The sequence below is a fragment of the Sphingobacterium sp. NGMCC 1.201703 genome (assembly GCF_047784615.1).
Taxonomy (GTDB): domain Bacteria; phylum Bacteroidota; class Bacteroidia; order Sphingobacteriales; family Sphingobacteriaceae; genus Sphingobacterium.
The window spans coordinates 1-57671 of record NZ_JBLOHD010000002.1 but is presented as its reverse complement, the minus strand read 5'-3'; the positions used below and the strand labels follow the sequence as shown (position 1 = coordinate 57671).

Sequence of the window (57671 nt, the reverse complement as noted above, 5' to 3'; positions counted from 1 at the left end):
CAACCTCGTCTACAGATCAAGTAACAAATTTTAATGTAAAGGTGCGTATCAGTGCAGAATCTTATCAGGATTTGATCAAAGAAAATGTCGCTTCACCGTTCAAACCCGGACTATCCGCTACAGTACAGATTTTTACAAAACATGACAAAGGCTTAGTGGTGCCTATCCAATCGGTTACTGTGCGATCGGATGATAAGGATTCTACAAATACAAATAAGAAAATACAGGAATATGTCTTTGTTTTAAAAGATCAGACTGTAAAACAGGTTCCTATTAAAACGGGAATCCAAGACGACAAAAATATTATTATCCTATCTGGATTGAAAAAGGGAGATCAGGTCGTTTCGCGACCATTCGATGCAATTTCCAAAACCCTGAAGGATGGTAGTAAAGTGGAAAAAGTAGATAAATCCCTGTTATAAAATGATATCCGTATAATATAATTATAAAAGGGAGGTGTTTTTTTTAAACACCTCCCTTTTTATTTTCCTTTTAATTTATTAAATTTACATAACCCAACCACTGACAGCTTATGAAAAGGCTATTGACTTATTTTAAATTTAACAAAACAGAGCAAAATGGGTTCTTTGTTATATTGGTAGTAATCATTCTCTTTAGTATTATATATTCCCTTGTCAGTAGAAACGATAAAAATGATCCCATAGTTCATCAGGCTCGGGTTTTTGAGCAGTCATTTCGCGATTCAGCTGATGCCGTAGATTATCCCAATAGGAAATTTAAAGTAGCTGATGTCCATCTGGAAAAGAAAACAGCTCCCATAGATCGGGATATAGGTGCTGACGATGACAACAGGGATACCAAGCTGTTTTATTTTGATCCCAATAATTTATCCATCGATAGCTGGCGTAGGCTTGGTCTTTCGGATAAGCAAATTGCGGTGATCAAGAATTACGAGAAAAAAGGGGGGCGGTTTAAAAATAAAAATGATGTTCGGAAAATTTATTCCATCAATGCAAAATTATATAAAAAGCTCGAACCCTATATCCGTATTCAAGCGGAGACAATAGTTGCGGGCGCAACAGCTAAAGCTCCTCTACTTTACGATAAATTTGAAACCAACCATGCCGAACTTATCGATATTAATACCTGTGATACAACAGCCTTGATGAGCCTCAAAGGGATCGGAACAATTCTTTCTAAACGTATTTTGAAATATAAAGAGGTACTTGGCGGCTTCTATAGGATTGAGCAATTAAAGGAGGTTTATGGTGTTACTTCGGAGACATACGACCTCATTAAGGACTATATTACAGTGTCTAATTTAGAAGGAATCAAAAAAATCAATATTAACCAGATTGATGCCAATTCATTGGGCAAACATCCGTATCTTAGCCCGAAGGATGCGAAGTTAATAGTTAATTATCGAGATCAACATGGGAATTATACCAATATAGAAGACTTTACCAAGATAGGTACACTTTCGGATCTTGCTATTGCTAAAATCGCGCCGTATTTAATATTTGAGAATGATTCAAGATAAATTGAAATTGGAAATCCGGGATATTGTGGATTTTCCAAAACCGGGTATTGTATTCAAAGATATCACCCCTTTGTTGAAAGATGCTACACTATGTAATGAAATGATCGACGCGATTATTGACCAACTTCAAGGAATAGAAATCGATGCTATTGCAGGTATTGAAAGTCGTGGGTTTCTTTTCGGCTTTTTACTTGCCAACAGACTCGGCTTGCCCTTTATTCCTATTCGTAAACAAGGGAAATTACCATTTAAAACTATTTCCGAGTCTTATGCATTAGAATATGGTCAGGCAACAATAGAAATCCATGAAGATGCCTTCGAAAAAGGTAGCCGTATTCTGATCCATGATGATCTGCTGGCAACGGGTGGAACTGTCGTCGCGGCAAGCAAACTTATTGAAAAATTGGGCGGAGTGATTGCAGCCTATAGTTTTATCATTTCATTGGACTTTCTCAAAGCAAAAGGCAGATTGTCCCGGTTTAGTGACAGGATCTCCTCATTGGTGAGCTATTAATATAAAATCTAAGTGTTGATTTAGACGATCTTATGATACTCTTTGCAAATGCTAAAATAAATATTGGGCTGCAGGTTACCGCTAAACGAGCGGATGGCTATCATGAACTGAATAGTATTTTCTATCCCTTACCAATTTATGATATTATCGAGCTATTAGAGACGGATGCAGAGCATTGCGTATTGAGTGTACAAGGTAATCGCATACCAGGTAATACCGCGGATAATCTCTGTATAAAGGCTTATGGACTGTTAAAAAATGAGTTTGATATCCCGGCCGTCTCTATTGATCTGATCAAGCAGATTCCGATCGGAGCTGGGCTGGGCGGCGGATCAGCGGATGCATCTTTTGTATTGAAAGGACTCAATGATCTGTTTCAATTAAACTTAACAAATGCTCAGTTAATGAAATACGCAGCCCAATTGGGGGCAGATTGCCCATTCTTTATTGCAAATACTCCTGTGTTTGCAACTGGAATAGGGACAGATTTTAAGGAGATATCACTCGATCTGAGTGAATACCATATGGCGGTTATTATGCCCGATATCCATGTTTCCACTGCCGAAGCTTACAGCGGTGTGAAACCAATGCCTTCAGCTGTCAATTTGGAAGAAGCAATTCGATTGCCTATTCAGGAGTGGAAATTTCATATTCGAAATGATTTTGAAGAGTCTATTTTTGAACGTTATCCACTGCTCAAAGAAATTAAAGAGGCTTTGTATCGCAAAGGCGCTATCTATACCTCAATGTCTGGCTCCGGTGCTGCAATCTATGCTATCTTCTGGGAAAAGATGGATTTAAACGAATTTTCCAAATACGGTAAGGTCTATTACCCCACTGTATTAAACAAATGATATTAACCTGATAAAAAGCAATAGGCCGAGATATTGGCCTATTGCTTTTTTGACTGCTGATATCAATATTCTTCTTCCACTTTATAATCTAGTAATTCACGCGCTTCTTTGAGGACCTTCTCTTTTCTTTCTGTGTTAAGTCCAAGGATATCCAGCTTATCCGGATTATTTACAAGATCTTTTACCAGGATCAGCTGGTTTTTCAACAGTTGCTGTTCTTCCAGGTCCGAAAGCGTGGTTAAGCAGGTGACGGGATAAAATACTGCTTTATCTACTCTTCTTTTGATACTGGTTTCTTTGGGATAATCCCATGAGAGCAAATTGATGCCATAATAGTTTGCGAAATCGATCGAATCTGAGGTAAAATAAGCGTTGGTAATAAGCCAGCCTTCCTGAAACTGCAATTTTTTGCCAAAAAAATTATAGTCAATTCCACTGATATCCTTGAACCTTGAGAGGTAATACATTGGCGTTGTAACAGAAATCTTGGCATCAATATCATTCCTGAACTTACATTCCGCCGTCATCAATTTACCGTCCTTATAAGCCACAACATCCAGTTCATGGGAAACAGCATGGCCATGTACCATCTGCCCAGTGGTACTTTCATAACCGATCGAACGCAGCAAATGGGAAATATATTTTTCAAAATAAAAGCCTTCAGGTCCAAGATCACGTAATGCTTTTTTTAGGCTATATCGCGCAGCAAAAGAATTTCGGACAGTTTTCAGTTTATCGAAAGCCAGCTGATATAACTCTCTGGTCGAAATGCCGTCATATAATTCACTTACAACACTACTATATACTTCGTTCACCTGATCGGTATTTGCTCCAGAACGGGAAAGAGAGTGTTTTAAAGCCTCTCCATTAAAGGGGACTAATTCACCGGAATATTTTTTGACTTGCATGAATATTTAATTTGATAAATACGAATATAAGAGATGTAATCCGAGAAATCGTATAAAAACTAATATTCTATTTCTAAACTTTTTTGGACCACCATTTGTTTACATAAAGAAACAATACTTAAATAGAGATAATTATGAGTAACCTATTGACATTTGCATTTGACAAGATTAAGGCTAAGATAAAGGATGATTGCATTGAGGAGAATATTGGCGCTTCTGAACGCGTGTTATCTGTAATTGCCGGCGGTTTTATTTTAGGTTTGGGCGTAAAAAAAATATTTAAATCACCGCTGACAGGGCTTTCAGGATTGACGCTTGGTGGGACTTTAATTTATCGAGGCGTAACCGGGCATTGTGATGTCAAAAAAATGCTGGAAGATAAGGATGTTAAAAAAGTCGAAGTAATTGAGCATCGTTATTTTGTTAAATAACCCTGGCGAGCTATACTTCATCCACAATTATCTTGTTATATCATTTGTACAAGCTGCAAATTTTACTTTTTTGCAAGCTTTAACCTTCATGGTAACAATCGAGAGCGCATCTCTACTTGGGCTTACCGCGGTTCCCTGTTGTTGCAGTACAACTATGAAACAAGTATAGTTGAAATTTAGATCCTAAAAATATTGGATAAAATTAAGCTGCCGAAAATCATCTTTTCGGCAGCTTAATTTTTAAAATATACTTTTATCAGCTATTTACACATTGAAACGGAAGTGCATAATGTCTCCGTCCTGAACAATATAAGTTTTTCCCTCTACAGCTAATTTGCCGGCCTCTTTTACCGCGCTTTCTGAGCCAAGATTGACAAAATCATCGTATTTAATTACCTCTGCGCGGATAAAACCTTTTTCAAAATCTGTATGGATAACACCCGCTGCCTGAGGGGCAGTAAAACCTTTTTCAATTGTCCAGGCACGTACCTCCTGAACACCAGCGGTAAAATAAGTAGCTAAATTCAGGAGTGAATACGCCGCTCTAATTAATTTATGGACACCGGATTCCTCTAAACCAAGATCGTCCAAAAACATTTTGCGTTCTTCATAGCTCTCCAGTTGGGCAATTTCAGATTCAATTTGTGCTGAGATGATTAAAACTTCGGCTTTCTCATCCTTAACCGCTTCTTTTACACTTTCAACATACGCATTACCGGTATTAACAGAACCTTCATCAACATTGCATACATAAAGGACCGGTTTCGCTGTTAATAAAGCCAAGTCTTGAATAAATTCAAAATCTTCAGCTTCAATAGCGGCTGTACGAGCTGATTTTCCAGATTCTAAATGTTCTTTAACAATGGAAAGTATATCAAAAGTCTTTTTTGCATCTTTATCACCGCCTGTTTTTGCCATTTTCTCCACTTTCTGGATACGTTTTACGACCGTATCCAAATCCTTTAATTGCAGTTCGGTATCGATGATTTCTTTATCTCTGATTGGATCTACTGAACCGTCCACATGAATGACATTGCCATCATCAAAACATCTCAAAACGTGAATGATCGCATTTGTCGTACGAATATTTCCCAAGAACTGATTCCCTAATCCTTCTCCTTTTGATGCGCCTTTTACCAATCCGGCGATATCAACGATTTCAATGGTATTCGGAACGATACGTTGTGGATTGACTAATTCAGCTAATTTATTTAGACGGGCATCCGGTACGGTAATTACCCCAACATTTGGTTCAATAGTACAAAATGGAAAGTTTGCTGCCTGTGCTTTCGCATTCGACAGACAGTTAAATAATGTTGATTTACCAACGTTTGGTAAACCTACGATACCGCATTGTAAAGCCATATATAGTGCAAATTTTTGAAATTGCACAAAGATAGAAAATTCACTGTAATTTTTAACTATCTTGTACTATGCTTCAGTGGTACAAAATTGACGATGCCCAATTTTTAAAAGATAGAGGGATAATCGAGCGTAAGGTTGGTGGAAAGACCATTTGTCTAACTTGGTTTGAAGATCAATTGTACGCGTTTTCCAGAAAATGTCCGCATGCAGGAGCTCCCTTAAAAAATGGTTGGTGTGAACGAGGGAAAGTGATCTGTCCTTTTCATCGGCATGAGTTTGATCTTGTGACAGGGAAAGGCAATCCTGCTCAACATGATTTTATTCATATATACCCGGTCAAAGAAGAAGACAGCGCCTATTTTGTAGGTATTGAGACAGGTTTTTGGCAAAATTTTCTAGGTTCTAAAAGTAACTAAAGTATCATATCTCTCCATGCAATCGCATATCTAAGCAGTAAATAAGTATATTTGCTTTCGAAAACAAATTAAAAACATGCAGGGGAAAAAGATTGGTATAATAGGTAGCGGGAGCTGGGCGACGGCGATGATTAAGATGCTATGCGAAAATGACCAAGATAAACATATTTTTTGGTGGATTAGAAAAGAGGAAGATGCTGAATACATCCAAAAATTTAAACATAACCCTACCTATTTGAGTGGGGTCGCTGTTGATTTGAGTATTACCAGCATTGATACGAATGCCAAAAATGTAGTTGCTAATTCAGATATTGTTATTTTAAATACGCCAGCAGCTTATTTGAAAGATGCACTGAGGGGTGTCACCCAGGAAGACTTCAAGGATAAAATAGTTGTATCCGCTATCAAAGGGATTATTCCTAAGGACAACTTAATTATCGGGGAGTTTTTGGAGCAGTACTATGCTATCGATATGAAACAGATCTGTGTGATTGGTGGTCCCTGTCACGCCGAAGAAGTAGCCTTGGGGAAGCTGTCGTACCTGACATTTGGTTGTAAAAATTTGGATAATGCGGCCTTGGTGGCTTCATTTTTATCTTCCCGGGTTATTAAAACGATCCTTTCAGAAGATATCTTAGGAATTGAATTTGGAGCCGTATTAAAGAATATTTATGCATTGGCAGGGGGGATATGCCATGGATTAGGCTATGGCGACAACTTTCAGGCTGTATTGGTTTCCAACGCTATTCGGGAGATGCGTCGTTTTGTAGCTAAAGTAGATGGCGACACATCCCGTGATGTCAATACTTCTGCTTACCTAGGCGATTTATTGGTTACGGCATACTCACAATTCAGTCGCAACAGAACATTTGGGAATATGATCGGAAAAGGGTATAGTGTGCAATCTGCTCAGCTCGAAATGAATATGGTCGCTGAAGGCTATTATGCGTCCGCTTGTATTCAGGAATATGCAGAAAAGTATGCTGTTGAACTGCCTATTTGTGATGCCGTATATCAGATTTTATATGCTCATCAACCTGCATCCAAAATTATTCAGGCTTTGAGCGAAAAATTAACTTAAATCTAGCAACGAAGTAGATGATAACAAAAGAAGCGATTGCTTTAGCTTATAAAGAAATTCAAGATGAAATATGCCAGGCGCTGGAGCGTTTGGATGGTTCGGCCCGTTTTGAAGAAGAACTATGGGAAAGAGAAGGCGGAGGCGGAGGTCGTACACGGATTATTCAGAACGGTAATATATTGGAAAAAGGTGGAGTCAACTTTTCTGCTGTACATGGTAAATTACCGGAAACCATAAAGAAAGCCTTTGGTGTTGATGAAGATGATTTCTTTGCCACCGGAGTTTCCATTGTTATCCATCCCAATAATCCATGGGTGCCCATTATCCATATGAACATCCGATATTTCGAATTGAATGAACAAATGCGATGGTTTGGAGGGGGAATCGACCTGACACCGCATTATGTAAATGAAACGGATGCCCGTTTTTTTCATCAGCAGTTAAAATCGGTCTGTGATAAACATAATCCGAGCTTTTACGATGAATTTAAAAAATGGGCCGATGACTATTTTTTCATTCGCCACAGGGAGGAAACTCGGGGAATAGGCGGCGTTTTCTACGATAAGCTAAATACCGCGAAGACCGGAATGTCTATGGAAGATATTTTTGCATTTTCCTGTGACTTGGGCCGTAGCTTTGCGCCGACCTATACTGCGCTGGTCGAAAAAAATAGAAGTAAAACATATAATGAGGCGCAGAAAAATTGGCAATTGATCCGTCGGGGACGTTACGTTGAGTTTAACTTAGTCTGGGATTCCGGTACTAAATTTGGACTTGAAACAAATGGTCGCATAGAGTCCATATTGATGAGTCTACCTGCCCAGGCCAATTGGGTATATGACCATCGACCTGAAGAAGGCTCCGAAGAAGCCAAGACCTTATCCTTATTGCGAAAAGGTATTAACTGGATTTCATAAAATCGAAAAAAACAGCATGGTTTCATACCAGAAATTTACATTAGAAAATGGACTTCGTGTATTAGTGCACGAAGATCACAACACGGCTATGGCCTGTGTGAATATATTATATGACGTCGGCGCTCGCGACGAATCTCCTGAGCAGACTGGTTTTGCCCATTTGTTTGAGCATCTCATGTTTGGTGGGAGCGTTAATATCCCTAATTTTGATACAGAGCTGCAAAAAGTTGGTGGTGAGAACAATGCTTTTACAAGCAATGATATTACCAATTACTATATTACATTACCTTCTTCCAATCTGGAGACCGCACTCTGGTTAGAATCCGACCGCATGTTAAGTCTGGCATTCTCTCCGCAGAGCCTTGAAGTACAGCGAAATGTCGTGAGCGAAGAGTTTAAACAACGCTATCTTAATCAACCCTATGGCGATGCTTGGCTCAAGCTGCGCCCATTGGCTTATAAGGTACACCCATATCGTTGGGCTACTATTGGGAAAGAGCTGAAACACATCGAAGATGCAACGATGGCAGATGTCAAAGCCTTCTTTAAATTGCATTACAACCCACAGAGTGCAATTATGGTTATTTCGGGGGATGTACATTATGAGGAAGTGAAATCCTTGGTGGAAAAATGGTTTGGCGATATTGCGCCTGGCCAAAAATACAATCGGCAGTTACCGCAAGAGCCGAAACAGCAGGAATTGAGAAGAGAAACTGCTTATGCAGCGGTACCTTTGGATGCCCTGTATATGGCATTTCATGGCCCAGCACGGTTAGAAGAGGGATATTTCGCAATGGATTTGCTATCGGATATCCTTTCCAGAGGCTCTTCGTCAAGGCTTTATCGTAGATTGGTAAAAGAGGAGCAACTCTTTAGTGAATTAAATGCCTATGTCATGGGCAGCATCGATAATAACTTATTTGTTATTGAAGGCAAACCTTCCGAAGGAATATCATTGGAAGAAGCCGAACGTGCTGTATGGGCGGAGCTTGATCTATTAAAAAAAGAATTGGTGTCTGACTCCGAACTTGAAAAGGTGAAAAATAAGATCGAGTCAACAAATGTCTTTGCCGAATTATCTATCCTGGATAAGGCGATGAATTTGGCTTTTCATGAACTGCTTGGAGACGCCAATGGCATTAATACAGAAGTGTCAAAATATCTGGCTGTAACCGCCGAAGAAGTACAACAGCAAGCAAAAGCTATTTTTAATCCCGAAAACGCATCAATATTAATGTATAAAGCACAAGAGGAGGAGGTACGGCATGTTGGATAGAACAAAAGCACCTGAATTCCGTGAAATCGGTCATATAAGTTTGAAAGAACCTGTCAAAAAGCAGTTTGCTAATGGACTACCTGTGTATATATTTCATTCTCCGGAACAGGAACTTGTCCGTATTGAGTGGATTTTTGAGAATAAGTATCTCGATGGGCAAATCGAAAACCCGCTGCTTAACAGTGCATTAAGTGCCTTGCTTAAAGAGGGGACAATGAGTATGTCAAGCGCTGAAATTGCCGACAAAGTAGATTTTTATGGCGCATTTCTTGTCCCTGAATATTCTTTCGATGTAACTTCCCTGTCTTTGTATACCTTAAATCGACATAGTAAGGTTTTACTACCACTTGTAAAAGATATTTTAACGGAAGCATCGATTCCGCAAGATGAACTTGATACCTATCTGCGTAATAACAAACAAAAGTTTCAGGTATCGATTCAAAAAAATGATTACCTAGCGAGACGCAAGTTCTATAATCTGATCTTCGGTGAAAGTAACCGTTATGGGCGTACACCAAAATTCGAAGATTATGATGCCATTAGCCGTGAGCAATTGATAGAACTGTATCGAAAAGAAATTGTTCCTGATAATTGTACCTTGATTGTTTCGGGCAATGTCTCCGAAGATCTCATCAATGAACTGGAACAGATCTTTGGATTTGAGTGGCTTAAACTTGGGACCGCCTCCACTGCGGATGGCCCATTATTAACGCAAAAGTCGGGCGATTTAGCATATGAAGAGAAAGAAAATGCGCTGCAATCAGCCATTCGTTTAGGAAGTCAGACTATATCGAGAACCCATCCGGATTACCCCGCATTACAGTTTGTAAATACGCTGCTCGGGGGCTTTTTTGGCTCCAGACTGATGCGTAATATCCGAGAGGAAAAAGGATATACCTACAGTATTGGGTCGGCAGTAGCAACATTAAAACATACTGGATTTTTGACCATTGCGACAGAAGTAGGCGTAGATGTAACGAATGCGACTTTAGTCGAGATAGAAAAGGAAATCGATCTGCTAAAGACCACATTGGCTTCGGTAGAAGAAGTTAATTTGGTAAAAACCTATATGGAAGGATCAATGCTGGGATCGTTAGAGAGCATATTTTCTCATGCGGATAAATTCAAGAGCGTTCTTTTGAACGATATGAATTTAAAGTATTATTCTTATTACATGGAGGAAATTAAAAATATTACACCTGAAAAAGTTCGTGATATCGCCAATAAATACCTTGATTTTAAGCAAATGGTAAAGGTTATTGTGGGTAAGTTCAATCAAATGGAGCCGATTCATCAAGCGGTTGTAAATTAAATTTCTCAGACTACAAAAATCAAATTCAACTTTGTATTTTTGGTCTTTGTTAAAAAAGCATACGATCCAGCATGGAATTAAAATTAAACAGACCATTGGTATTTTTCGATTTAGAGACGACAGGTGTTAATGTTGCAACCGATCGAATTGTCGAAGTATCATTTTTGAAAGTGATGCCCAATGGTGAAGAAACTGTATATACGAAGAAGATTAACCCGGAAAGACCTATTCCTGCGGAATCCACGTTTTTTCATGGCATTCGTGATGAGGATATTAAAGACGCACCTACATTTAAAACCATTGCTGTAGAATTGGCCGCGTTCATCGGTGATGCGGATTTGGCAGGATATAATTCGAATAAGTTTGATGTGCCAATGCTTATGGAAGAATTTTTACGTGCAGGCGTAGATTTTTCGTTGGAAGGCCGGGCCTTTGTTGATGTACAGAATATATTCCACCAAATGGAACAGCGTACATTAAAGGCAGCCTATAAGTTCTATTGTGATGAGAACCTTGAGAATGCCCATACCGCCGAAGCAGATGTACGTGCTACTTACGAAGTGTTAAAAGCACAATTGACCAAATATGAGGGAGCAGCATTTGAGGATCGTCATGGGGTCGTTTCATATCCAGTCATCAATGATGTCGCTGCTTTACACGAATTTACCAACTTAAGTAAGCCTGTAGATTTTGCAGGACGCATTGTATATAATGAAGATGGATTAGAAACCATCAATTTTGGTAAGCACAAAGGAAAACCTATTGTGGAAGTATTTGAGCAGGAACCAAGTTATTACGCCTGGATGCAGAACGGTGATTTCCCTTTATACACCAAAAAGGTATTGGAAAATATCTGGATAAAATATAAGAAAGAAAAAAGTGAGCAAAAAGCGAAAGCAGCATCTAATCATTCGGTAGAGGATAAAAAGACTGCTAAAAAGGAATTCAATCAACAGAAAGAAGAGACAGCTCAAAGTATCTCGCTGGATATGCTGAAAGAATTGCAGGATAAATTTAAAAAATAACTTTATTAATAGCTTAGAAAAAGGATTATGGAATTCAAACAAGAAGTGGAGCATGTACAATGTTTGATTATTGGTTCAGGTCCAGCGGGGTATACTGCAGCGATTTATGCAGCCCGTGCGGATATGAAACCGGTGGTTTATACAGGTATTGTACCGGGGGGGCAATTGACACAAACAACAGAAGTAGACAATTTTCCGGGATATCCAAAAGGGATTACCGGTCCTGTTATGATGGAAGATCTGCGGGAACAAGCTGAACGCTTTGGGACATCTGTGCGCTTTGGTTATGTGACCAAAGTAGATTTTACTGGCGATGTACATCGTGTAGAAATTGATGGCACAGTACAAGTTACAGCAGATACAGTGATTATTGCTACAGGAGCAACAGCAAAATGGCTGGGCTTGGAATCTGAACAAAAATATAACGGTTTTGGGGTATCAGCTTGTGCTGTATGCGACGGTTTCTTCTTTAAAAATCAGGAAGTGGCCATCGTAGGTGCTGGAGATACTGCCGCTGAGGAAGCAACTTATCTTGCAAAATTATGTTCGAAAGTACATATGTTAGTGCGCCGTGATGAGTTCCGCGCATCCAAAGCCATGGTACACCGCGTTATGAACACACCTAATATCGAAGTACATTACAACTCCGAAGCAAAAGAGGTTTTAGGTGATGGCCAGGTAGTCACTGGAATTCGCGTCATCAACAACAAAGACCAATCCGAGAAAGATCTGGAAGTGACAGGTTTCTTCGTTGCAATTGGTCATAAACCGAATACGGAGTTATTTACGGGGATATTGGATATGGACGAAACTGGCTACCTGATTACTAAGCCAGATAGTACTGCAACCAATATACCTGGAGTCTTTGCCTGTGGAGATGTACAGGATAATATATTCCGTCAAGCAATTACTGCGGCCGGTACCGGCTGTATGGCTGCGCTTGAAGCAGAAAGATACCTTGCTGCCAAAGAAAGCGGAGAATAACACAATCTGCAAATAGGGAATTCCAACAGCGGATTATTCCCAATAGAATATATGGATTAAAGTAGCTGTCCAAAAAGCCCGATTTAATATCGGGCTTTTTTTTTTGATAACTGCTATTTACATGGATCTATCTTGTAAAAATAAATAAGTCCAGGGAGAATATAAAAATAGTTTTCAAAAAGACTACTTAATTAGTAGTCTTTTTGAAAACTATTTTTATATTTGTTCTGTCGTTAACAATTGGCGTTGGCAACGAACATAAAATCTAGACTACAAATTTGAACAAGTATGAAAAACGACTATCTAATCGCTTTTAGAAGCAACGGAGAAACTACTCCAATTTTTAATTCCTTCCTTTTCATTTGTCGAATGCGAATGTGCTGATAAGCCCCCCTTTTTCCTTATTTATACTTCGTTAAGTAAGTAATTCGAATTTTAATAACAAGGGTACCAATAGCGTTGGCACTTGTTTGTGTATTCACTTTAAAATAGAACTGACAATGAAAAATTTCAGCGTACTTTCGTATGCTATATTAATCCTGCTTGTACTGTATACCTTTGTACCGGTCCTGGCACAGCAACCTCAACCGATCATCAATGCCTCCTTAATAGGAACAGTAATTGATGGCACGACCAAAGAACCCATTGAAGGGGTGACCATACAACTAGAGGCCGTAACACATAGTGTAAAAACAGACCGTAATGGTAAGTTTCAATTTGTCACGGGACAGAAACTTCCTTTTACCCTCATCCTAACCTTTGTTGGTTATCAGAAGAAAAGGGTCGTCGTAAATACCTCTCCGGCTGTTATTGAGCTTTCTCCAACCTCCGAGGATCTAGAGGAAGTAGTGGTGGTTGGATACGGAACCCAAAAACGACGTGATTTGACGGGGGCAGTGGCCTCCTTACCGGAAAATTTGCTTAAACAACCAGTGTCTTCGCTCGATCAGACTTTAAAAGGTGGAATCGCCGGTGTTCAGGTTACACAAACCTCGGGACAGCCTGGAGGAGGGGTAAGCATTCGTATTCGGGGCGGTGCTTCCATACAAGGTGGCAATGAGCCGCTGTATGTCATCGATGGCTTTCCAGTATATAATCAGACAGAAAGTACAGGTGTCGGAAGCGGTACTCCCGTGAATCCTTTAGCCAGTATCAATCCTGCAGATATCGAAAGTATTGAAGTACTTAAAGACGCTGCGGCGACTGCAATATATGGATCGCGTGGTGCAAATGGCGTTATTCTGGTCACCACGAAAAAAGGAAAAGCCGGCCACGTGCAGTTAAACTATGATGGTAGTATTGGGGCACAAACTGTGCTCAAGAAGATTGACGTGCTGAAAGCGCGTGATTTTGCCATTCTCCGCAACGATGCGCTGTATGATGCTAATCCGAGTTTGGGACCAAATCAATATCGGAAAGAGTCAGAACTGGATCAATTGGGCGAAGGAACAGATTGGCAAAAAGCGGCCTTCCGGACCGGAAAAATACAAAACCACCAACTATCGTTGTCTGGAGGGGCTGAGAAGGTTCAGTATTTTCTGGGCGCAAATTATTTTGATCAGGAGGGTGTCATCCTAAATACAGATTTCAGACGCTTGGGATTTCGTTCAAATATCAATGCAAATCCCTTCGATCGCTTGCAGGTAGGTGCCAACTTATCCATTAATAAAACAAACGCACAAATCGCTCCAGCAGGTATTGTGAATGCATTGCTTATCATGCCACCGACAGCAACGATATACGAACCTAATGGTACTTACACACTGCGTAATACCTTTGAGAACATTTTCGCTAACCCGATAGCAACATTGAAAGAAACGACAAATACATCAAATGGTTTACGGGTTCTGGGTACTTCCTTCGCGCAATATCGTATTTTACAAGAACTGCAGGCCAAAGTGCTTTTTGGGGTCGATCTGAATAATCGGGATGACAAATTCTATCTTCCGTCCTTTATCTATGAAGGAGCGGGATCGAAGGGTGAGGCGAGCTTAGGAAATTTAAATGGTAGCTCTTGGTTGAATGAAAATACCCTAACCTATACCCAGGTTATCGGACAGCATAATTTTAACGCGCTACTGGGTTTCACACAACAGGAAAATAAAAATGAAGTGTTTAGTGCCGGCGCGCAGAATTTTGTTACAGATGATTTACTTTTCAATAGTTTACAGAGCGGGTCTATCCTGACGAGACCTTCTTCGGATACTTACAATTGGGTCTTGCATTCCTATTTAGCACGGGTAAACTATAATTATTCAAATAAATATTATGTTTCCGCCAGCATACGCCGTGATGGAAGCTCTAGATTTGGCGCTAACAATAAATGGGGTAATTTCCCCTCATTGGCATTCTCCTGGCGTATAATAAATGAACCTTTTTTTAAACAGGCTTTCCCTGCTATTGATGACTTTAAAATACGTACGAGCTTTGGTACAACCGGGAATCAGGAGATAGGACAATACCAGTCACTCTCCACACTGTATAGCCTAAATTACCTCTTTGGAAATAACGTGATCACAGGCTTTGCGTCGCAACGGGTTCCAAACAAGAATCTTGGCTGGGAAACCACATTCCAATATGATGCTGGTTTTGACCTTTCACTCTTGAAAAACCGATTACAGTTTACCGTCGACTATTATTATAAAAAGACGAAAGACCTGCTGTTGAATGTGGAGATACCCTGGACCTCGGGTTATGCCACTTCCTTACAAAACTTTGGATCTGTTTCAAATAAAGGTTTGGAGTTTGGTCTGAAATCAAAAAATCTACAGGGAAACTTTAGTTGGAATACAGATCTAAATATCTCTTTTAACCGAAATAAAGTGTTAACTATTGGTGAAGGAGCTACATCTTACATTGCTGGAAACTATATTATTAAGGTAGGGGAACCCTTGGGTACTTTTTATGGTACCGTAACCGATGGTATTTTACAACTGGGTGAGGAGAGTAGTAAAGGAGTATTAACTGGAAACGCAAATCCGAAAGCTGGGGACCGCGTGTATAAGGATATTAATGGTGATGGCCAGTTTACCACTGCCAACGACCGGACAATCATCGGCAACGCACAACCTGATTTCATATTTGGTATCAGTAATACGCTTTCTTACAAAGGATTTGATTTGTCTTTCCTGATTCAGGGAACTGTTGGCAATGACCTACTGAACATCAATCGCCAAAACCTTGAGATGTTTACCGGTCAGCAGAACGCATCAATAGATGCGCTTAAACGCTGGACAACAAGTAATCCAAGTCAGCTATACCCGAGAGCTAAGCTTGATCCTGCTCCGGTATTCTCGAATCAATTTGTTGAAAGTGGATCCTTTGCCCGGTTGAAATCCCTGCAGTTTGGCTATAACTTTCCAAAAGAATGGTTGAAAAATGCACATATTACAAATTTGAACCTATATCTAGCTGCACAAAATCTATTGACATGGACCAATTATAGGGGTTTTGATCCTGAGGTAACCTCAGGTAGCAATGTCCAGATTGGTACGGATGCTGGAATTTATCCTGCTGCTAAGTCTATATCTATAGGTTTATCCCTAACCTTCTAACTTATACAGATCTCAATGAAGAAAAAATATTATCCCATCACCTTATTCGTCGTTTTGTTAACAGGAATATCTTGTTCAAAATTGACTGAGAAGCCCGAGAGCGCATTGGTTTCAGAGCAGTTTTACCTGAATCAAGGACAGGCTGTCGCTGCAGTGACAGGTACTTATCGTAAACTGTATGAAACAGGGCAATCTTTGTATAACAGTTTATTTCAGATTGCTGTGGAAATGGCGACAGATGATTATGAGGCCGGACCACGCGCGCGGAATGCCCATGTGCGCGCTATAAGTAACTTAACCCACGATGCCTCAAATGACCGAATGGAACAACTCTGGAAACAGAGTTATGACGCCATTAATGCATCAAATCTGAATATCGTTAATATTGAAGCGATGACGCAAAATCAGATTGATGTCACGATACAGCAACGATTGATCAATGAAGCCAAATTCCTACGGGCATTACATTATTTCAATCTGGTACGCTGGTTTGGCCCAGTTCCACTCGTTTTACATCCGATAGAAGGTTTATCGGCAGAAGAACTGTATGTGTCAAAAGCGTCAGAAAATGAGGTCTATGCACAGATTATAAACGATTTAAAAGCGGCTTCCAGCTTGCCGAATTATAAAAATTATAGTGATGCAGACAAAGGGCGGGCTACGTCTGGAGCGGCTAAAAGCCTTCTGGCAAAGGTATACCTGACCCGGTCAGATTGGACTAATGCGAAGCTGCTGGCCAAGGATGTGATTGACAAAGAAGGATATGCGCTTTTTCCAGATTTTTCAGATGTCTTCAATACAGAGAAAAAAAATGGTATTGAACATATTTTTTCGGCGCAATTTAAAGGAAATAGTGGTTACCAAGGGAATTCATTGGCAAGTCGTTCTGCGCCGGCGGATATACCCGGGATCAATGGGGACTATGCCGATGCTTTACATAGCGAGGGTGGTCTCTATAAGAGCTTCGCAGTAGATGATAAACGACTTTCTGTGACCTTTACAACAGGTATGATATCACCCAAGGATGGTAAATACTATGCGCTGACCAAACCACAATTCAATAAGTATTATGACCAGACCGTGGTCGGTAATCAATCTCAGTCTTCAAAAAATACCCCCATCATACGATATGCTGAAGTTTTGCTTATGCTGGCTGAAGCAGAGAATGAATTAAATGGTCCAACACAGGAGGCTCGGGATGCAATTAATGCGGTGCGCGCACGGGCCGGCGTCGAAAAGCTGTCTGGGACTGAAAACAAAGATAGCTTTCGGGAACTGGTATTTGAGGAACGGCGGAAAGAATTGGTGTATGAGTACCAGCGCTGGTTTGATTTGGTACGTCGAGGAGCGAGTTACTATATCAGCAAATTAAAAGCTGCAGGAAAAACAAATGCCGCACCGCGACATCTTCATTTTCCAACGCCGCAACGAGAGCTGAATTTGAATCCGAAATTGGTTCAACATCCGGACTGGTTGACCAAATAGTGAATTACAGCACTGTGAGAGAACAATTTGATTTTATTCGCATCGCAAAATATGATAAATTATGAAAACAATATACATTCTTATCGCACTTTATCTAAGCGGGATATTCAATAAGAGTATAGCGCAGGACAAAAGACCAAATATTGTGTTGATCCTAGTTGATGACTTGGGTTTTTCAGATATCGAACCTTATGGTGGAATAGATTTCCGTACACCAAATTTGACAGAGCTGGCAAAACAGGGGACTCGCTTCCAGGAGTTTTATAATAATTCGATCTGCGCGCCCACTCGCGCAACATTGTTGACAGGTCAATATGCACATCGGGCTGGTATGGGATATTTCAATGTTAATCTGGGCTTACCAGCATACCAAGGCTTTTTAAACCACGAGTCGCAGACACTGGCTGAAGTGCTAAAAGGAGCGGGGTATTCCACCATTATTTCCGGAAAATGGCATGTTGGCGATGACTATGATCAATGGCCTGCGCAGCGAGGTTTTGAACGCTCGTTTAATTTTGTGGGCGGTGCATCCAATTTTTATGAAATTAATGGACCCGAAAATCCTACTGTACCCTTGTACCGAAATAACAAACCTTTCTATCTGCCCAAGGGACGTTATCTAACCGACGAAATTACAGAACAGGCAATTGATTTTCTGCGTGAGCAGGCGCAGGATAAAAAGCCATTTTTTCTCTACCTCGCCTTTAATGCGCCTCATTGGCCTTTACAGGCTCCAGAATACGAAACTCAAAAATATCAGGGAGTTTATCAGCAGGGCTGGGACAGTTTGCGTATGAAACGCTATGAAAATGCGGTTAAAAAGGGAGTATTTCCTAAAGACCAAGCTATTGCAGCAAAGGACTCAAGTGTGCAGCAATGGAACAAGCTTACTTATGATGAACAGCAATACTGGCAACGTCGGCAGCAGGTGTTTGCTGCCATGGTCGATCGGGTAGACCGAAGTATCGGAAAAGTTCGGCAGACATTAAAAGAACTCAAGAAAGACAAAAATACCATTATTATCTTTTTGTCCGATAATGGTGCCCAGGGTGGAGAGCGCAACCGAATCTACACCTCCCGAAATACAGAGACTGTAGGTTTGCCAGGTTCTTATGATATGCAAAATAGCAACTGGTCACAAACAGGTAATTCCCCCTTGCGAAGTTATAAGGATAATCCTTACGAAGGGGGAATCGGTGCACCTTTCATTGTCTGGTTCCCAAAAGAAGTGAAAGCCAATGTCGTTAAGAAGGGGACGGGGCACCTGATTGATATAGCACCTACGCTATATGATTTTGCACAGGCAAAATATCCATCAACACGAGGGGATTCAATAATCAATCCCTTGCCAGGCCTTAGTCTGCGTGAATTATTACGTACTGATAAAAGTCAGATTGAGCGTCAAAGCCCACTGTTTTGGGAACGGGCAGGTAATAAAGCGGTGCGATATGGTAAATGGAAGCTTGTGTCTTTATTCAAAGAAGGGAATAAGCCACAGCTTTATAATATTGATGAAGACAGAGGTGAAAATAAGAATGTTGCAGAACAATATCCAGCAATTGTCCAAGACCTCGAAGCACGCTATAAAATATGGGCACAGGAGAATGGTGTAGTGGACTATAATCTGCTGAAAACAAACAACCAATTTCGTTAGGCATAAAAGTAGGTCGACGAAAACTTCATGAAATATCTAAAATGGGTGAAACAATTTTATTTATACGCATGAAACTTAACATGTATACCGCCAAGGGGAGCGTGCATACCTCAATCAAAAAATAATTGATGAACAAATAATTTAAATAGATGAAAAAAGTAACACTATGTATCGCCCTTATTTTGGGATGGGCAGGTGCTCTTTTGGCACAAGAAAAAAAGCCTAATATTATTCTGGTTCTCGCTGACGATCTAGGGTACTCTGATTTAGGTGCCTATGGATCGGAAATCGCAACTCCTAACCTGGACCGTTTAGCTAACGAAGGAATACGCCTAAAACAATTTTATAACAACTCCATCTGTGCGCCGACACGTGCATCACTGATTACAGGTCAATACCAGCATAAGGCCGGAGTAGGCTATTTTTCCAATGATTTGGGCTTACCAGCCTATCAAGGTTATATCAACGCCGAATCATTGACCATTGCCGAAGTGCTTCGCTCAAATGGATACATTACAGCGACCTCCGGCAAATGGCATGTATCAGGAAAAGGGAAGAGCCTACCCTGGGACCGCGGTTTCGACTTGGTTTTTCCGAAAGAAGAGAAGAATTCAGATTCGGGCGCTCCAACCTTTAAAGGAGCGACAGATGCCGGAGGCTATCCCTTGGAGAGTTCCTTTTCTACAGAGATCATCAATCGAGAGGCCGAAGGTTTTCTGGATCAGATCAAAGGTCAGGACAAGCCCTTCTTTCTATATTTGGCGCATACTGCACCGCATTGGCCTTTAGTGGCTTTGCCGCGGGATATTGCGAAGTACAAAGGACGTTACGATAAAGGTTGGGAGAATATTCGTCGGGCACGTTTTGAGCGCCAAAAAGAGCTGGGGATCGTCGATCAAACAGCAACACTTTCTGTTGCTGACGAAGATATTTACGATTGGGAACGTTTATCCTTTGACCAAAGGCAGTTGTGGGCCAGGAAAATGGAAGTGTTCGCTGCAATGGTCGATCGCTTGGATCAGACCATCGGTAAATTGCTGCAAAAACTCAAAGAAAATGGACAATTAGACAATACGCTAATTGTGTTCCTGTCCGATAATGGTGCACCTGCGGAGGACTTGGTTCGCTGGTTCCATGGTGCCCGGTTAAACAGCGGACCAGTGGGCACCGTAGGTTCGTTTGAATCACAAAGCAAAAATTGGTCCTATGCATCAAATACACCATTCAAGGCATTTAAAGATTATACCTATGAAGGTGGAATCAATGCCCCATTTATCGCCTGGTTTCCCGGCAAGATTGCAAAAGGCGTGAAAAAGGGAACTGGCCATATCATTGATTTGGCGCCAACTTTTTATGAACTCGCCGGAGCTATTTATCCCAAGGAATTTCAAGGGCATCAGGCAAATAAACTGCCCGGGAAAAGCTTACTTCCAGTCCTTTTTAATCAAGAGGATACTGTAAAGCGCGAAGAAGGTCTTTTTTGGGAACGGGCCGGGAATCGTGCAGCACGGATAGGAAAGTGGAAACTGGTGTCCACATGGCCTTCCTACAAATGGGAATTATATGACCTGGAACAGGATCCGACAGAACGAAAGGATATTGCCGCCAAGCATCACGACGTTGTGTCCCGACTATCCACGGCTTACTTTCGCTGGGCCAAGGAAAACGGGGTAGTGGATTTTGCCGAATTAGAAAGTAAAGAGCCGGTCAGTATGAAGGAGTTTAGGGAAAGTAAGGTGCAGGAAATTGCAGCACCAGCATTTCGTTTCTAAAAAATAAATTTTCAAATAAAACAGCATTTCTGTAATCCGATTGAATGCGATTTAAACGATACAGTTTATATTCCATTAAAAAGGCACCATGTTCCATTGGATCTGGTGCCTTTTCTATATCCGAATTATATTCGGCTATTATTAAGTCATTGCTCAACTTGGCTGTTGGAACCGTACCGTTCTATTTATTTTCTTCGACTTCAAATACCGTGTCAATCTTCCAATTGGCTTTATCTTTGGACGCAGCCACTGCCAAACGGTCACAACGCTCGTTCAAGGGATGTCCGGCATGGCCTTTTACCCACACTAATTTGACCTTGTGCAGTTTATAAACATTCATTAAACGCATCCAAAGGTCTTTATTCTTTTTACCTGCAAAGCCTTTTTGGATCCATCCATATACCCAATTTTTGTCAATAGCATCGATCACATATTTGGAATCAGAATAAACCGTAACGTTCTGATTTAAGTTTTTTAACGCTTCGAGGCCTACTATGACGGCCATCAATTCCATACGGTTATTGGTCGTTTTTCTATATCCTCCAGAGAATTCTTTTTCAATTAATTTGCCTTTGAATGCCTCGTTGTCGCCTGTATAGATAGTCCTTAAGATGGTTCCATACCCCCCTGGGCCCGGATTTCCACTGGATGCCCCGTCTGTATATAATTCGATCATACCTTCCAAACTTAGATAAATTTGTGTTTAAATACAATTATAATTGTGTGCACTCCCTGCGACATCCTGACAATCTGTATATAATATGATTTATTCGGTTTAGCATAAGCGTTTTCGCTGTAATTTATCGCTTACACGATAAAATTATGACGATTTATATGTATTTTGCTGGCTTAAACTCGTTATGTACTCGATAATTTAACTTTATGAAGTTTCAAAAGGTTTCTCTTTTTGTTCTTTTAGCGTCGGCATGTTTCAACGTCAGCGCACAGAACACAACGTCAGCTCAAAAAATGCAGTGGTTTGAGGATGCCAAGCTGGGTGTTTTTATTCATTGGGGGATATATTCCGTTGATGGTATCTCAGAATCATGGTCTTTCTTCAATAATTATATTAACCACGATAATTATATCAAACAGCTTGATGGTTTTACCGCCAAAAACTATAAGCCAACCGAATGGGCTAAATTGATCAAACAAGCTGGCGCGAAATACAGTGTCATTACAACAAAACATCATGACGGAATCTCTTTATGGAATACCAAAGCGGACAAAGCCATCACCACGGTGAAAGACGCCGCAGCCAAACACGATGTTATTACACCATTTGTAGAGGCTATCCAACAGGAAGGTCTGCATACCGGTCTCTACTATTCCTTACCAGACTGGAGTCATCCTTATTACGATGTCTTTACACGTGCAAGAAAGCGCTACGAACTAGCTAAGGAGCCCAATCGTTGGAACCATTATGTTGAATATTATCAAAAACAATTAAGCGAATTATCACAGCAATATAAACCCGAATTGATTTGGTTTGATGGGGACTGGGAACATAGTGCTGAGGAGTGGAAATCTAAGGAAACCTTATCACTTTTGCGCAAGTATAACCCCAATATCATTATTAATTCGCGTTTGAATAACCATGGCGATTACGAGACTCCCGAGCAAGGCATTCCGGTAACCCGGCCGGACGCTAAATTCTGGGAACTTTGCTATACCATGAATGACTCTTGGGGATATCAGCCTTTTGATAAGAAATACAAATCACCCAATATGATTATCCGTACTTTGGTCGATTGTATCTCCATGGGGGGTAATCTCCTTTTGGATATTGGTCCAAAAGCGGATGGGAGTATTCCGGAAGAGCAGATAAATATTTTGAAGCAGTTGGGTAGATGGACGAATAAACACGCAGCCGCTATTTATGGAACAAGAGCAGGTATTCCATTCGAAAATTATAGCGGTAAGTCTGCTTTATCAAAAGATGGAAAAATTCTTTATCTCTATGTATATGAGCAGAAAACGCAATTGCAACTAAAGGGATTGCTGAATAAAACCGTTCAACGGATTTCCGTTGTGGGGGATGCTGCTTCGAAGGTGACGGCAACAGCGGCCGATGCCACTATCCAGTTGGATCTGTCGAAAGTTAACTTCGATCAGGATGTCACAGTATTGGCAGTGGAATTTAAGGATAAGGTTCAGTGGCAAACCCCGCAGGAAAAAGCGGTAAGTTTGGTATCTGTGTTAAATAATAAGCATACTGTTACCGCTTTAAATCAGATTGCATCAACCCTGCACGATGGAAAAAATATTTTTGATCATTCCGGTTTGACTTTAGACGGTTTGGAAACCAAGCTGCCGACAGGAAATCTGACAAACCCAACTGTATTAGATTGGATAAAAAATCATGCCGAAGCACTTTATGAAACTGGAAAAGGACTGCCGGAAGGACATTATGAAGGATTAAGCGCAGTTTCCAAAGATCGTCAGACCCTCTATCTTTTTGTCGAAGGGACACCGACAGGACCTATCGCGCTTAAAGGAATAAAGAATGGGATCGCACGGATTAGGTTGGTAGGAGAAGGTTCTATGATCAATCATGAAATTTTCAATAAACTATACTGGAGTAGTATTCCGGGGATCGTCTATATTCAGGCACCAAAGGAACGCTTGGATAAAAATATGACAGTTATTGCCGTACTATTGGACTCACCCTTGGCATTGCACCGAGAGAAAGTTGGCGCAATTGAAAATAACCTTTAATCGCTGCTAAACAAAATATTAGCGCCCAAGATGCTAGCATCTTGGGCTTTTTTATCCGGTCAAAATAATTTTTGTCGACAGTGTTATGGTGGGAAATATTATTATACTAACTTAGGGCAATGAGTCTATTATATACCTCTCTTATAGCGCTGTCTACGGCAGTGCTATGTATTTCCTGTGCTGCGGGAGATGGCAATAAAATGGAGCGACGACGTGCAGATTCGCTGACAAACGAAGTGATTAAAGGAAAAATAAGTCTGGAGCGACTTGCCAAATCAGACGAATTTATGTATTTTAATGAAAAATACTTTTATGAACCGGCTGATTTGAAGGCGATACCTAAATTCGACAAGGTGCAAATCCAAATTGTAACCTATCGCATTTATAAACATGTTAAGCTGTCAGACAATCGTTATCATTTTACCGTCAAACAAGCAAAAGATCTGCATATTCCCAACAAGGCATTTGTCTACTATCAACGTTCTTTTGATGAGATGAATCGAAAAGCCGCCACTAGTAAAGATTCGATTCGACTGGAACTTCCCGATGACTATGCTACTAAATTGTTAAGTGAGTAGTGAACTTGTTTATTATCTAAAAAGTATCCTTTCGAACCCAATAGAATTTATTTATTTTTAGGGACTAAGCAAGCAAATGGAAAAGAAAAATATTGTTGTTTTAACCGGAGCAGGTATTTCAGCTGAAAGCGGGATACCAACTTTTAGGGATGCAAATGGATTATGGGAAGGACATGATGTGATGGCTGTCGCTTCTATTGAAGGCTGGAAGAGAAATCCGGCACTTGTTCAGCAATTTTACAACCTTAGGCGGAAGGCAGCGTTAGCCGCAAAACCAAATGTAGCGCATCTTGCCTTGCAGCAGTTAGAGTCTGCCTATCTGGTCACCATCATTACGCAGAATGTAGATCTATTGCATGAGCAGGCCGGATCTACAAATATTATACATTTACATGGTCGATTGGATCAATCCAAGTCGTCCATTGACGATCGTTTGATTTATCCCATCGAGGGTGATGAGATAAAGATGGGAGATCTCTGCGAAAAGGGCAGCCAATTGCGGCCGAATATCGTGTGGTTTGGTGAGGCTGTTCCGGAGATTGAACGGGCAATGGCCTATGTCTCTAAAGCAGATATCTTAATCATCATCGGAACTTCCCTACAGGTTTATCCAGCGGCCGGACTGCGGCAATTTGCGCCGAGCTATTGCCGCTCATTTTTGATAGACAAGCAGATTCCGGATAGCACAACATTAGGACGTATAAAATGCTTTGAGGAGGCCGCGACTGTTGCAGTGCCTATTTTGGTAAGTCAGTTGCTTCAGGAAGCGTCGCTTGAAGAATGATATAACAGTGAATTATACATACCGGTCGCTTGCGGTTTGAACGAGGAAAAAATGGTGTAAACCTCTTAAATATGATAACTTCATCTTGAAAGATAGATTAAAAAATTAACAAAATGAAAAGAATAATAGGATTGATTTGTAGTTCTGTATTGGCCGTTTCCTGCCACAATAACTCAACGATCAAAGTAAATAATAGTACAAATAATACGCCGATACAATTAGATAGTGCTCAAGCAAGGCATTTGCTGACATTGCCCTTGCATTGTATTGAAGTCGAATATCCAAACAAATTGGGACAGGTGCTCGGAAGCGACAAAGATCTAAAAGGGCCGCGCGCGCTACATCCAATTTTTTACGGCTGTTTTGACTGGCACTCTTCTGTTCATGGCTATTGGTCAATTGTCCGAATTTTGAAACAATTTCCTGATCTCGACAAGTCTGGTCTGATCCGGAAGCAGCTCAATCAGATTATTACAGCAGAAAATGCGGCAATAGAATTAGCATTCTTTCAAGATAAAAATAATAAAAACTTTGAACGCACCTACGGTTGGGCCTGGTTATTACAACTGCAAAAAGAGTTATTGACTTGGAAAGATCCCGATGCGGAACGCTGGGCAAAAATTCTGGATCCAATGGCAAAACATATTATGAGAGCCTATCAGGAATATTTGCCGAAATTGGTGTATCCAATTCGTACTGGCTATCATGATAATTCAGCTTTTGGTCTCTCGCTGGCTTTAGATTATGCAAGGGGAACCAATAATGTTGCCTTTGAAAAATCATTAATGACAAATGCGGTAAGGTTATATGACCATGACAAAAATTGTAATATCTCCTTTGAGCCTAGCGGTAGTGATTTTCTTTCCCCTTGTCTTGAAGAGGCGCTATGCATGAGTGCGGTTTTGGGGCAAGATGAATATCGCAAATGGCTAAAGGACTTTCTTCCGGAGCTTTTTAATCCAGACTTTAATTTGGAACCCGGCATTGTAAAAGATCGTACAGATGGGCATCTAGTTCACTTGGATGGATTGAATTTTAGCCGGGCCACCTGTTTAAATGGTATTGCTAAGGCACTGCCTGAGCTGAATCATCTACATGGTCTCGCCAATAAGCACTTAAAATATTCATTACCAAATATCACCTCCAAGGATGACTATATGGGCTCCCATTGGTTGGGGACTTTTGCACTTTATGCACTTTCTAAAAATTAGGCCCACGGTCTGCTAAAAGCTGGGATTGGATAGACGCTTACAGCGCTAAGCTACAGTTTCTGTAGATTCAGAAACTGTAGCTTACATATTTGTCTCGCCCCATTCATCCATAAGTACTAAAATTTTTTCCAACGAACGCCCCAATGCTGTTAGTTCATATTCTACTTTGGGTGGTACTTGTTGATAAACGATCCGATTGATCAGTTTATCCTGCTCAAGTTCTTTCAATTTGGCAATCAGCATGCGCTCTGAAATACCGACAAGTCTTTTTCGCAATTCACCATAACGCAACCTTTCTTCATGTAGGAGATAGGAGAGGATATTTATTTTCCATCGTCCCCCAATTGCGGATAACGTGAAAGCGATGCCACAATGACCTTTCCAGTAAGTTTCGTTGATATTATTGGTGGAGCTTTCTTTTCTGTTATTCATACTTACTTTTCTGTTGGTATCATACAATTTCGTGTGTACTGTTATTGATGCAATTTAATAAAGAAATTTGTAGCTCATCTTATAAAGTATAAAAATGGAAACAATAAAATCTATCGTTCATTGGTTGAGCTACGCCTATTACCTCTATGTATTTGGTTATGCTTCCTTATTTAAAGTTTTTCAGAAACAGTCCATGATGCAGAGTATGGATTCTTTGGGATTTAACAAACCCTGGACATTAGGCATTGGAATAGGCGAGTTGCTGGGTGTTATATTTCTTCTTATAGGTTTGTACAAACCAGAATTCAAAACAGTAGGAATTTTACTTTTATTTCCATTTGCGATTGGTGCTTTTACGGCACATATGGCTCATCAGGAATATAATCATTATTATAATTCATTACTAATGTGTATGCTTAGTATTATCCTTCTTGCGACCGACAAAAATTTTAAAATTAGTATTTAGTGTTCTGCTAGCCCAGCAGTGTTATGAGAATACAAAGCCAGTGACACACAACTTACTTTAGAATTAAACAAAACGATTTCTTTTCAGGATGAGTTCATTAGAGAGACCATAGGTCATTTTAACAATTCTATCCATCGAGTAATAAAAACTAAATCTATTATGACGAAGAAAAGAGAACGCAATGAAAAAGCAGACAATCAGGCTGAAAATGATAAAATAAAATCATTAAACCAGCATATCGCTGATGCAAGTGGTGAACAGATGAGAACAGACCAAGGAGTTAGGATCAATGATGATCAAAACTCGCTTAAAGCTGGCGAGCGGGGTGCCACGCTATTGGAAGATTTTATTCTGCGGGAAAAAATTACACATTTTGATCATGAGCGTATTCCAGAACGTGTCGTACATGCCCGCGGGGCGGGAGCACATGGTATTTTCAGATTATATAAATCACTAGGAGATTTAACAAAGGCTGGCTTCTTGAATAACACCGAACTCGAGACTCCCGTCTTTGTACGTTTCTCCACTGTCGCGGGCTCCAGGGGCTCAACAGACCTTGCTCGCGATGTACGTGGTTTTGCGGTTAAATTTTACACGCAAGAGGGTAATTTTGATTTGGTGGGCAATAATATGCCTGTGTTTTTTATTCAGGACGCCATGAAATTTCCAGATCTGGTACATGCGGTAAAACCTGAACCCGACAATGAGATTCCCCAAGCGGCATCGGCTCACGACACATTTTGGGATTTTATTTCCTTAATGCCCGAATCTACCCATATGGTTATGTGGCTCATGAGTGACCGTGCTATCCCGCGGAGTTATCGCATGATGGAAGGCTTTGGTGTACATACTTTCCGGCTTATTAATGAAAAGGGGGAGTCAAATTTTGTGAAATTCCACTGGAAACCTTTGCTCGGTGTGCATTCTGTAGCCTGGGATGAAGCGCAAAATATCTCGGGGAAGGATCCCGATTTTCATCGACGGGATCTATGGGAGGCAATTGAAAGCGGGGTTTTTCCAGAGTGGGAGCTAGGTATACAGATTATTCCTGAAGCCGATGAATTTAAATTTGATTTTGACTTATTGGATCCGACGAAAATCGTGCCGGAAGAATTGGTGCCTGTCCAGCGGATTGGAAAGATGACCCTCAATAAAAATCCCGATAACTTTTTTGCCGAAACAGAGCAGAGTGCTTTTCATGTCGGGAATATCGTGCCTGGAATAGATTTCACGAATGACCCCTTGCTCCAGGGGCGGCTATTTTCGTATACAGATACTCAGCTGATACGCCTGGGCGGTCCTAATTTTCATGAGATCCCGATTAATCGGCCCATAAGCCCATCGCATAACAATCAGCGTGATGGATTTATGCGTCAGCGCATTGACAGAGGTAAGACGAGTTATGGGCCCAATTCTTTGGGTAACAATGATCCGGCTCAGGTTAAAGAAGCCGAGGGAGGTTTTACGAGCTATCAAGAACGCATTGATGCTAAAAAAATAAGGGGCAGAAGCGCGAGCTTCCGCGATCATTTTAGCCAGGCACGGTTATTTTTTCATAGCCAATCCGAACCCGAAAAAAATCATCTGATCGATGCCTTTCGTTTTGAATTAGGAAAGGTTAAGGCTGTCTCTGTACGCCAGCGTATGATTGGTATCCTGTCACTGGTAGACGTAGAATTGGCAACTAAAGTGGCAGCTGGACTGGGACTCAAGCTGCCCCAAAAACCAGAACAACCTATTAATCACAGTATCCCCGCTGATGGTAATCCAGCCGATTATGAGCCTATTCAGGTGAAATCAACCCTGGAGAAATCTAATGCTTTGAGTATGGAAAACACAGTTAAAAATACCATTCGGAGTCGAAAAGTTGCTGTACTTGCTGCGGATGGTGTGAATGGGGAATCCTTAATGAAGGTTACAGAACTGCTAATGGGAGAGGGTGCCGTTGTACATGTTATTGCTCCTAAACACGGTGAAATAATTACATCTAACAAGTCAAAGATATTGGTGGAAGAGAGCTTATTGACCGGAGCATCCGTCTTATACGATGCGGTATATGTGCCTGGAGGAAAACGTAGTGTAGCAACACTGGCAGGAGAACCCGATGCGATCCATTTCTTGAATGAAGCTTTCAAGCACTGTAAGGCAATCGCGGTTGATGCCGAAGCAAAGGAGATCTTGCGGCAAACTTATTTTTTCGAAAAATTGCCGGCTGAAAGTTCTGAAGTTCCGACATTGGCTGATGGAGTTTTTATTGGAGAGGACCCCGCTATCTTGGCGGATCAGTTTATAAAAGCAATTGCAAAACACCGATTTTGGGAACGTGAAAAACTGCGGCAAGTGCCAGCTTAATGCAAATTTGCCATACAAAAGTAAAGCCCGCTTTAAGCGGGCTTTACTTTGAAATACTTATTTAGTTTTGCAATATTGTAATGGCGGCTTCATTACCTTGTTGTACCGCTAGATCCATAACCGAAAGTCCACGCACGTCCAATAAGGTTTTGTTCGCCCCTTTTTCCAACAGAAGCTGTAATACCTCATTTCTGCCAAACATGGCAGCAAACATAAGCGCTGTTCCGCCATTTCCATGCTGTAGGTCTAAATTAGCGCCATAATGGATTAAAAGTTCCGCAATGTCTTTATATCCTTTAAAAGCAACACCCATAAGCGCAGTATTCCCTCCCAGATCTTGAGCGTTAACGTCCGCACCTGCTTCCAGCAAAACTCGTGCAGCATGAATTTGATTATTATAGCAGGCAATAATTAATGGCGTATAGCCTTTATCGTCACGACAATTCAAATCAATATCCTGTTGGATAAGTTCTTGTAGTACCGCAACGTTTCCTAATCGTGCTGCGTGAATAATCACTTGTGTCATTTGTATCATAGTGCTATCTTTTAATATTGCAAAGACATTTTTTAAGAAGCTCTTTTGTTGGAGCCTTAATTTTAAACATAAAGTTATCTAAAAGCCAGTTTCAAAGTTTCCCAGCTTTTAGATAATTATTCAATTAAGCCGCACCCCGGATTACCCGTAATAACACAACTATAATTGCGATGACCAACAAGATGTGGATTATATTTCCTGTCGCATAACCTCCAAAAAAACTGATTGCCCAAATGATTACCAAAATGACGGCAATGATGTATAATAAATTTCCCATAATATTGATATATTTTTCACTAAGAACAACAGCCGTTTGATGATTGTTTTATAATAAAAAAAACAAACGATCTGCTGCTGACTACGGTTATCTGTTAAAGTTTCTATTTTACTAAAGTTGAATAATCTACGATATATTGTTTCCCTTTTATTCAAGAAGGATAAACTCAAAAAAAGAACACAATGGCAAAAGCGTATTTACAAATAACCTTAAAAATCAATCCTAGTGAAAAAGGTGCAGTAACAGGTATATATGACAAATTTCAGGACGCGTTTCTTGATCAGATAAAAGGCGCGATCGCAATGGAACTACTCGTTGGAGATGAGCATGTTCAGCTATTGCATGTTTTTGATACAGCAGAAGACGCTCACGTTTTCCTATCGACCGAGTTGTTCAATAACGATATCCTTGTCGCATTAAAATCCCTTGCTGTAGATACACCTGAGATCAGAATTTATACAGTTTTATAGTGCCGTTATTTGTGGAACAGTTATTCCAGTAAGAAAGAGATAAATTTCTGAAGTTCAATTCAAACAAGTATGGACAAAATACAGTTTTCCGAGGTATTGCTCAAGCGAATTAAGGATTCGCTATTTGCTCGTCAGGAGCGTTTAGCCGTGGCTGAGAGTGTCACAGCGGGAATGTTGCAATTTGCCTGCGCGCAGATGGAAAATGCGACAGATGTATTTGCTGGAGGCATTACAGCATATACTATCGAAGAAAAGACTAGTTTATTACAAGTCGATGTCAAGGAAGCCGAGCAATGTGATTGTGTCTCTCCGGGGATTACAGAACAAATGGCAGCTAGGATAACTACGTTATTTCAGACGGGATGGGGCATTGCGACCACGGGTTATGCAACGATTGTACCCGAATCAGAAGGAAAACTATATGCCTTTTTTTCAATCGCTTACCAAGGACAGGTTTTAATTACCGAAAAAGTTGAGCTGGATCCGCAAACCGTAGCTGAAGAGGCTCAGTTTACGTATACTACAAAAGCCCTACAGGCATTTTGTTTGACCTTAGAAAATCATTTTAAAAGATTAGACAAAATATAAGGAGCAGTCCTTTTTGTGGACTGCTCCTATTCCTTATGCTTCTTGCTTTAAATCAAACGAGTGATAATCCTTGTAATGGACTAAGGACCTTATTGGTGTGGTCAATGTCGATAAAAGTGCTATATATGATTTAGCGACCATCTTCCAGGTTGTCTGTTCCCCGTAACTACGGGCTTTGAAGCGATGCCAGGCAAGCAATCGCTGAGACTTATAGAGTAATTTGATATGCTGACCCATTTTTTGGACATCATTAAATGGGGTGAGAATTCCCCGATCATCTTTCAGAAGATCTGCCGCATGCCAATAAGGTGTTGATATAACAGCGGCTCCCGCGCCAACAGCAAAAGATAGTGTACCACTACTAATCTGTTGTTCATGTTGATAAGGAGACAAGTAAATATCACAAGCAGTTAAATATTCTTTTAACTGCTCATCTGTTAAGAATTCGTCCACAAAAACCACTTTATCTTGCAATTGCAACTGTTCTACCAGACTTTTTAATTCAAACCGATAGGATTCACCTTCGTGGGCCAATACATTCGGATGTGTTTTGCCGACAATGAGATATTTGAAATTTGGTAAATCTAGGCCTTCCAATGAGCGGATGGCGTACTCAAGTCCTTTACTTCGGCCGATTAATCCAAAAGTCATCATCACAAAATAATCCTGAAGACCCAATCGATACTTTGATAAACCCTGTTTGTAGTCAAATTGTGGTACACCATGTGGTATAACGTTGATTTTTTTAGGGTCAACCATCGGAAATAGCTCGTTTAACAATTCACTTCCTTTTGGCGATAAGGCTACCACGGCTTGCGATTTTATAAGAAGCGCTTCCATAATTTCCTTTTGACGCAATGAGGGCGATTGTAATATGGTATGAAATATAGTTAACAAAGGTATAGTTAAATGATTGATCAGCTGATTGATAAATACCCCATCGGCGCCACCGAATATTCCATATTCATGCTGTACAATGCAATAGTCGTACTCGGCATTGATAATATGGCTGGCCTGGATATAACTGTCTAGCCTTTCCTTATCTATAACAAAGCGTACTGATGGATCGAACTGTTCAATGCCAGTTTTTGAAACCGCGATTACATCGACGATAATATCTTTGTCCGCGCACATGCCTTGTTTAAGATCTTTTGAGAACGTTGCCAATCCACATTCCTGGGGTGGATAAGTGCTTATAATAACGATTCTTTGCATAACACCTAGGCCTTTTTGGTTTCTTCTTTCTCGTTATTTACCGGGATATCCAAAATAGCCATCAATAATAGATAATATCCCTTTTCTAGTCCCATTTTTTTTGCTTGTTGTTCTATATTATTTTCCATATTAAGTATTATGATTAAGGTGGTGAATTTTTTCCTTTTGTAAATCAAAAGCTGTACCCAAAAGACCGTATTTATATCATACCCGTAGTTTTCAAATGTCGAATCCGTAAAGTATACGGTATTAACCGCAAAAAAACACTGCAACTAAGTATTTTTCTCTTAGTGAGGAAATTTATTCCTTGATTGAAAAAGGTATTGTCATAGCTATTTATTTTCTATCCTCATTCTAAACAATAAGCGCCAGATAATGGTTTATGTACGAAATCACAATAGCGAGAATATGTGAAGTCTTAAACAGTACTTATTAGGATATGATAGAAAAGAATAATTCAAAAAAAATCAATGATCATTTGGCCAATGAGCGCACTTTTTTAGCCTGGATAACCACCAGCTTGGGTATCATGGGATTTGGTTTTGTCGTCGTTAAGTTTTCGTTGTTTATACAGCAGGTAACCTTAATGCTCAACTCAAAAAAGACCATGGATATTGAACCCGAATATTCTGGGATTGTTGGTGTTTCCATCGTTCTTATAGGTTCTGTTACTGTTGTATTGGCGTATATCAAATATAGGAAAGTGGCCAAACAGATTGAAGCGGAGAACTTTACTTACGGTTCGTACGGAATTGCTTTGATGTCGGCTTGCTTTCTCATTATTGGCCTGTTATTAGGTTGGCACTTAGTCGAGAGCCTATAGCATGACTTTCTAAAAGGACTGTGTAATCGACATTCCCTTCTTTTTTATTTGATCAAAAGTGTCCGCTACAAAATAGGTCATCTATGCATACCCAAATTAATTAGAGGGGAGCATTGGAAGCTTCAGGAAAATACTTTGTGGCGTTTTTGCAGATAGTAAATAGACCGTGACGAATATTAAAAGGTTCTCTATAAAATGATAAATAGCGTGTTAATTTGTACCCTCGTAATACGATAGATATGAATAAAATAACAACGGCTTTACTGTTGACAATATTGTATGTCAGTGGATGTGCGCAGGAGGTAAAAGATAAGGTAATGTCAAGCGGCGATCGGATAAGCTATCTTTCTGAAAAGGTTCGTCGGTTCAAGCAAGAGCCACTGTACCAGCTGGAGGTCGAAAGTGTTTTGAGTTTCAGTATTCTGATCAATGGCTGTCCTGTTTATTCGAATTTTGATCAAAGGCCTGGAATGGCGAGAGTGGATATCAATCCATATATCCTTAAAAGTGGTCAACAACAGGTTACTATAGCGCTTTATCCTGGTTACGATGGCCAAGGCACGATCAAACAGTATCTCGAAAACGGCAGCAAATTTTCCCTTAAAATTGAGAAAACAGGTTGGGATAAAGGTGGTAACTTGAAGACTCCGGAAGAAATTGTTTTGTATAAAACTGCTAATGAAACAACAGATTTAGCGAAATTGAAAACGTACAAAAAAGATATTCATTTTAAAGCCGATGTTCCTTATCAGCTCGAGGGATGGACAAATGGGCAGGATTTGACCCAATTGGATCGCGTACAGTTAGAACAGCAGGTTCTCAGCTTCTATAGACAGATGTTATCTGCTTTTGAAAACAAGGAAGACGATGATCTAAATACAAAATTCCTAAAGGCGGATGCGGAATGGTATCAAGCCTTGTACTTCCCCAAAGATATTATTACAAAGTTCCAAACAACAAAGGGTAGGAAGGGGAAGTCCGTTGCAATAACTTTATCAACTTCAACGCGAAATTCACGTACATTTTATTCGCTCCAGAATTACGATCTGAAATTTTACGGAGATGGCCGATTGGTTCGGCTAGAGTCGCGGGAGGGCGCTAATAGGGGTGAATCTTTGTTAGGCTATGAAGACATCGATAAAAACGGCCTAAATAGAAAAACTTTTGTCGATATGCTGTTGTATATGCCCAAAGGATCGACCTCCCTGGAGATTATTAGATAAAAGGCCGCTCAAAAGAACTTGTTGGATTATTTTTGATAAATAAAAACCCTTGCCGGAAAGAATAAGTGGTACCCTCATATAGACTAAGAAAATAATTACTAAAAATTTTTTGTGTTTTCAATGAACGCTATCGCCGCATCTATGTAATTCTTTTTTGCATTTTTTATGACCTCCTGGGTTTCTCTATAGGTTAGTTTTGTCTTACCCATTTTTGGTGTCATATCGATGGGAAGGTTGATATCAGGTTCAATGCCCTCAGCGATCTTGTACACTTTGCCGTTGCGGTCTTTTAGGACTGTAGTTGTTAGCATCACCATGCAATTGTTATTGATATTGAATGGCGCATTCCCAGAGGTGAGACCTCCGGTTTTTTGCCCGATTACTTTTACATTTTTCTGTCCCTTGAAGTGCGCTGTAAAGAATTCTCCGGAACTTGCAGTAACGTTACTCGTCAATAGGATGATAGGTACATTAACATGTTTCAATTGTACAGGTTTTACTTTATCAGGTTCAAGCTGAAATAGCTGAAAATACTTGAGATCTTCGGGGCTTTCGACAATATAGCGCGTAGTAGCCTTTGTTTCTTTCCCTTGAGCATCTACATAGGAGTAGGTTTTATCTGTATCCAATAGGGAGGGAAACTGCCAGATCATTGGCATGATATTTCCGCCGTTATTTTCTGTAAGATCGATGATCCATGCTTTTGGCTGCTGAGCGTCTAAATAGTTTAGCTGTATACCTATGCTATCGACATATTTTCTACTTTCGAGCATCACCGCAGGTATATTGATATAAGCGTATTTGTTGGCTATCATGTAATGCTGGAAATTTTTTGGAGGTAGACCGGCTTCACTATCTGTCATGACTGCCATTTTTTCAAACTGGTCTTGTTCGGATGCACTATTCTGTTCCTTCGGCTCAAAGAATAGGCTTGAATGTCCATCTTTTAAGGATCTTAATAATTTTTCGAAATATGGTTTTAATTGGTTGATATCTTTAATGTCACGGGTTTCCGCTATGAATGCTGGTCGGATCGAATCCCACCGCATGGATTTCCCCATATAGGCATTTTTCTGTAATGTATCCAAAAATTGGATCACCATCTGCTGCGTATTGTTCATTTGTGCATGCAGCCTAGACGTGAAAAATAATGCAAGAAATAATAAAAATGCTCTTCTCATGTTATCTGTTAGTAAATATCCGTCCGCATATTTAATCGCTTTACGGAAATAGGTTGGACCCCTTCTACGCTTAAAAATATTGATCCGATCGTATGTTGAATAATCAAATTAGTAGCACTGAGATTCAAATTACGATTAACTTTTCATATTCATTCTTTCCTCCTGAAGATCAAGTAAACGAAGATGTTTTCTAATGATTTCTTCGTCCAACAGAAGCTCTTCTCGATTTTTATTGATTAACCAGATCCGCTGAGCTTCCAGGATGTCGATATAGATTTTTCGGTACTCGGCATAGTTAATGATGATTTCCGAACTGGTCAATTGATTTTCATATTTCTGCAGCTGGTCTTTCAAAGTCGGAAAGCTATCTATTTTGTCAGCATAATCTTTACGGATTTTCTCTACCGCTACTTGAGCAAGTTTGTTTTGAATTTCGTAATCAATCTCCTTTTCTGTTCGTACGAAATCCCGATCTATCGGCGGAAATTTCTTTAATAAAAAAGGGAGGGTGAGTCCCTGTACCAACAATGTTAACAGGATAGCAACGAATGTGATGAAAAGGATCAGATTTCTTTGGGGAAAAGGTGTACCGTTCTCTAAGGTAAGGGGAATTGAAAGTGCTGCGGCTAGGGAAACGACACCGCGCATTCCTGTCCAGCCAATGATCAGGGGTGTTTTCCAGCCCGGAGACTGTGCATCGGCCACGGTGATGAAATTTCTCATCACTAGTGTGGTAATTACTGCACCATAGCCGGCGAAGATTCTTACAATAATCAGAACAGCAGTAACCGCGACTCCATAACCGATTGCGGTAGATATATCAGTATCGCCCAATCCGTTTACGATTTCAGGCAGGTCCAAACCAATGAGCATAAAAACAATTCCGTTCAGCAAAAAGCAAAAACTTTCCCAAACCGTTACAGTACGTATTCTAGATGCGCTACTCAAAAAATCGTGGCTGCGGTAGGAGAGAAATAGACCACCACTTACCACGGCCAAAACTCCGGAAGCATGCAGCTCCTCGGCGACCAGATACATTGAAAATGGCGCAATAAAAGTGAGCAATATGTCTGTATTTGAATCAGTTGGTAGAATCTTGTGCATTTTCAAGAAAATATAGGCAAGTCCAAGTCCTATACCTACGCCGCCGACACACATCCAGACAAAGCTTCCTGCGGCCTCGTACCATACAAATTGACCTGTAGCAGCAGCTATCATCGCAAAGCGGAAAATAATCAGCGAGGAAGCATCATTCAGCAAGCTTTCGCCTTCAAGAATTGAAGCTAGTCTCTTCGGTACTTTCACAAATTTTAATATTGCACCAGCGCTCACAGCGTCAGGCGGAGAAACTATTCCACCCAATAAAAATCCAAGGGCTAAAGAAAATCCGGGAATAAAATAGTTCGCAAAAACCGCTACTGATAATGCGGTGAAAAATACCACCACAAAAGCAAAGCTAAAAATAATCCGGCGCCATCGCCAAAGTTCCTTCCAAGAGGTTGACCAAGCCGCTTCATACAATAATGGTGGTAAGAAAATAATAAATATTAATTCAGGTTCTACTTTTATGGCTGGTACTCCCGGAATAAAACTTATTAAAAGTCCCGCCAATACAAGCAAAACAGGATAAGCTACCTGAATTTTTTTTGCCAGCATAATGAGCATGGTAATCAGCAGAACCAAAAATAGATAGAATGCGAAATTTTCTAACATGTATTCGTTTTAGATGCATAAATATATATTAAATTTTTAAAAAGATTTAAGACCCATTTAAAATTTATACCAAAGAAAGCGCATTTAAATGTTCCTCTGGAAAGCTGGTTCCTTTAACACGCATTGATGACTATAATAAACATGAAGTGTTATCCGTAATCTTTACAGTAAAAGTCACAAAAAAGTACAAGTCGATGATGAGAAAAGAGTCAACCCGTTGGGGTCGACTCTTTACTTTGCAGGTATAAACGCAATACGGATCTGTCAAAAAGCACTAAAATGCCGGTGCTGCGGTGTTCAGATCAGAATTCAGAAAGTCGTCAATCATCGGAACTAACCAATCCATGCGGTACATCATACCGATATGTGTTGTTCCAGGGAGGATAGCCAGACGAGATTTGGGTAATCCGTGTATATCGCCCATTTTCCCACCTCCTAAGGCACGAAATAATGCCAATGCATGTTCATACTGTATTCCATCGGCATCGCCGATGGCCATAAATAAGGGGGCTTTTATTTGTTTTGCGTCTTTGGACCAGTCATAGGGTTCTAGATCGATGCTGATCACTTTCTTTACAAATTCGGGAAAATGTTTTGGATCATTACCGAGGCTGTCGTATTGCTTCTCGATTGGCGAACCTTTAAATATATCCGCCGTTATCGACGAATAGGATGCTTCTACATCAGGCCACCATCCGTCGTGTGCATAGCTACCTGACAATACAATAAGTCTTCGTACCTGCTCGGGATGCCGTATAGCCAGTTGAAATGCTACGCCACCTCCCATGCTGTAGCCCAATATGTCGGCACTATCTATTTGAAGATGTTTCAATAGGCCGGATACATCATCGGCCATTCCTTCATAACTGATTTTTCGTGCAATGTCTCTAGTCCGCCCATGTCCCTGCATTTCCGCGACTATTACTTTCCGACCTTTAAACATGGGGATAGCCTGAGACCAGTTCAATAGGATTGTCATATAAGATCCGTGGAGTAATACAAGAGGTTTACCCTCACCGTAAACTTCATAATACATTTTTAATCCATTCACATCAGCATAACCCGTTTCGGATGGTTTGGCTGTTTTAGCAATCGACCTGTTTTCTGGAGAGTCCGTACGATCGTTTTTCTGCTGTTGACAGGATAGTAATAATGTGAAAAATATTACCATCATTCGCCCTAATGTTTTTTTGGTTTCCATATTTATCTGATTGTTAAAATTTTATAAGCAAATCTATCCATTTTTGATGTTGGGTTTAGACCGCATATCCGACAATTTCAAGGGGGAAAAACGACAAAAGGACAAATACCATGGCAATATCTAGGAAAGGGCGGCTCTTTTCTAAAAGCTATCAGATAACAGACAAGAGAAAACCTGAATTAGGAAAGCTGACTTTGGGACATAACCTATAAGAGAGGAGCTACAGCTCCTCTCTTATAGGTTCATTGACTTAGGCGATTAAAAAATGCGGTAAATTCTTTATTCGGCTACACAACGGATCGGAAAAGCTTGAAATTTATTCATAACATTATTGTCTCCGGGTGTATTTACCACCATATCCATAGAAGATCCCTGTAGATAATAGATATTGTTTCCCTCGGTATAACTTGTATGGAAATAAGCAAATTGTCCGCGATGTTCATAGCCCAGTGGACCATAAATACCTCCATAATCATGTGTTTGAACACGGCCACCTACAGGAAGAGTCAATTTCACATTTTTGTTGCGTATACTGGTCAGAACTTTTGCAGCACTGTAATTAGACTGACTAGCGGCCCATGACCCGATATTACTTGCTGTTGTGCCGTTGATCAGGAACTCAGCTTCTCTTTTGGTGGGTATGCGATAACCACTGGGACAAGGATCGGCTGCAGTTTTTACGGGTGCATTTTCAGTGCCACTATTCCAGGCATTGTCTGGTTGTACAATATTTGAACTCCAATTCGTTACACCGGGCCAGTTCGCGGTTCCTATTGCTGGTATTCTTCCCCATTGATAAAAATTACCGTAGAGATCCATCGTTGAAGGATCCTGATCAGGGTCGATGTTGATGCTGGCACCTGGGGCACCCAAGTCATAGCGCATCCAGATGACCCCATTGATACGCGCTGCTTTTTGTCCCTGATGATCCAGGAAAACATCTTTTGGATTGATACGGATCCGGAGATCATATTTCACGCCCGGGCTGATAACCAGATTATTAAGAGAGATAATATTTTGTGGGGTCAGAGGTCCAATTGTAATAGATGCTAGGTTAAGCTTACCAGTAGAGGTCGTGGCATTCAAGATTACTGGATTTGAAACAATAGTTGCCGTATTAAGCGTTTGAAATATAAGTGGAACATTTCCGACTTCGTCCGATTGCGATGGCACGCCATTAGATAATTGAATAGTCGTTGTCAGAAAGTGAGGGCTAATCGAAGCACTGATGGCAGTAACCTCATATCCAGTCGCCGAAGCATCAATGATTGTGGTGATCATGCTCATCTTATGTGCCAATGTGATATCTATATAATTGACTGTGTTGCCACTGACAACCATATTGTCTTTCCTAAAATACATAAAGTCCGTACTGCCGGAAAGGCCCACTAAACTTGATGTCGTTAATGTTTTGTTTGCTGGATTCGCAAAAGTAATCGAAGGAAGATCTGTTGTACTGTTTACGGAGTAAGCAACAAAGGTATAACTTTGTCCGGCATCCAAACTCAATTGGGTGGTATTGTTTTCGCTTCCACGAATATAATCCCGTTCAGTGACATATTCCCCGGAGGAATTATACACGGCCATTTTATAACGTATTCCCGGATCAAGCGGTTTTGTTTCTGTACTGGCTTTGGTGCCTGCTTTCGTCGTAATAGGCTCATGCAAGTAGGCCGGAGCCAGCTCTGCAACCAGCGTGTATTCATCATTGAAAGCGGTCTCCTGATACTGGACTTTGTTATTATCGGTGGTATGAAGTCCTGTTGCTGATTTTTTTTCTATACTTTCTTCGTTGTCATAATGGTTGCCCAGTATATTGACTTTAACCACAGCTTTTTCTGCTGAGACAGCAGAATGGTCATCTTTTGTATGGCAGCCTGCGAGGGCAAACAAAACAATAAAAAGTAAAGCCGTCATTCCGCAGATAGAATTGAATCTGTTGTTGAAAATCTTATTCTTCATTTTTTCTATTTCGGTTAATAGTAAGTCCGTTAGTCAATTATTCTTATCAAGTAGCGTCCCCATCTTCAGGCTCAGCTGAGCTACCAGTCGAGGTCTGTTGATGTTTCCGGCATGTTCTGCCACTCCGTATTTACATTGCCATTAGGTTTGGTTGTTGCCGAACCTGCAGCAATTTCAGCCTCCATGCTAACATGTACGGTTTTTATTTGAGGTAGCTCGTACTTCTCCTTTGTCAAATTGACAAGTATGTTTTTATTTACGGTTCTCATTTCTCGTTTTTTTAATGGTTTTCTTTTTAATTCGCTGTAACCTGATGTCCCATCAGCTTTCTGCGTTTTATTTTATAAATTTTACTGTGTATATGGATTTCAGGACACAATTAAACGAAAAGGACCTTGCCAAAGAAAATTGGCTACGATTAATATCATTTTCATAATAGTAGATTTTTTCCAAATTTACAGAAGTCCCGAATAGTGAAAAATCGCTAGTGCTAGTGATTTTTCCTACTTTGGATTTAAGCTTGCATATTTGATTTTGGAATGGTTGTCGTATCGTTCGATTCTGAACATTTGGTGTTCGATTATGATCAATCTCTGATTATAAATATATTTTAGTGCGCTGTTTAACAGTGGTATACTGTTTTGGCAAGCGAGTTGATAAGGAAGTTAATCGAGAAAATTGCGTAAAAGATCAAGCGAAAATCAACCGCTTTTTTGCAACAAAAACCGAAAAAAGCGACATGAATTATATTATTCGGAATCTAAAACTTAACATCTTATGAAGGTCATAAAATTTTTACCTATTGCCCTTATTTTCGGCCTAATGGCCGCAACAGCTTGTGCGCAAACCGAAAGTCAGCTCCAAAAAGAAATTTCTGCTGTTGAATCGGGGCTGATACCACCTGTCCGCTTTGTGGGGGAGCGATCATGGGATATTGCCTCACGCATGAAGTTTTATAATATTCCTGGTGTGAGTATAGCTGTTATCAAAGATTCCAAGATCATCTGGAGTAAGAGCTACGGTGTTGTAGATCTTGAATCCAAGGCCCCAGTCACTACTAAAACATTGTTTCAGGTTGCTTCGATGAGTAAGCCGGTCAGTGCTTATGCTGCGTTAAAAGAAGTAGAGCTTGGTAAGTTAGCTGTAGATACGGATGTGAATTCATTTTTAACGTCATGGAAAGTTCCAGAAAACGAATGGACCAAAACTAGAAAAGTCACCCTCAAGAATATCGTCAGCCATACTGCTGGTTTCACGGTAAGTGGATTTCCAGGATATAAGGTAATAGATCCTATTCCCACGGCAGTGGAGGTGTTGAAAGGGGAAAAGCCCGCCAATACCCCTGCAGTCTTTGTCGATAAGCTTCCGGGAGCAAATTTTCGCTATTCAGGAGGTGGATATACTGTGATGCAACAGATGCTTATTGATATTGAGAGGAAAGATTACACAAGCATTATGAATGAGAAAGTGCTGCTGCCATTGGAAATGAAGAATAGCACATTCGCACAACCACTTCCAGTCGCACAAGCAGAACTTGCCGCCACAGCCTATTCTGCAGATGGAAAGCCTGTTGAAGGACGATATCATGTTTATCCGGAGCAAGCTGCAGCGGGATTGTGGTCTACAGCTGAAGATTACGCCAAATTTGTGATTGATATTCAACATACATTGGCGGGCAAAAGCAGTAAAGTTATTTCCAAAAAGATGGCAGAAGAGTTTACCAGTCCTTTCATTGAATCCTTTATCGGTCTAGGGCTGTTCATTGAAAACTATGCCGGAGCGGTTTACTTTTGTCATGGCGGTTGGAATGAAGGTTTTAGTTCTTATTTTATAGGAAGCAAGACAAGTGGTGACGGGGTGGTTGTACTAACAAATACCAACAAACCCTTATTTGTCAACGAACTCGTTCGCGCTGTCGCTTTAACCTATCAATGGCCAAATTACATTGCTCCAGCTAATAAAATTTTACCGTCAAGCGCAAAAGAGCTGAGTTCATATGTTGGTCGTTATCGTGCTGATAAATATGGAATCATCAAAGTCTATATGGAAAATGATAAACTGATGGCTATTCAGAATCTGGACGCACCCGTTGAACTGATTAAAGTTGGGGTAGACACTTTCGCAATGCATGACTGGGATTTTAAAATGGCCTTTGTAAAAGATAAAGCTACAGGTAAGCAGGAGCTTGTTCAGATTTTGCGTGATAAAACAATCCATGCCAGAAATCCAAAACTTAATGCAGGCGATATGATTCCGCTGGAGCTGATTTTAGGAGGTCATTTTGAACGGGGAGTTAAAGCTTATCAACGGGCAAAACAAGAGGACAGTGGGCATCGCTTGCTTTCAGAAGGTTTTCTGAATGGCACAGGATATGAGCTCCTTTCTCAAAAGAAATTGACCCAAGCGATCGATATTTTTAAGGTCAATACAATTTTATACCCAAAGAGCGAAAATGTATACGATAGTCTGGCAGAAGCATATCTAAAAGCAGGTCAGAGAGACAAAGCAAAGCAGTGCTATATAAAGCTGCTCGAAATCAATCCTAAAAATGAAAAAGCAAATAAGATTTTAGAAACCTTATAATAAAAGTGTAATGAACTAATTTTTTGCTAATTTGCACATATGTCAATGCATGCAAATAGCTATCAATTATTTTCCAAAGAGATTCTATCGATCTGGAAAAACCAAGATGTCTCCTATATTAAGGTAGAAGAATTGTCTACCGTCGAAGGGATTACCTTTTTTGAGCTAATACCTGATTCGGAGCTTTTGGATGGGGGAGAACAGGATACGCTTTATGCGATTGATTCGGATGATGTCGAGGATATGCTATTATTCAGCAAAAATATTAGGTTTGTCGTCCATAATATTTATTTGGAAGAAGATTAAGCGAATTGGACTTCTCTATAACACTTATGTGAATATTTTTTTATTTTTTGTAGCGTGGAAGATAAGTTTTACTTATGATGTAAATAGCACATTTTAAAGTAAACCAAATAATTATGAAATTAACCCGACTGTTTTCCTTGATAGTTCTTTGTGCAGCTTGTAAAAAAGATAATCAGTCCTACGAAGAGCTCTATAAAAAGGCTGATGAAAAAATTGTTGAAATTGAGGAGTTGATCAAGACATCATCTTGTAGCAATCTCAGCAGTTTGCGAATTGATAGTGTTATTGGTGGGTATAATGGTGGTTACAATGCTGTTTACAGATACTTTCCCGTAGGTAATGAGACAAAAAATGCCTACAACAAACTGAAATCCGAGTATATGTCATTGTTGGAGGCCGCTAGAAAATTAGATGAACGGCCAATATTGACTATGTTGGTTGAATCTGAGCCTCATTTTGGAATTGGTTGTATGGATGGTTCTCCGAAAGTACTGTTGGCATCAGATTTTAACCTCGAGCAAACGAGAGAAAAATTGAATACGAATATAAGCGCATTAGAAACTTTCTATGCTAACCCAATCTGTGCTGACCCGAGTAATTGGTATGCGCTACCGATAGTTAAAGACTGCAAATTGAAATATGTACTATTTCAAAATGATTCAAATAACGAAAGCAGAAGGGATTTTAATGCTATTTATCGTCAACATCAAGCCTTATCTCGTAGACTGGCTAAATTGGATCCCAACTATGTAAAATGTGAAAATTTACTTGCTTCTCCCAAAGGCGTACGTTGTGAAAACAATAAACCGGTGATAGAAGAATAGCAGATTGCCGTAAATTTTATTTTATTGAATCTTTCTCATCATATGTATCCGCTTTCTTTCGAAATTGATTGGGGGCTATGCCACATTGCTTTTTGAATGCGACCGAAAAGGACGAGGGCGAAGAATATCCTGTTCTGAAGGCAATCTCCTTAATGGATAGATCAGTTGTTTTTAATAGGGAGATTGCTTCTCGAATATGTACTTTTGTTGCAAATTGGAAGAGGCCCATGCCAAATATGTTCTTAAATTCCTTTTTCAGTTTATATTCATTGACACCGAATTTGATAGCTAATTGCTCGATTGTATAGAATTCTCTGGTATTTTTCACGATGAAATCCTGGATCGTATAGAATAAATTGGCATCAGTTTCTCCAAAACTACCGCTCATATCGCTTTGCGTTTCTTCTTGATCGATCCATTCAAATAGTAATTGTAGTAGGATCATCGTTCTACCTTTCATAAAGTACTGTCGTTGAATACCTTTTTTGCGACAGGATCTCATTTCCTCAAGGATATGAAGCATCTGTGGACTGATTGGAATGCCGTCTTCGACAAGTCGGACAAAATTATTCTTGTCAACCTGAGCGATAAATAAATCTATCAGCTGTGTTTCCGCAACAAACTGATGGAAATAGTCAGATTCCACATAGATATCGAAATTGCGATAAGCGATACCTTTCCTGAAAAATATTTCCACATCTGATTCAGATGGTGTGAAATAGATATAATTATGCTGCGGTAGATAGCTATTGTACTTTTTGTTAATGCTGTCTTTTAGCACATGTTGATTCAGGAAAAAGGCGACCTGAATATAGTTTTTTGTCGAAGTTTTATACGTTAATGTGATGTCTTGAGCATAGGTATATGCGTAATCTCTAATGATAAATTCTGGGCTTTCGTAAATATAGGTTGTCGTAAAACTGCCTAATGGGGTTTTCAGATGTTTTACGGTTTGCTCATCCGCGTCCTGATCGTAAAAACATAATACTTCATCCATCAGTTCCCGATTTGTTTTAATTGCTCCCATTTTCTAATGTTTTTCTCCCGAATTCGAAATTTGATTGCCCAAATGTGCTCTACTTTTGCGGTGTAAATTTAATTATATTAATTCTAAATAATAGAACATGTTAAAGAAAAGTATCCTTTGGAGCATCTTGGTTTTACCCACTGTTGTATTGGCACAAAGCGGCAAGACAGAAAAAGGGAAGAATAAAATAAATCCTGCAGTTGACTCCATAAAGGTGGATAGTACAAAATCCTATGTGCTATCGACAGCGAACGTTGTTGCTAACAGAACAACAATACCTTCTTCGACCTTACGTCTTGGTGAAAACCTTTTGGTGACACCGCAAAATATTCAGGTTATCGATCAGCGTCTGCTCCAGGATCAGATGATATTAACGACTGCGGAAGGTTTGTCGCGCAACGTAAGTGGTGTGCGAACGATCACGCATCAGGAAGAGGGCAGTGTTGGAATTGCTGTACGTGGATTTCAAGCATCAAATCTTCGGAATGGGATGGACGTAAGTGGTAGTTTTGGACCACTACGTGAAGACATGGCTTTTGTGGAGCGTGTTGAATTCGTGAAGGGGCCGGCAGGCTTTATGATGGGTAATACGCAGCCTGGCGGTTTCTATAATATCGTGACCAAAAAGCCGTCTGGAAATAATCAAAGAACAGCGCAAATGAACTTGGGAAGCTACAATTTATTACGCGCCGCGGTTGATATTGACCGGCGCTTGAGCAGTGATGGTAAGTTTTTAGGCCGGTTTAACGTTATGGGAACCAAGAAAGGAAATTTTCAGCAAAATGTCGCTCACGAACAATTTGTTCTGAACCCATCCTTTAAGTATAATGCCAGCGAAAATACGAATGTAATATTTGAATATATTCTCTCACAAAATAATTTTGAGGGTGGATTTGCAAAATATGCCTATGGTATTGATGGTTTTAAGGAGGTAAAGAAGAACTTTTCATTTAGCGATCCAATTATAGATCCGACCAAGTCTTGGGAACACAATATTTTCGGAACAATTAATCATAATTTTAACGAAGATTGGCTGTTGACGGCACAGTTCGGTTATGTCCGTTCCGAAATGGAAGGTGCTTCCCTATATGCGAATTACAATACGATTGCTTTAAAAGATGGTGCTGATGGTGTAAAAAAGGGGGATGTAACACGCAATCTCAGTATAAACGATGCATTGAATACATCGACTGTCGGGCAGGTATTTACGCGGGGTAAATTCAAAACAGGGGAGATCAGCCACCATATTCTTGCTGGATTAGACATGGGCAAGAAATTCTATGTGGCGGATTGGTCCGAAGCCGGTAGTATTATCGATCCCAGCAAAAGGCTGCCGGTCAATTCCGATGGAGAGGTGATCTTTAATATTTATAATCCTATCTATGGCAATTTGACCAAGGATATGTTGCCAGTGTATGATCGATCCAAGTCATTGCGGGAACGTGGCGCCAATTATCTATCGGATTATTCGTATACTTCTGTCCATATTCAGGATGAAGTCCATTTTTTAGAGGATAAGTTGAGGATTGCCGCCGGCCTAAGGTATACGGAGACGAAGAAAGTGTCTATGGCCAATAAGGGTAATGAAGTTAAAAATGAGGCATTTACACCGCGATTTAGCGTGGCCGGGCTGTTGACGCCTACGTTTACTCTCTATGTGTTGTATGACGAGACATTTCAGGAACAGACTGGGGTATTGTTGAATGGGGGAACTGCCGATCCATCCTACGGACGAAATAAAGAGGTCGGCCTGAAGAAAACCTGGTTTCAGAATAAGTTGATGACCAATTTGACCGCTTATCATCTGACAAAGACCAATATGCTTACTGCGGCGGGAGTTGAGAATCCCGGAAAGTTTGAACAATCTGGCGAAGCAACTTCAAAGGGAATCGAATTGGATGTCAACGGGATTATTAACAAAAACTGGAATCTGGTATTCAATTATGCCTATACTGACGCCAAGGTTACGAAAGATAAAGATCCCAAAAAGATCGGTGGAATGTTATACGGTACAGCCCGTCATATTAGCAATGCATGGATAAAATATACCATTACAGAAGGGAGTTTAGAAGGCCTTGGATTTTCCGCAGGGTACGAATATCAGGCCAAGCGTGCGACCTGGCCAGTTGTACAGGATCACAAATACCTACCTGATGATTTGTTATCTATAGATTTGGGGGCGTCCTATCAAAAACATCACTATCACATTGCACTTCTGGTCAATAATGTGACAAACCGCTATAATTACGTCGGTTTCTATCCCGGAGCCTGGGGCTATACCCACTATGGATGGCGGGTGGTCAACCCGCAGGGGTTCAGGTTAAATCTCGCCTATAAGTTCTAATGAAAACAGGATACGTTAATAATTTGTTTTCCTAAATCTTACCTAAGGGTGCCCTAAAAATTGGCACCCTTATTTTTCTACCTCTTGTTACAGATCCTGCAGTGGTTATTATAATTATTTACAGGTTTTAATCAGGACAAAAAGAATCAATTCCTATGCAATCTCATGGGAGCGTAGAGGCACAGGCCTTTTAATAAATGACCGGCTTTATCAAGGCTTGACAAGCGCTACCTCTGGCCTAGGGAACAGCCCTCGTTGTATGGGAGTAAATACCGAAAACCGAGTACCAGAGGTACTAAATACAAATCATTTTGGTTACCCTAGAAGATGGGGTTGATGGAGCAATTTTAAAGGCGAAGTTGAAGAGTAGGGGATTCGAATCCGCGTATTTCGGGTAAAATCTGAATGTAGTCATCAATTGTACTATTATTTCCTGTTTTTGTTCTATTAATTGAGGTTTTCGTCCTATATCTAAACGCAAGGTGAATACTAACTTTATTGCCAACGAAGAATCTATTGAGTTACTGTAGCAGTAAGGTATAGATTGGATTACAACAAAATTTATAGCTATGATAATTAACGGAAGACATTTGGAAAAAAAAAATGAAGAAGAAACAATCCTTGAATTTAAAACGCTTATTGAGCAGTATCTTCATAAACACAAACGATTGGATTTTTATTTGTCCAAGCTCAATATTTCGAAGTTGGAATTAGAGCGAATATCCGCTGATATATTGGGTTTATCTCCTGCAAAGTTTTTACGGAATTTTATAGTGGAGCGCATTAAGAAAGATTTGACAACAACGGAAATTCGCATGAAAACCCTGTGTGACAAGTATGGCTTTGCTTCGGCATCGACATTGACACGGTTTGTAAAATCGAGCACTGGTATGACTCCTAGCCAGTATAGGGCACTTAAGTATGAAAAATAGCTGGCTATCCAATAGGGCTACCTACTACCCATTGCACCTTTCGTCACCCTTTGGTTCACAGCTTCCTTTTGTGAACTAAGGGTTTTTAATCCTAAAATCAGGTTTAAGACTATCTGAATTTCTAATCCTTCATCGTGAGCAGGCTGTACTTTAACCAATCAAATCAACGCTCCTCGGCAGGCATGTGGAGAGTCTGCAAAAAGCTACACTGCTCGCAGCCACAATCTTTGATTTTTGTACTATAATAAGGTATTTCTAACATTACCGCTAGGGTTTATTACCTAATTTGCGTTTTTTCAATTTAGTTGTTTTTATTAAATAATTGTAAATAAAATACCCTAAAATAAATATAAAACCTTCTCCTTACTAACTTTTATGATAAAACGTATAACTACGCTAAACTGCTGAAAGTCATATTTCTATTGATACATACTTTCACTATTAGCACCCTTCTTGTAGTACCATGTACAGATCAACCTTAATAATATCAATTTAAACAAAAGAGAGGATAAGTTATGGACAACTACAATTTAAATGTACTGATTAATGAAAAAAGAGGTATGTTAAATCACTTTGCAACAAAATTTACCACCGATCCGGATGAAAAGGAAGATCTGATTCAAGAGACTTGGATCCGGGCCCTAAAATCTCTCGATAAGTTTGTACAGCATCCTAAATTAATGAGCTGGTTGTATGTGATTATGAAACATGTTTATATTAATAAGTACCGTAAGACAAAACGCGTTGATGAAATTCAGGATACATATGTTGCTTTAGAAAGCTCCAATAATATAGTCCATAATAAGGAAGTTAATAAATTTATGGCAGAAGATATTGAAAAAGCGATGTGTAAGTTAACACCTGAAAACTATGAGATCTTCCGCTTGTTTTTGGAAGGTTATAAATACCATGAGATTGCCCATTACTTTAATATGCCAGAAGGAACGATAAAGACGCGGATTCATGTATCCCGTAAAAAATTACAGAAGCAGCTTAAACTATATAAATTGAATTAACTTTTCGTTTATCTTATCATTATAAAGTGAAATCAAACTTCAGCGCGTGGACTCCACTAAAGGCTTCCCTTGTTGTTGTTTGATTTTTTAGTAATTCACACTTTCATACGTTCTGTAACCGTCTTATAGCGACTTGCTTATTTCGCTGTAGAAGCGAAAAGATAAAATAATTGCCAACCCGATAAGGGGTTGGACAATACAAATACTCTTTACATCGCAATTTTCCCGCCTGTAACAGCGATTGTGGCTCCAGCGATATAACTGCTCTCTTCAGAGGCCAAGAATACATAAGCCGGCGCAATTTCGGCCGGTTGTGCGGGTCTTTTGATAGGGCTGTCCTTCCCGAAATTCTCAGGTTCGGGCATCGTTGAAGGGATCAAGGGGGTCCACACCGGACCGGGAGCAACCGCATTGACACGAATTCCTTTGTCCTGCTCGAGAAGCATCTGCGCAAGATTGGCGGTGAAATTCTGAATGGCGCCTTTGGTTGCAGCATAATCGAGTAGCACGGCGTTGGGATGATAGGAATTGACGGAGGCTGTATTGATGATCGAACTCCCAGCCTCCATATACGGGACGGCTGCCCTACATAAATAAAACATACTGCGAATATTCGTTTCAAAGGTGCGGTCCCATTCTTGGGAGGTCAGCTCCTCCAGCGTTTTATGGGCCATCTGGTATGCGGCATTATTGACAAGAATATCTATTCCTCCCAATTCTCGAACAGTGAGATCGATAAGTTCGTTAGCATAGGTTTCGTCCCGTAAATCACCTTTGGAAAGAATGGCTTTGCGACCAACTTTTTCCACCAGACGGGCAGTCTCGGCGGCATCTCCGTCCTCCATATCATAGCCGTAGCTAATTACTAGATCTGCCCCTTCACGCGCATAGGCAATGGCTACCGCGCGGCCTATCCCTGAATCTCCACCAGTGATGATGGCGCGGGCCCCTTTAAGCCTTCCGCTGCCGACATAGCTTTCTTCACCATGATCGGCCAAAGGCTTCATTTCGGCTTCAATGCCGGGCACCTGTTGTTCTTGTTTAGGAAAAGGTGGAACTGGATATTTCGTGTGTGGATTTTTAAATTGTGTCATAGTATTGATTTTAAGTTTAACTTATCTCTCGCTAAAAAGAACCGCAGGAAATTCGAAATAGTTCATAAAAATTATAAACCTAATCGTCATTTCTATTTGATGGCAATCGAGTCATCACCGGCATAGGCGGCTTTTTCGATTATTTTTTCGAAAAATTTAACCCTGGCAGTTGACCGGATCAATATGAAAGTGATGGAATAGTAATGCGTTATTTCCAGGTTATCCGTACTGTACCCGTTCCTGCTAGCTCAAACAGGTCAGGCGATTTTTCTTTAATGGTCTGATAGTTGGATTTATTTTTCTGTCTGACTTCAAATGTTGAAAGCCCTATTTGGGAAGTGCGGATCAGCCTGATCGTACACTTGAATCGAGAACTGCCCGTCAGATCGAATGAGGCTGACCTTTTGCTGGTCTGAAAGTTTGTGACCGGATAATCTATAAAGATAAGTATATCTGGATCAGCTAGCCTGTAATATTGTCGCGGAACAATCCCAAAGGCGAGACCCGCGCCGTATACTTCCTGACCAACGGTTCCGTTTTTTTCCCAGCCGTCGTGGAGATCTTCAAGGGGAATCCATAGATCATTTTGAACTTCTCCCGTCTTAACATCCTCCGAAATTATTTCACGAGGTAACATTGGTGGAAAATAGTAAGCTAACCTATCCAGCGCATATTTAATAAATTCTGGAATAAGTATTTTTAAAGCGGGAAGAATTTCTATTCCATTGCTGACCTCCAGGTAATGATGAAGGGCTGCAAACACTTCCAATTCTTCATAAGCGGCTGTATATGGCGCATCATTTAATGGAAAAATGCCAAAAAAATAGGGGAAATTTTGCCCATATCCGTAATCACATTCCCAAATCTGGCAGTTTTTAAATATACCTGCCAGACAGCAGTAACTCAATTCTAAGTAGCGTGATTCTCCCGTTTCTTTGTACATTTCGACCAATGCGGCTGCAGCAAAGGTGGTATTATTGGCCTGATAGAAGATGTCAAAAGCCAAGCCATCCAGGCTTTTTAAGGCTTTTTCGGCCTCACGAATAAATCGTTTTTCGCCTGTTAGGTGCCAAGCCATCAGCATCACATGAGCATAGGAACCCGGAACATCTTTTTCACCGCCCTTCCCAGGCGAAGTTTCCGCTTTTAATACTTCCAGGGTCGTCATTTTATAAAACACCGGCCAGTTATATTCAAAATGTTTGGCTACATGAATAGCGTAATCCACTGAATCCAAAAAAAGCTTTCTTGCCGTCTGCGCACCCCGTAATGCCAATCGCGCAAGATTCAACAGCGGATGGTGAAGATACCAGGAATCCATTACCATTTCACGTTTCTGTTCCTCGGATTTGTCGAGCTTGTCTTCGAGTGCTGGATGCCAGCGTACAATAGTTTTTAGCTGTTCGTCGTAAAACACGTTCAGTCCGCTATCCAGATCATTAAAAAGCGGATGATCAGAACCATCCCATGTCAAATATTCCTGTAATGGCAAAAGTACGGCCAATTGCACCATAATTTCACTAGGGGTTTCGTAATCTGCTACATAGGCATTTAGAAAAGGAATACCATTGGTTTGAGTCCAGCAGCCCTTATTATGATAGAGATCGTTCATTACATTCTTGGCGATCGCTATCCAGTCATGATATTTTGGTTGGGGTTTTGGTATGAGGGTATAAATGCTGGATAAATGATCGAGAAATTTTGTAGCAATGTCATTATCCGCTACGGGGATATGCTGGTCCAACAAAACAAATGCATCGGATAGGATATATTCGGTATCCGCTGGAAGCGGCTTTTGAGCGTTTATGGGAAGCTGGAAACCTATCTCTGGCCAGTTCCCACCTACAGTTTCCCGAAGGGACGCTTCGGTTGCCTGGCAATATGCCGATATTGCCGTCAGATTTTGGAAATAAAACACCGAACCGACAGTCGGCTTGGTCATGCTAAAATAAAGCTGGCCCGACCTTGTTCCTACTTGATGTGTATGAATAATACCGGCCGTATTTTGGACATTCCCTTCCTTGGTAAGAGGAGCGATATCCCGTGGCCAGAAGGGTATCAATATTGGTAAGTTTCCCCGAAAGCTGGTTGTATAACGAAATACTGCTTTTTCATTAGCAGGAATCGATATAGTCATACGATAGTATCCTAATCGCGTGGTAGCGGTTACAAGAATTTCATTAGGCTTCTCGTCGATATTTACTTTTTCAAAGTTACTATTCATTCCAAAGGCCAGTCTGAAGGCGATCCGCCCACCATTTGGCCAGGTGGAAACTAACCATATGGAATCTCCGGTATTGAATAGTTTGATATTGTAATTTTCAATAGACAGTTCACATATATGCGTATGTCTACCGATATCTGCTTGAACGGTTGCCATCCATGGTGTAACAGGGTTTATCATAGTATCAAAATTAAAGCTTCTTTTCTTTGGCCTATTATTCCCAACTAGCTGATGAAGCGTGCTGCTCCAGCAAAAGTTTTATTAAATATTTCAAATCTCGCGAGTGAGAGATATATGGTTTGTCAAATGGAAGATATATTAATATAAACTGTTAGCTATTTAAAGAAAAATAATTTAGTGCAAACAAACACATGTTAGTTCTTGTCCTTTTAGTGAAGACTGCTTGTCCCAGTCATGAAGAAAGTTTTTTTTAGCTAGGTTCTTTCCAACCTAGCTATTTTCTTTTATACCGCTTCGGTTCGAACACCTTGGGCATCGGCATAGCTATTATTTATGGCTTGAAATGATTAAAGTCTTGTTGGCTTCTTTACTACATAAAATAAACCTTGCGATGCCAAAATTTGATGCACTATTTTGGGAGGAAACGAACACCTTGCTGTTCCGTCTTTTTTGCGCTTAAGGAGAGGTCAGAATTAAAATTAAAAATGCCCGAAGATTCGGGCATTTTTAATCGTTAGGATGCAGACTCGTTAACGCTGGAGATCGCGATATCTGTCAGCAGGCTATCTGTTTGTTTTTCTTCGTCCAAGGTCTGTTGGAGCAGTTGTTCAGCTTCGCTATGCTCCATAAGTTTTGCATAAGTCACCAAACAGCCGTAGCTGGCAATTTCATAATGTTCTACTTTTTGTGCAGCCGAAATAAGTGCTGCATCCAATGCAGGGTCGCCTTCAAAACTGTCGATAATCTCGTCAGCTTCCTCTAACAAACCTTCCATTGCCTTGCATTTTTTGCCTCTTGCACTCATATTCATACTGGAGAAGACCTCTTTTAAACGTTCAACATGGCCTTCTGTCTGGTTGTAGTGTTGATCAAATGCTTGCTTCAGCTCATCGCTCTCGGCTGCCTTGCTCAACTTTTTAAGACCTTTCAAAAGTTGTTTCTCCGCACCCAGGATATCTTTTAACTCGTCTACGAATAACTCATGTAAATGCGCATTTGGCATTTGTTGATTGTTTTGCGTTGATGTTGCCATAATTTTAATATTTTATAATTTCATAAAGGGAACATCGCTAGAAAAGTGTTGGTTTGATTCTTTTTAAAATCATTTTTAATTGAAATGCTTTATTTCAAAAAATTTCGTATTGTCTGTGCATTGGCGGGCGCAAAAGCCTGCTGGTCGTTATCAAAATAGAGGTAAATATCTTTTCCTTCTTTTTGATAGTGTGTGCAGTAGTCCGCCCAATCTTTTAAATTTTCCCTTGTGTAGCTCCCTTCATATTTGTTTCCTGGACCATGCAGACGAATGTAAACAAAATCTGCCGTCAGCAGTCGTGGGCTTTGATATCCAGCAAGGTCATAAATGCAATAGGCGCAATTGTGCTGCTCAAGTAGTTGGTAAACTTCTGCCACATTCCAGGAATGATCTCGAAACTCAAATGCAAACCTGTGATCGGCAGGCAACAATTTTAGAAAATACGCCAAACGTTCTGGATTAACCCGCCATTTTGGTGGCAATTGAAATAGGATAGGTCCTAGTTTTTCCCTCAGGGAAGACGCCCTTTCGATAAATTGGTCGATGTCCGCAGGTTCGACGTGAAGTTTTTTCAAATGTGTGATAAAGCGGCTACCTTTTACCGCAAACACAAAGTCCTCAGGAACCTGTTTATACCAGTTTTCAAACATTCCCGTTGTAGGTAACCTATAAAATGAATTATTAATCTCTGCGGAATAGAAATGTTTCGAATAATAATTCAACAGGTCTTCGTTCTTAAGCCCCGCCGGATAATACCTGTTTTTCCAATGTTTATAATGCCAACCTGATGTTCCTACATAAATCTTTCCCTTTTTCATCTTCGTATTGTTAAGCTTACAGGAAATGAACAGGGCTATCAATTGAATGGTTGGCAAAAAATAAAGATTAGGAATAAAAGGCTGTTGAAATGATGCCCTATAAATTAAAAAAGGCAAATCATTTTATGATCTGCCTTTTTGGGTAAGTAATCGGGCTCGAACCGACGACCCCTAGAACCACAATCTAGTGCTCTAACCAACTGAGCTATACCTACCGTGATTTTGATGTCACAAAAGTAGTATTATACGCCCTATCTTCCAAATGTTTTTTAAACTTTTTAATTAAACAATTGTCTATCAAATGGTATATTTTTATCAGATGGTATGATAAGGCGGTAAAAGATAATATTCGCGTAATATTTTCGCTGCAAATATCCATTATTGGACCTTGGTCTATTATTTGTACATTACTATTTATGGGAAAATTTTTAAAATTTTTAATTATCGTAGCCATTTTGGCAGTGGGGGCTTGGTTTGTTTATCAAAAGTATAACAGTGGACCCAGAGTGGAAAGTAAACACCAGCTTTTGGTGGACCGTATTGAAGCCATGGGGAAATTGGAATTGGTCAAATACCGTTACAGCGATGTCGTAGAACATAAAAACATCAATACTTTTTTGCCTACGGCTAGCGTTTTGCTTATTGTGAAGGCTGATGCCGTTGGTTGTGTTAATTTAACAAAACTGACACCCGAGGATATTAAGGTGGTCGGAGACTCTGTTTCGATTAAACTGCCAGCACCGGAAATTTGTTACATCAAGATTGACCACGAGGCCTCAAAAGTCTATGATACGAAGATGGCTTTCCTAAGAGAGGCAGAACTGGTTGATGAAGCCTATAAAACTGCTGAAAAAGCGGTAGCCGATGATGTGAAAAAATCCGATATTCTGCAGCAGACCAAAGCAAACGCAACTACGGTCTTTAAACCATTATTACAAGGATTGGGATTTTCAAAAATCAACCTGACATTCGAATAAATTCACTGCTTGTTGGGTAAAATAAAAAAAGCTAGACACGGAGGTGTCTAGCTTCCTACAATAAATCTATCTCCGGCCGTCTCCCGACGGAAGAGCACATAATTATGCTATTATCACTGGATGAACAATAATCAAAACCATATCGTTTTATTTTTTTGCAGATGTGTCTGGTTGTGGCGTAGGCGGAATATCACCTCGCGATTCCCTTGAATTCGTATCTCTATACTGGATTGTTGTCGTGTCATTTGGTACAGAATCACGCATTAATTCACTGGATTTCTGATCAGTGGTTTTACCATTGCATCCGTAAATTGCGAATAGAATGGCTGATGTCGCCATAAAGGCTTTCGTTGTCTTCTTCATAAGGATTACATTTATTAATCTGTTGCGCGCTGTTGAGCAGGCATTGTATTAATAGAACAGCTCCATCTCAAAAGTCGTTTAATTTTTTAAATTTTAGTTTTTTTGATTATCTATTCGATAACCCCCCGTCTTAGTAGCTCTATACGTTGATATATTTTTGTAAAAAACTTTTTACAGTTTACTTATGTTCCTATTAGTATAGATAATAAGTTCATGTAAATTGGAAATTATGATACAGTTAATACTTGTAGACGACCATCATTTAGTGAGAAATGGTTTTCGACTAATTTTGGAAACTCAAAAAGATATGGCTGTATTGGCTGATGTCGAGAGCGCGGAAGGAGCTTTGGATTTGTTGGCACAAAATAAGCTCCCGGATATCATTTTAACGGACGTGAAAATGGAAAAAATGAATGGCATCACATTCATAGGACGTATCAAGGAAAAATATCCGCAAATCAAAGTACTTGCCCTTTCGATGATGAACGATATACAGACAGTTTTTGAAGTGTTACGTGCTGGCGGAGACGGTTATCTCGTCAAAGATAGTTCCGCTGATGAGGTCGTCTTTGGGATTCGCCAGATTGCGAACGGAGAGAAATACCTAAGTGTTTCATTAGGCCTTTCCTGTATAGAGAATTACAGACTATACATGGAAAATAATCCGGATAAAGGGTTTATAATGACTAAATATGATATCTCTGAACGGGAATTGGCTGTGCTTGAATTGATTTCAGAAGGCTATACCAATGCAGAGATCGCTGACCGTATATTTTTAAGTAAACGTACAGTGGAAGGACATCGGCAGCGCCTGATCGAAAAAACGAGAACGAGAAATACAGCTGAATTGGTCAGATTCGGTTTTCATAATATGCTTTTACATTAATAAAATAAATAGTTATGGCGACAAAAAATGAAAATAGACTGGTTGGAAAAGAAATGGAGAAAAAGAAAAAAGTGAAACTTGGTACCGATGGTGAAGTGTTAAAAGATGTGGATCATAAGGATAGGGGAGACGCTGAAGCGGGAGTGGATCCGCAGGTTGACCAACTGAATGATATGCCAAATGATCCTACGGACCGGCCCAAAGAGAAAAGGAAATAAAGAAAGGGACTGTCCCACTAAGTGTGTAAATAAAAAATACGGAGTTCAGTTATGTTCCTTATAACTGG

The 57671-nt window shown here is 40.2% G+C and carries 54 protein-coding genes and 1 tRNA gene (1 of these 55 running past the window's edge); 35 read left to right on the top strand and 20 right to left on the bottom strand.

The features are described from left to right. The 4 genes from ACK8HY_RS05495 to ispE all read left to right on the top strand — a co-directional run. A protein-coding gene (locus ACK8HY_RS05495; RefSeq protein WP_077433023.1) for an efflux RND transporter periplasmic adaptor subunit crosses the window boundary here: on the top strand, positions 1-422 show its end. It extends 883 nt beyond the left edge of the window; the window shows 422 of its 1305 coding nt (coding positions 884-1305); its start codon lies beyond the left edge, outside the window; the stop codon is at positions 420-422. 110 nt (positions 423-532) lie between these two features. Beyond that, positions 533-1501, top strand: a complete 969-nt coding sequence (locus ACK8HY_RS05490; protein ID WP_416133004.1) for a ComEA family DNA-binding protein — start codon at positions 533-535, stop codon at positions 1499-1501. Then, positions 1488-2015, top strand: coding sequence for an adenine phosphoribosyltransferase (locus ACK8HY_RS05485; RefSeq protein WP_077433027.1), 528 nt, complete (start codon positions 1488-1490; stop codon positions 2013-2015). The genes ACK8HY_RS05490 and ACK8HY_RS05485 overlap by 14 nt, the downstream gene beginning before the upstream one ends. 32 nt (positions 2016-2047) lie before the next feature. Then, the gene (gene ispE, locus ACK8HY_RS05480; RefSeq protein ID WP_077433029.1) at positions 2048-2869 is read left to right on the top strand and encodes a 4-(cytidine 5'-diphospho)-2-C-methyl-D-erythritol kinase; all 822 of its coding nucleotides are present in this window, start codon (positions 2048-2050) and stop codon (positions 2867-2869) included. 62 nt (positions 2870-2931) lie between these two features. On the opposite strand, the gene ACK8HY_RS05475 is transcribed toward ispE, so the two are convergent. Beyond that, positions 2932-3777, bottom strand: coding sequence for an ATP cone domain-containing protein (locus ACK8HY_RS05475; protein WP_343559164.1), 846 nt, complete (start codon positions 3775-3777; stop codon positions 2932-2934). Between the two features lie 134 nt (positions 3778-3911). Between ACK8HY_RS05475 and ACK8HY_RS05470 the strand changes: the two genes are divergently transcribed. Next, on the top strand, positions 3912-4208 hold the full coding sequence (locus tag ACK8HY_RS05470; RefSeq protein WP_077433033.1) for a DUF2892 domain-containing protein: 297 nt from the start codon (positions 3912-3914) through the stop codon (positions 4206-4208). 264 nt (positions 4209-4472) lie between these two features. Here the strand turns inward: ACK8HY_RS05470 and ychF are convergent, their stop codons facing one another. Then, on the bottom strand, positions 4473-5573 hold the full coding sequence (gene ychF / locus ACK8HY_RS05465; RefSeq protein ID WP_416133003.1) for a redox-regulated ATPase YchF: 1101 nt from the start codon (positions 5571-5573) through the stop codon (positions 4473-4475). Positions 5574-5641: 68 nt separating this feature from the next. Here ychF and ACK8HY_RS05460 point away from each other — a divergent pair, with 68 nt between their 5' ends. The 11 genes from ACK8HY_RS05460 (at position 5642) to ACK8HY_RS05410 (ending at position 21049) form a co-directional block, all read left to right on the top strand. Then, positions 5642-5989, top strand: a complete 348-nt coding sequence (locus ACK8HY_RS05460) for a Rieske (2Fe-2S) protein (protein WP_416133002.1) — start codon at positions 5642-5644, stop codon at positions 5987-5989. 76 nt (positions 5990-6065) lie between these two features. After that, complete coding sequence (locus tag ACK8HY_RS05455) at positions 6066-7070, top strand: NAD(P)H-dependent glycerol-3-phosphate dehydrogenase (RefSeq protein ID WP_416133001.1); 1005 nt, start codon at positions 6066-6068, stop codon at positions 7068-7070. Between the two features lie 17 nt (positions 7071-7087). Continuing rightward, positions 7088-7987, top strand: a complete 900-nt coding sequence (hemF, locus tag ACK8HY_RS05450) for an oxygen-dependent coproporphyrinogen oxidase (protein WP_416133000.1) — start codon at positions 7088-7090, stop codon at positions 7985-7987. Between the two features lie 16 nt (positions 7988-8003). Next, positions 8004-9263 (top strand): M16 family metallopeptidase, encoded by a 1260-nt coding sequence (locus ACK8HY_RS05445; RefSeq protein WP_416132999.1) that lies wholly within the window; start codon positions 8004-8006, stop codon positions 9261-9263. Then, a complete protein-coding gene (locus tag ACK8HY_RS05440; RefSeq protein WP_416132998.1) occupies positions 9253-10575 on the top strand; it encodes a M16 family metallopeptidase in 1323 nt (440 codons plus the stop codon). Before ACK8HY_RS05445 ends, ACK8HY_RS05440 begins: the two co-directional genes overlap by 11 nt. 71 nt (positions 10576-10646) lie before the next feature. Continuing rightward, positions 10647-11600 carry an exonuclease domain-containing protein gene (locus tag ACK8HY_RS05435; RefSeq protein WP_416132997.1) on the top strand — a complete coding sequence of 318 codons (954 nt, stop codon included), beginning with the start codon at positions 10647-10649 and terminating at the stop codon, positions 11598-11600. Between the two features lie 27 nt (positions 11601-11627). After that, complete coding sequence (gene trxB / locus ACK8HY_RS05430; protein WP_343559175.1) at positions 11628-12584, top strand: thioredoxin-disulfide reductase; 957 nt, start codon at positions 11628-11630, stop codon at positions 12582-12584. A 500-nt stretch (positions 12585-13084) separates the two neighbouring features. Then, a complete protein-coding gene (locus ACK8HY_RS05425) occupies positions 13085-16138 on the top strand; it encodes a SusC/RagA family TonB-linked outer membrane protein (protein ID WP_416132996.1) in 3054 nt (1017 codons plus the stop codon). A gap of 15 nt (positions 16139-16153) precedes the next feature. Then, the gene (locus ACK8HY_RS05420; RefSeq protein WP_416132995.1) at positions 16154-17623 is read left to right on the top strand and encodes a RagB/SusD family nutrient uptake outer membrane protein; all 1470 of its coding nucleotides are present in this window, start codon (positions 16154-16156) and stop codon (positions 17621-17623) included. A gap of 61 nt (positions 17624-17684) precedes the next feature. Further along, a complete protein-coding gene (locus ACK8HY_RS05415) occupies positions 17685-19277 on the top strand; it encodes a sulfatase-like hydrolase/transferase (protein WP_416132994.1) in 1593 nt (530 codons plus the stop codon). A 149-nt stretch (positions 19278-19426) separates the two neighbouring features. Next, on the top strand, positions 19427-21049 hold the full coding sequence (locus ACK8HY_RS05410) for an arylsulfatase (protein ID WP_416132993.1): 1623 nt from the start codon (positions 19427-19429) through the stop codon (positions 21047-21049). Positions 21050-21230: 181 nt separating this feature from the next. On the opposite strand, the gene rnhA is transcribed toward ACK8HY_RS05410, so the two are convergent. After that, positions 21231-21725 carry a ribonuclease HI gene (gene rnhA, locus ACK8HY_RS05405; protein WP_077433059.1) on the bottom strand — a complete coding sequence of 165 codons (495 nt, stop codon included), beginning with the start codon at positions 21723-21725 and terminating at the stop codon, positions 21231-21233. 206 nt (positions 21726-21931) lie between these two features. On the opposite strand from rnhA, the gene ACK8HY_RS05400 reads away from it, so the two are divergent. From ACK8HY_RS05400 to ACK8HY_RS05385, 4 genes are all read left to right on the top strand, one after another. Beyond that, entirely contained in the window at positions 21932-23767 is a 1836-nt protein-coding gene (locus ACK8HY_RS05400) for an alpha-L-fucosidase (RefSeq protein WP_416132992.1), read from the top strand. Positions 23768-23886: 119 nt separating this feature from the next. Beyond that, positions 23887-24345, top strand: a complete 459-nt coding sequence (locus tag ACK8HY_RS05395; protein WP_416132991.1) for a hypothetical protein — start codon at positions 23887-23889, stop codon at positions 24343-24345. Between the two features lie 76 nt (positions 24346-24421). Continuing rightward, positions 24422-25129: an SIR2 family NAD-dependent protein deacylase gene (locus tag ACK8HY_RS05390; protein ID WP_416132990.1), complete on the top strand. Its 708-nt coding sequence runs from the start codon at positions 24422-24424 to the stop codon at positions 25127-25129. A 113-nt stretch (positions 25130-25242) separates the two neighbouring features. Beyond that, complete coding sequence (locus ACK8HY_RS05385; RefSeq protein ID WP_416132989.1) at positions 25243-26340, top strand: DUF2891 domain-containing protein; 1098 nt, start codon at positions 25243-25245, stop codon at positions 26338-26340. A gap of 81 nt (positions 26341-26421) precedes the next feature. Here ACK8HY_RS05385 and ACK8HY_RS05380 read toward each other — a convergent pair whose 3' ends face one another. Continuing rightward, complete coding sequence (locus ACK8HY_RS05380) at positions 26422-26772, bottom strand: winged helix-turn-helix transcriptional regulator (protein ID WP_416132988.1); 351 nt, start codon at positions 26770-26772, stop codon at positions 26422-26424. 94 nt (positions 26773-26866) lie between these two features. Here ACK8HY_RS05380 and ACK8HY_RS05375 point away from each other — a divergent pair, with 94 nt between their 5' ends. Both ACK8HY_RS05375 and ACK8HY_RS05370 read left to right on the top strand, forming a co-directional pair. After that, positions 26867-27238, top strand: a complete 372-nt coding sequence (locus ACK8HY_RS05375) for a DoxX family protein (RefSeq protein WP_416132987.1) — start codon at positions 26867-26869, stop codon at positions 27236-27238. 159 nt (positions 27239-27397) lie between these two features. Beyond that, the gene (locus ACK8HY_RS05370) at positions 27398-29590 is read left to right on the top strand and encodes a catalase (protein ID WP_416132986.1); all 2193 of its coding nucleotides are present in this window, start codon (positions 27398-27400) and stop codon (positions 29588-29590) included. 61 nt (positions 29591-29651) lie between these two features. On the opposite strand, the gene ACK8HY_RS05365 is transcribed toward ACK8HY_RS05370, so the two are convergent. Together ACK8HY_RS05365 and ACK8HY_RS05360 are read right to left on the bottom strand one after the other, a co-directional pair. Further along, positions 29652-30125, bottom strand: coding sequence for an ankyrin repeat domain-containing protein (locus ACK8HY_RS05365; protein WP_416132985.1), 474 nt, complete (start codon positions 30123-30125; stop codon positions 29652-29654). A 124-nt stretch (positions 30126-30249) separates the two neighbouring features. Continuing rightward, positions 30250-30402 carry a lmo0937 family membrane protein gene (locus ACK8HY_RS05360; protein WP_139351003.1) on the bottom strand — a complete coding sequence of 51 codons (153 nt, stop codon included), beginning with the start codon at positions 30400-30402 and terminating at the stop codon, positions 30250-30252. A 182-nt stretch (positions 30403-30584) separates the two neighbouring features. On the opposite strand from ACK8HY_RS05360, the gene ACK8HY_RS05355 reads away from it, so the two are divergent. Continuing rightward, on the top strand, positions 30585-30872 hold the full coding sequence (locus ACK8HY_RS05355) for a hypothetical protein (protein WP_343559201.1): 288 nt from the start codon (positions 30585-30587) through the stop codon (positions 30870-30872). Between the two features lie 69 nt (positions 30873-30941). After that, a complete protein-coding gene (locus ACK8HY_RS05350) occupies positions 30942-31460 on the top strand; it encodes a CinA family protein (RefSeq protein WP_416132984.1) in 519 nt (172 codons plus the stop codon). Positions 31461-31493: 33 nt separating this feature from the next. On the opposite strand, the gene ACK8HY_RS05345 is transcribed toward ACK8HY_RS05350, so the two are convergent. Beyond that, on the bottom strand, positions 31494-32675 hold the full coding sequence (locus tag ACK8HY_RS05345; protein ID WP_416132983.1) for a glycosyltransferase: 1182 nt from the start codon (positions 32673-32675) through the stop codon (positions 31494-31496). 5 nt (positions 32676-32680) lie between these two features. Continuing rightward, entirely contained in the window at positions 32681-32803 is a 123-nt protein-coding gene (locus tag ACK8HY_RS05340) for a hypothetical protein (RefSeq protein WP_262507804.1), read from the bottom strand. 311 nt (positions 32804-33114) lie between these two features. Between ACK8HY_RS05340 and ACK8HY_RS05335 the strand changes: the two genes are divergently transcribed. Continuing rightward, positions 33115-33498, top strand: coding sequence for a YidH family protein (locus ACK8HY_RS05335; protein ID WP_254846165.1), 384 nt, complete (start codon positions 33115-33117; stop codon positions 33496-33498). A 239-nt stretch (positions 33499-33737) separates the two neighbouring features. After that, positions 33738-34721 (top strand): hypothetical protein, encoded by a 984-nt coding sequence (locus ACK8HY_RS05330; protein WP_416132982.1) that lies wholly within the window; start codon positions 33738-33740, stop codon positions 34719-34721. A 98-nt stretch (positions 34722-34819) separates the two neighbouring features. Here ACK8HY_RS05330 and ACK8HY_RS05325 read toward each other — a convergent pair whose 3' ends face one another. The 5 genes from ACK8HY_RS05325 to ACK8HY_RS05305 form a co-directional block, all read right to left on the bottom strand. Continuing rightward, positions 34820-35902: a S41 family peptidase gene (locus ACK8HY_RS05325; RefSeq protein WP_416132981.1), complete on the bottom strand. Its 1083-nt coding sequence runs from the start codon at positions 35900-35902 to the stop codon at positions 34820-34822. A gap of 135 nt (positions 35903-36037) precedes the next feature. Beyond that, positions 36038-37615, bottom strand: a complete 1578-nt coding sequence (locus ACK8HY_RS05320) for a Na+/H+ antiporter (RefSeq protein WP_416132980.1) — start codon at positions 37613-37615, stop codon at positions 36038-36040. Between the two features lie 274 nt (positions 37616-37889). Beyond that, positions 37890-38789: an alpha/beta fold hydrolase gene (locus tag ACK8HY_RS05315; protein ID WP_416132979.1), complete on the bottom strand. Its 900-nt coding sequence runs from the start codon at positions 38787-38789 to the stop codon at positions 37890-37892. A 306-nt stretch (positions 38790-39095) separates the two neighbouring features. Beyond that, the gene (locus tag ACK8HY_RS05310) at positions 39096-40778 is read right to left on the bottom strand and encodes an FISUMP domain-containing protein (protein WP_416132978.1); all 1683 of its coding nucleotides are present in this window, start codon (positions 40776-40778) and stop codon (positions 39096-39098) included. An 80-nt stretch (positions 40779-40858) separates the two neighbouring features. Then, on the bottom strand, positions 40859-41047 hold the full coding sequence (locus tag ACK8HY_RS05305) for a hypothetical protein (RefSeq protein ID WP_416132977.1): 189 nt from the start codon (positions 41045-41047) through the stop codon (positions 40859-40861). Positions 41048-41555: 508 nt separating this feature from the next. Here ACK8HY_RS05305 and ACK8HY_RS05300 point away from each other — a divergent pair. The 3 genes from ACK8HY_RS05300 to ACK8HY_RS05290 all read left to right on the top strand — a co-directional run bounded on the left by ACK8HY_RS05300 (position 41556) and on the right by ACK8HY_RS05290 (position 44491). Next, complete coding sequence (locus ACK8HY_RS05300; protein ID WP_416132976.1) at positions 41556-43361, top strand: serine hydrolase; 1806 nt, start codon at positions 41556-41558, stop codon at positions 43359-43361. A gap of 39 nt (positions 43362-43400) precedes the next feature. Further along, positions 43401-43667: a hypothetical protein gene (locus ACK8HY_RS05295; protein WP_416132975.1), complete on the top strand. Its 267-nt coding sequence runs from the start codon at positions 43401-43403 to the stop codon at positions 43665-43667. A 113-nt stretch (positions 43668-43780) separates the two neighbouring features. Next, positions 43781-44491 carry a hypothetical protein gene (locus tag ACK8HY_RS05290; protein ID WP_416132974.1) on the top strand — a complete coding sequence of 237 codons (711 nt, stop codon included), beginning with the start codon at positions 43781-43783 and terminating at the stop codon, positions 44489-44491. Positions 44492-44507: 16 nt separating this feature from the next. On the opposite strand, the gene ACK8HY_RS05285 is transcribed toward ACK8HY_RS05290, so the two are convergent. Further along, complete coding sequence (locus tag ACK8HY_RS05285; RefSeq protein ID WP_416132973.1) at positions 44508-45518, bottom strand: helix-turn-helix domain-containing protein; 1011 nt, start codon at positions 45516-45518, stop codon at positions 44508-44510. Positions 45519-45615: 97 nt separating this feature from the next. Between ACK8HY_RS05285 and ACK8HY_RS05280 the strand changes: the two genes are divergently transcribed. The 3 genes from ACK8HY_RS05280 to ACK8HY_RS05270 all read left to right on the top strand — a co-directional run bounded on the left by ACK8HY_RS05280 (position 45616) and on the right by ACK8HY_RS05270 (position 49810). Then, positions 45616-47862, top strand: coding sequence for a TonB-dependent siderophore receptor (locus ACK8HY_RS05280; protein WP_416132972.1), 2247 nt, complete (start codon positions 45616-45618; stop codon positions 47860-47862). A 590-nt stretch (positions 47863-48452) separates the two neighbouring features. Next, positions 48453-48794: a helix-turn-helix domain-containing protein gene (locus tag ACK8HY_RS05275; RefSeq protein ID WP_416132971.1), complete on the top strand. Its 342-nt coding sequence runs from the start codon at positions 48453-48455 to the stop codon at positions 48792-48794. Positions 48795-49309: 515 nt separating this feature from the next. Then, the gene (locus ACK8HY_RS05270; protein ID WP_416132970.1) at positions 49310-49810 is read left to right on the top strand and encodes an RNA polymerase sigma factor; all 501 of its coding nucleotides are present in this window, start codon (positions 49310-49312) and stop codon (positions 49808-49810) included. 209 nt (positions 49811-50019) lie between these two features. Here the strand turns inward: ACK8HY_RS05270 and ACK8HY_RS05265 are convergent, their stop codons facing one another. The 5 genes from ACK8HY_RS05265 to ACK8HY_RS05245 all read right to left on the bottom strand — a co-directional run bounded on the left by ACK8HY_RS05265 (position 50020) and on the right by ACK8HY_RS05245 (position 55374). Next, the gene (locus ACK8HY_RS05265; protein WP_416132969.1) at positions 50020-50904 is read right to left on the bottom strand and encodes an SDR family oxidoreductase; all 885 of its coding nucleotides are present in this window, start codon (positions 50902-50904) and stop codon (positions 50020-50022) included. Between the two features lie 208 nt (positions 50905-51112). Next, positions 51113-53308, bottom strand: a complete 2196-nt coding sequence (locus ACK8HY_RS05260; RefSeq protein ID WP_416132968.1) for a hypothetical protein — start codon at positions 53306-53308, stop codon at positions 51113-51115. Positions 53309-53822: 514 nt separating this feature from the next. After that, positions 53823-54341 carry a ferritin-like domain-containing protein gene (locus tag ACK8HY_RS05255; RefSeq protein WP_416132967.1) on the bottom strand — a complete coding sequence of 173 codons (519 nt, stop codon included), beginning with the start codon at positions 54339-54341 and terminating at the stop codon, positions 53823-53825. Positions 54342-54430: 89 nt separating this feature from the next. Then, a complete protein-coding gene (locus ACK8HY_RS05250) occupies positions 54431-55159 on the bottom strand; it encodes a DUF72 domain-containing protein (protein WP_416132966.1) in 729 nt (242 codons plus the stop codon). A gap of 141 nt (positions 55160-55300) precedes the next feature. Then, positions 55301-55374, bottom strand: a tRNA-His gene (locus tag ACK8HY_RS05245). 201 nt (positions 55375-55575) lie between these two features. Between ACK8HY_RS05245 and ACK8HY_RS05240 the strand changes: the two genes are divergently transcribed. Further along, a complete protein-coding gene (locus ACK8HY_RS05240) occupies positions 55576-56136 on the top strand; it encodes a DUF4230 domain-containing protein (RefSeq protein WP_416132965.1) in 561 nt (186 codons plus the stop codon). Positions 56137-56283: 147 nt separating this feature from the next. Here ACK8HY_RS05240 and ACK8HY_RS05235 read toward each other — a convergent pair whose 3' ends face one another. Then, positions 56284-56499, bottom strand: a complete 216-nt coding sequence (locus ACK8HY_RS05235; RefSeq protein WP_416132964.1) for a hypothetical protein — start codon at positions 56497-56499, stop codon at positions 56284-56286. Positions 56500-56728: 229 nt separating this feature from the next. On the opposite strand from ACK8HY_RS05235, the gene ACK8HY_RS05230 reads away from it, so the two are divergent. Then, complete coding sequence (locus ACK8HY_RS05230) at positions 56729-57385, top strand: response regulator (protein ID WP_416132963.1); 657 nt, start codon at positions 56729-56731, stop codon at positions 57383-57385. Between the two features lie 14 nt (positions 57386-57399). Beyond that, complete coding sequence (locus ACK8HY_RS05225) at positions 57400-57603, top strand: hypothetical protein (protein WP_077433121.1); 204 nt, start codon at positions 57400-57402, stop codon at positions 57601-57603. Positions 57604-57671: the final 68 nt, after the last annotated feature.

Bases quoted from the DNA above. Each gene is read 5' to 3' on its own strand.
- ACK8HY_RS05490 (WP_416133004.1), top strand. From the start codon at position 533: ATGAAAAGGCTATTGACTTATTTTAAATTTAACAAAACAGAGCAAAAT.
- ACK8HY_RS05485 (WP_077433027.1), top strand. From the start codon at position 1,488: ATGATTCAAGATAAATTGAAATTGGAAATCCGGGATATTGTGGATTTT.
- ispE (WP_077433029.1), top strand. From the start codon at position 2,048: ATGATACTCTTTGCAAATGCTAAAATAAATATTGGGCTGCAGGTTACC.
- ACK8HY_RS05475 (WP_343559164.1), bottom strand. From the start codon at position 3,777: ATGCAAGTCAAAAAATATTCCGGTGAATTAGTCCCCTTTAATGGAGAG.
- ACK8HY_RS05470 (WP_077433033.1), top strand. From the start codon at position 3,912: ATGAGTAACCTATTGACATTTGCATTTGACAAGATTAAGGCTAAGATA.
- ychF (WP_416133003.1), bottom strand. From the start codon at position 5,573: ATGGCTTTACAATGCGGTATCGTAGGTTTACCAAACGTTGGTAAATCA.
- ACK8HY_RS05460 (WP_416133002.1), top strand. From the start codon at position 5,642: ATGCTTCAGTGGTACAAAATTGACGATGCCCAATTTTTAAAAGATAGA.
- ACK8HY_RS05455 (WP_416133001.1), top strand. From the start codon at position 6,066: ATGCAGGGGAAAAAGATTGGTATAATAGGTAGCGGGAGCTGGGCGACG.
- hemF (WP_416133000.1), top strand. From the start codon at position 7,088: ATGATAACAAAAGAAGCGATTGCTTTAGCTTATAAAGAAATTCAAGAT.
- ACK8HY_RS05445 (WP_416132999.1), top strand. From the start codon at position 8,004: ATGGTTTCATACCAGAAATTTACATTAGAAAATGGACTTCGTGTATTA.
- ACK8HY_RS05440 (WP_416132998.1), top strand. From the start codon at position 9,253: ATGTTGGATAGAACAAAAGCACCTGAATTCCGTGAAATCGGTCATATA.
- ACK8HY_RS05435 (WP_416132997.1), top strand. From the start codon at position 10,647: ATGGAATTAAAATTAAACAGACCATTGGTATTTTTCGATTTAGAGACG.
- trxB (WP_343559175.1), top strand. From the start codon at position 11,628: ATGGAATTCAAACAAGAAGTGGAGCATGTACAATGTTTGATTATTGGT.
- ACK8HY_RS05425 (WP_416132996.1), top strand. From the start codon at position 13,085: ATGAAAAATTTCAGCGTACTTTCGTATGCTATATTAATCCTGCTTGTA.
- ACK8HY_RS05420 (WP_416132995.1), top strand. From the start codon at position 16,154: ATGAAGAAAAAATATTATCCCATCACCTTATTCGTCGTTTTGTTAACA.
- ACK8HY_RS05415 (WP_416132994.1), top strand. From the start codon at position 17,685: ATGAAAACAATATACATTCTTATCGCACTTTATCTAAGCGGGATATTC.
- ACK8HY_RS05410 (WP_416132993.1), top strand. From the start codon at position 19,427: ATGAAAAAAGTAACACTATGTATCGCCCTTATTTTGGGATGGGCAGGT.
- rnhA (WP_077433059.1), bottom strand. From the start codon at position 21,725: ATGATCGAATTATATACAGACGGGGCATCCAGTGGAAATCCGGGCCCA.
- ACK8HY_RS05400 (WP_416132992.1), top strand. From the start codon at position 21,932: ATGAAGTTTCAAAAGGTTTCTCTTTTTGTTCTTTTAGCGTCGGCATGT.
- ACK8HY_RS05395 (WP_416132991.1), top strand. From the start codon at position 23,887: ATGAGTCTATTATATACCTCTCTTATAGCGCTGTCTACGGCAGTGCTA.
- ACK8HY_RS05390 (WP_416132990.1), top strand. From the start codon at position 24,422: ATGGAAAAGAAAAATATTGTTGTTTTAACCGGAGCAGGTATTTCAGCT.
- ACK8HY_RS05385 (WP_416132989.1), top strand. From the start codon at position 25,243: ATGAAAAGAATAATAGGATTGATTTGTAGTTCTGTATTGGCCGTTTCC.
- ACK8HY_RS05380 (WP_416132988.1), bottom strand. From the start codon at position 26,772: ATGAATAACAGAAAAGAAAGCTCCACCAATAATATCAACGAAACTTAC.
- ACK8HY_RS05375 (WP_416132987.1), top strand. From the start codon at position 26,867: ATGGAAACAATAAAATCTATCGTTCATTGGTTGAGCTACGCCTATTAC.
- ACK8HY_RS05370 (WP_416132986.1), top strand. From the start codon at position 27,398: ATGACGAAGAAAAGAGAACGCAATGAAAAAGCAGACAATCAGGCTGAA.
- ACK8HY_RS05365 (WP_416132985.1), bottom strand. From the start codon at position 30,125: ATGATACAAATGACACAAGTGATTATTCACGCAGCACGATTAGGAAAC.
- ACK8HY_RS05360 (WP_139351003.1), bottom strand. From the start codon at position 30,402: ATGGGAAATTTATTATACATCATTGCCGTCATTTTGGTAATCATTTGG.
- ACK8HY_RS05355 (WP_343559201.1), top strand. From the start codon at position 30,585: ATGGCAAAAGCGTATTTACAAATAACCTTAAAAATCAATCCTAGTGAA.
- ACK8HY_RS05350 (WP_416132984.1), top strand. From the start codon at position 30,942: ATGGACAAAATACAGTTTTCCGAGGTATTGCTCAAGCGAATTAAGGAT.
- ACK8HY_RS05345 (WP_416132983.1), bottom strand. From the start codon at position 32,675: ATGCAAAGAATCGTTATTATAAGCACTTATCCACCCCAGGAATGTGGA.
- ACK8HY_RS05340 (WP_262507804.1), bottom strand. From the start codon at position 32,803: ATGGAAAATAATATAGAACAACAAGCAAAAAAAATGGGACTAGAAAAG.
- ACK8HY_RS05335 (WP_254846165.1), top strand. From the start codon at position 33,115: ATGATAGAAAAGAATAATTCAAAAAAAATCAATGATCATTTGGCCAAT.
- ACK8HY_RS05330 (WP_416132982.1), top strand. From the start codon at position 33,738: ATGAATAAAATAACAACGGCTTTACTGTTGACAATATTGTATGTCAGT.
- ACK8HY_RS05325 (WP_416132981.1), bottom strand. From the start codon at position 35,902: ATGAGAAGAGCATTTTTATTATTTCTTGCATTATTTTTCACGTCTAGG.
- ACK8HY_RS05320 (WP_416132980.1), bottom strand. From the start codon at position 37,615: ATGTTAGAAAATTTCGCATTCTATCTATTTTTGGTTCTGCTGATTACC.
- ACK8HY_RS05315 (WP_416132979.1), bottom strand. From the start codon at position 38,789: ATGATGGTAATATTTTTCACATTATTACTATCCTGTCAACAGCAGAAA.
- ACK8HY_RS05310 (WP_416132978.1), bottom strand. From the start codon at position 40,778: ATGAAGAATAAGATTTTCAACAACAGATTCAATTCTATCTGCGGAATG.
- ACK8HY_RS05305 (WP_416132977.1), bottom strand. From the start codon at position 41,047: ATGAGAACCGTAAATAAAAACATACTTGTCAATTTGACAAAGGAGAAG.
- ACK8HY_RS05300 (WP_416132976.1), top strand. From the start codon at position 41,556: ATGAAGGTCATAAAATTTTTACCTATTGCCCTTATTTTCGGCCTAATG.
- ACK8HY_RS05295 (WP_416132975.1), top strand. From the start codon at position 43,401: ATGTCAATGCATGCAAATAGCTATCAATTATTTTCCAAAGAGATTCTA.
- ACK8HY_RS05290 (WP_416132974.1), top strand. From the start codon at position 43,781: ATGAAATTAACCCGACTGTTTTCCTTGATAGTTCTTTGTGCAGCTTGT.
- ACK8HY_RS05285 (WP_416132973.1), bottom strand. From the start codon at position 45,518: ATGGGAGCAATTAAAACAAATCGGGAACTGATGGATGAAGTATTATGT.
- ACK8HY_RS05280 (WP_416132972.1), top strand. From the start codon at position 45,616: ATGTTAAAGAAAAGTATCCTTTGGAGCATCTTGGTTTTACCCACTGTT.
- ACK8HY_RS05270 (WP_416132970.1), top strand. From the start codon at position 49,310: ATGGACAACTACAATTTAAATGTACTGATTAATGAAAAAAGAGGTATG.
- ACK8HY_RS05265 (WP_416132969.1), bottom strand. From the start codon at position 50,904: ATGACACAATTTAAAAATCCACACACGAAATATCCAGTTCCACCTTTT.
- ACK8HY_RS05260 (WP_416132968.1), bottom strand. From the start codon at position 53,308: ATGATAAACCCTGTTACACCATGGATGGCAACCGTTCAAGCAGATATC.
- ACK8HY_RS05255 (WP_416132967.1), bottom strand. From the start codon at position 54,341: ATGGCAACATCAACGCAAAACAATCAACAAATGCCAAATGCGCATTTA.
- ACK8HY_RS05250 (WP_416132966.1), bottom strand. From the start codon at position 55,159: ATGAAAAAGGGAAAGATTTATGTAGGAACATCAGGTTGGCATTATAAA.
- ACK8HY_RS05240 (WP_416132965.1), top strand. From the start codon at position 55,576: ATGGGAAAATTTTTAAAATTTTTAATTATCGTAGCCATTTTGGCAGTG.
- ACK8HY_RS05235 (WP_416132964.1), bottom strand. From the start codon at position 56,499: ATGAAGAAGACAACGAAAGCCTTTATGGCGACATCAGCCATTCTATTC.
- ACK8HY_RS05230 (WP_416132963.1), top strand. From the start codon at position 56,729: ATGATACAGTTAATACTTGTAGACGACCATCATTTAGTGAGAAATGGT.
- ACK8HY_RS05225 (WP_077433121.1), top strand. From the start codon at position 57,400: ATGGCGACAAAAAATGAAAATAGACTGGTTGGAAAAGAAATGGAGAAA.